General features: G+C 60.8%; 52 protein-coding genes and 2 tRNA genes. 17 read left to right on the top strand and 37 right to left on the bottom strand.

The window, feature by feature from the left end; all coding sequences use genetic code 11:
* The first annotated feature begins 89 nt into the window (after positions 1–89).
* Positions 90–731, top strand: a complete 642-nt coding sequence (locus tag ACESWY_RS07310) for a GNAT family N-acetyltransferase (protein WP_148332653.1) — start codon at positions 90–92, stop codon at positions 729–731.
* A 492-nt stretch (positions 732–1,223) separates the two neighbouring features.
* Here the strand turns inward: ACESWY_RS07310 and ACESWY_RS07305 are convergent, their stop codons facing one another.
* Positions 1,224–3,167, bottom strand: a complete 1,944-nt coding sequence (locus ACESWY_RS07305) for a DUF2207 family protein (protein WP_373093752.1) — start codon at positions 3,165–3,167, stop codon at positions 1,224–1,226.
* A 508-nt stretch (positions 3,168–3,675) separates the two neighbouring features.
* Here ACESWY_RS07305 and gluQRS point away from each other — a divergent pair.
* Complete coding sequence (gene gluQRS / locus ACESWY_RS07300; protein ID WP_373093753.1) at positions 3,676–4,686, top strand: tRNA glutamyl-Q(34) synthetase GluQRS; 1,011 nt, start codon at positions 3,676–3,678, stop codon at positions 4,684–4,686.
* 15 nt (positions 4,687–4,701) lie between these two features.
* On the opposite strand, the gene ACESWY_RS07295 is transcribed toward gluQRS, so the two are convergent.
* Both ACESWY_RS07295 and ACESWY_RS07290 read right to left on the bottom strand, forming a co-directional pair.
* Positions 4,702–5,427 (bottom strand): metallophosphoesterase, encoded by a 726-nt coding sequence (locus ACESWY_RS07295; RefSeq protein WP_373093755.1) that lies wholly within the window; start codon positions 5,425–5,427, stop codon positions 4,702–4,704.
* A gap of 85 nt (positions 5,428–5,512) precedes the next feature.
* The gene (locus ACESWY_RS07290) at positions 5,513–5,752 is read right to left on the bottom strand and encodes a hypothetical protein (RefSeq protein ID WP_373093757.1); all 240 of its coding nucleotides are present in this window, start codon (positions 5,750–5,752) and stop codon (positions 5,513–5,515) included.
* A gap of 359 nt (positions 5,753–6,111) precedes the next feature.
* Between ACESWY_RS07290 and ACESWY_RS07285 the strand changes: the two genes are divergently transcribed.
* Genes ACESWY_RS07285 through ACESWY_RS07275 form a run of 3 tightly spaced genes read left to right on the top strand, consistent with a single transcriptional unit; the run spans position 6,112 to position 8,733 of the window.
* The gene (locus ACESWY_RS07285; protein WP_022093856.1) at positions 6,112–6,654 is read left to right on the top strand and encodes a UBA domain-containing protein; all 543 of its coding nucleotides are present in this window, start codon (positions 6,112–6,114) and stop codon (positions 6,652–6,654) included.
* Positions 6,655–6,674: 20 nt separating this feature from the next.
* Entirely contained in the window at positions 6,675–7,454 is a 780-nt protein-coding gene (locus ACESWY_RS07280) for a response regulator transcription factor (protein WP_373093759.1), read from the top strand.
* A complete protein-coding gene (locus ACESWY_RS07275) occupies positions 7,438–8,733 on the top strand; it encodes a sensor histidine kinase (protein WP_138113387.1) in 1,296 nt (431 codons plus the stop codon). Before ACESWY_RS07280 ends, ACESWY_RS07275 begins: the two co-directional genes overlap by 17 nt.
* 75 nt (positions 8,734–8,808) lie before the next feature.
* Here ACESWY_RS07275 and ACESWY_RS07270 read toward each other — a convergent pair whose 3' ends face one another.
* Positions 8,809–9,183: a VOC family protein gene (locus tag ACESWY_RS07270; protein ID WP_138113389.1), complete on the bottom strand. Its 375-nt coding sequence runs from the start codon at positions 9,181–9,183 to the stop codon at positions 8,809–8,811.
* 11 nt (positions 9,184–9,194) lie between these two features.
* Positions 9,195–9,482, bottom strand: coding sequence for a PTS sugar transporter subunit IIB (locus ACESWY_RS07265; RefSeq protein WP_006235903.1), 288 nt, complete (start codon positions 9,480–9,482; stop codon positions 9,195–9,197).
* A 163-nt stretch (positions 9,483–9,645) separates the two neighbouring features.
* Here ACESWY_RS07265 and ACESWY_RS07260 point away from each other — a divergent pair, with 163 nt between their 5' ends.
* From ACESWY_RS07260 to ACESWY_RS07250, 3 genes are all read left to right on the top strand, one after another.
* Positions 9,646–10,269 carry a hypothetical protein gene (locus ACESWY_RS07260; protein WP_373093761.1) on the top strand — a complete coding sequence of 208 codons (624 nt, stop codon included), beginning with the start codon at positions 9,646–9,648 and terminating at the stop codon, positions 10,267–10,269.
* A 31-nt stretch (positions 10,270–10,300) separates the two neighbouring features.
* Positions 10,301–10,385, top strand: a tRNA-Leu gene (locus ACESWY_RS07255).
* Between the two features lie 474 nt (positions 10,386–10,859).
* Positions 10,860–12,161, top strand: coding sequence for an ATP-binding protein (locus ACESWY_RS07250; RefSeq protein ID WP_373093763.1), 1,302 nt, complete (start codon positions 10,860–10,862; stop codon positions 12,159–12,161).
* Positions 12,162–12,306: 145 nt separating this feature from the next.
* On the opposite strand, the gene ACESWY_RS07245 is transcribed toward ACESWY_RS07250, so the two are convergent.
* From ACESWY_RS07245 to larC2, 6 genes are all read right to left on the bottom strand, one after another.
* Entirely contained in the window at positions 12,307–13,308 is a 1,002-nt protein-coding gene (locus tag ACESWY_RS07245) for a Ppx/GppA phosphatase family protein (protein WP_373093764.1), read from the bottom strand.
* Between the two features lie 20 nt (positions 13,309–13,328).
* Positions 13,329–14,090, bottom strand: coding sequence for a hypothetical protein (locus ACESWY_RS07240; RefSeq protein ID WP_373093766.1), 762 nt, complete (start codon positions 14,088–14,090; stop codon positions 13,329–13,331).
* Positions 14,091–14,286: 196 nt separating this feature from the next.
* The gene (gene eno / locus ACESWY_RS07235; RefSeq protein WP_373093768.1) at positions 14,287–15,576 is read right to left on the bottom strand and encodes a phosphopyruvate hydratase; all 1,290 of its coding nucleotides are present in this window, start codon (positions 15,574–15,576) and stop codon (positions 14,287–14,289) included.
* Between the two features lie 189 nt (positions 15,577–15,765).
* Entirely contained in the window at positions 15,766–16,626 is an 861-nt protein-coding gene (gene mazG / locus ACESWY_RS07230) for a nucleoside triphosphate pyrophosphohydrolase (protein WP_373093769.1), read from the bottom strand.
* A 2-nt stretch (positions 16,627–16,628) separates the two neighbouring features.
* Entirely contained in the window at positions 16,629–17,177 is a 549-nt protein-coding gene (yfcE, locus tag ACESWY_RS07225; RefSeq protein WP_373093771.1) for a phosphodiesterase, read from the bottom strand.
* A gap of 53 nt (positions 17,178–17,230) precedes the next feature.
* Positions 17,231–17,716 (bottom strand): nickel pincer cofactor biosynthesis protein LarC2, encoded by a 486-nt coding sequence (gene larC2, locus ACESWY_RS07220; protein WP_161144572.1) that lies wholly within the window; start codon positions 17,714–17,716, stop codon positions 17,231–17,233.
* 350 nt (positions 17,717–18,066) lie between these two features.
* On the opposite strand from larC2, the gene ACESWY_RS07215 reads away from it, so the two are divergent.
* Positions 18,067–18,978: a PHP domain-containing protein gene (locus tag ACESWY_RS07215; RefSeq protein WP_196022728.1), complete on the top strand. Its 912-nt coding sequence runs from the start codon at positions 18,067–18,069 to the stop codon at positions 18,976–18,978.
* A gap of 27 nt (positions 18,979–19,005) precedes the next feature.
* Here the strand turns inward: ACESWY_RS07215 and hisE are convergent, their stop codons facing one another.
* The 20 genes from hisE to ACESWY_RS07115 all read right to left on the bottom strand — a co-directional run bounded on the left by hisE (position 19,006) and on the right by ACESWY_RS07115 (position 37,145).
* The gene (gene hisE / locus ACESWY_RS07210) at positions 19,006–19,323 is read right to left on the bottom strand and encodes a phosphoribosyl-ATP diphosphatase (RefSeq protein ID WP_271748334.1); all 318 of its coding nucleotides are present in this window, start codon (positions 19,321–19,323) and stop codon (positions 19,006–19,008) included.
* 45 nt (positions 19,324–19,368) lie between these two features.
* Complete coding sequence (gene hisI / locus ACESWY_RS07205; protein WP_117746844.1) at positions 19,369–19,698, bottom strand: phosphoribosyl-AMP cyclohydrolase; 330 nt, start codon at positions 19,696–19,698, stop codon at positions 19,369–19,371.
* Positions 19,699–19,858: 160 nt separating this feature from the next.
* The gene (gene hisF, locus ACESWY_RS07200; RefSeq protein ID WP_270226929.1) at positions 19,859–20,641 is read right to left on the bottom strand and encodes an imidazole glycerol phosphate synthase subunit HisF; all 783 of its coding nucleotides are present in this window, start codon (positions 20,639–20,641) and stop codon (positions 19,859–19,861) included.
* Positions 20,623–21,387 (bottom strand): 1-(5-phosphoribosyl)-5-[(5-phosphoribosylamino)methylideneamino]imidazole-4-carboxamide isomerase, encoded by a 765-nt coding sequence (locus tag ACESWY_RS07195; protein ID WP_373093775.1) that lies wholly within the window; start codon positions 21,385–21,387, stop codon positions 20,623–20,625. The genes hisF and ACESWY_RS07195 overlap by 19 nt, the downstream gene beginning before the upstream one ends.
* Positions 21,384–22,085: an imidazole glycerol phosphate synthase subunit HisH gene (locus ACESWY_RS07190; protein ID WP_373093777.1), complete on the bottom strand. Its 702-nt coding sequence runs from the start codon at positions 22,083–22,085 to the stop codon at positions 21,384–21,386. The genes ACESWY_RS07195 and ACESWY_RS07190 overlap by 4 nt, the downstream gene beginning before the upstream one ends.
* Before the next feature lie 137 nt (positions 22,086–22,222).
* Positions 22,223–22,810, bottom strand: a complete 588-nt coding sequence (hisB, locus tag ACESWY_RS07185; protein ID WP_373093779.1) for an imidazoleglycerol-phosphate dehydratase HisB — start codon at positions 22,808–22,810, stop codon at positions 22,223–22,225.
* Positions 22,811–23,926: a histidinol-phosphate transaminase gene (hisC, locus tag ACESWY_RS07180; protein WP_373093781.1), complete on the bottom strand. Its 1,116-nt coding sequence runs from the start codon at positions 23,924–23,926 to the stop codon at positions 22,811–22,813.
* Between the two features lies 1 nt (position 23,927).
* Positions 23,928–25,364, bottom strand: a complete 1,437-nt coding sequence (gene hisD / locus ACESWY_RS07175) for a histidinol dehydrogenase (RefSeq protein ID WP_373093783.1) — start codon at positions 25,362–25,364, stop codon at positions 23,928–23,930.
* Between the two features lie 105 nt (positions 25,365–25,469).
* Complete coding sequence (hisG, locus tag ACESWY_RS07170; protein ID WP_373093785.1) at positions 25,470–27,185, bottom strand: ATP phosphoribosyltransferase; 1,716 nt, start codon at positions 27,183–27,185, stop codon at positions 25,470–25,472.
* A 262-nt stretch (positions 27,186–27,447) separates the two neighbouring features.
* A complete protein-coding gene (locus ACESWY_RS07165; RefSeq protein WP_161144580.1) occupies positions 27,448–28,509 on the bottom strand; it encodes an SIS domain-containing protein in 1,062 nt (353 codons plus the stop codon).
* A gap of 267 nt (positions 28,510–28,776) precedes the next feature.
* Positions 28,777–29,622: a sugar phosphate isomerase/epimerase family protein gene (locus tag ACESWY_RS07160; protein ID WP_117770651.1), complete on the bottom strand. Its 846-nt coding sequence runs from the start codon at positions 29,620–29,622 to the stop codon at positions 28,777–28,779.
* A 112-nt stretch (positions 29,623–29,734) separates the two neighbouring features.
* On the bottom strand, positions 29,735–30,568 hold the full coding sequence (locus tag ACESWY_RS07155) for a PTS system mannose/fructose/sorbose family transporter subunit IID (RefSeq protein ID WP_006235883.1): 834 nt from the start codon (positions 30,566–30,568) through the stop codon (positions 29,735–29,737).
* Complete coding sequence (locus ACESWY_RS07150; protein ID WP_006235882.1) at positions 30,549–31,322, bottom strand: PTS mannose/fructose/sorbose/N-acetylgalactosamine transporter subunit IIC; 774 nt, start codon at positions 31,320–31,322, stop codon at positions 30,549–30,551. The genes ACESWY_RS07155 and ACESWY_RS07150 overlap by 20 nt, the downstream gene beginning before the upstream one ends.
* A 294-nt stretch (positions 31,323–31,616) precedes the next feature.
* On the bottom strand, positions 31,617–32,099 hold the full coding sequence (locus ACESWY_RS07145; protein WP_055252644.1) for a PTS sugar transporter subunit IIB: 483 nt from the start codon (positions 32,097–32,099) through the stop codon (positions 31,617–31,619).
* Between the two features lie 57 nt (positions 32,100–32,156).
* On the bottom strand, positions 32,157–32,576 hold the full coding sequence (locus tag ACESWY_RS07140) for a PTS sugar transporter subunit IIA (RefSeq protein WP_006235880.1): 420 nt from the start codon (positions 32,574–32,576) through the stop codon (positions 32,157–32,159).
* Between the two features lie 21 nt (positions 32,577–32,597).
* Entirely contained in the window at positions 32,598–33,659 is a 1,062-nt protein-coding gene (locus tag ACESWY_RS07135) for an SIS domain-containing protein (protein WP_117770657.1), read from the bottom strand.
* A 276-nt stretch (positions 33,660–33,935) separates the two neighbouring features.
* On the bottom strand, positions 33,936–34,649 hold the full coding sequence (locus ACESWY_RS07130; protein ID WP_195193111.1) for a GntR family transcriptional regulator: 714 nt from the start codon (positions 34,647–34,649) through the stop codon (positions 33,936–33,938).
* Positions 34,634–35,401 (bottom strand): GntR family transcriptional regulator, encoded by a 768-nt coding sequence (locus ACESWY_RS07125; RefSeq protein WP_373093790.1) that lies wholly within the window; start codon positions 35,399–35,401, stop codon positions 34,634–34,636. Before ACESWY_RS07125 ends, ACESWY_RS07130 begins: the two co-directional genes overlap by 16 nt.
* A 35-nt stretch (positions 35,402–35,436) precedes the next feature.
* Positions 35,437–35,928: a hypothetical protein gene (locus tag ACESWY_RS07120; protein ID WP_271740414.1), complete on the bottom strand. Its 492-nt coding sequence runs from the start codon at positions 35,926–35,928 to the stop codon at positions 35,437–35,439.
* Between the two features lie 188 nt (positions 35,929–36,116).
* The gene (locus ACESWY_RS07115; protein ID WP_117584258.1) at positions 36,117–37,145 is read right to left on the bottom strand and encodes a LacI family DNA-binding transcriptional regulator; all 1,029 of its coding nucleotides are present in this window, start codon (positions 37,143–37,145) and stop codon (positions 36,117–36,119) included.
* 183 nt (positions 37,146–37,328) lie between these two features.
* Here ACESWY_RS07115 and murB point away from each other — a divergent pair, with 183 nt between their 5' ends.
* Positions 37,329–38,291 (top strand): UDP-N-acetylmuramate dehydrogenase, encoded by a 963-nt coding sequence (gene murB / locus ACESWY_RS07110; protein ID WP_373093793.1) that lies wholly within the window; start codon positions 37,329–37,331, stop codon positions 38,289–38,291.
* 221 nt (positions 38,292–38,512) lie between these two features.
* On the opposite strand, the gene ACESWY_RS07105 is transcribed toward murB, so the two are convergent.
* Positions 38,513–39,718, bottom strand: a complete 1,206-nt coding sequence (locus tag ACESWY_RS07105) for a coiled-coil domain-containing protein (protein WP_349074973.1) — start codon at positions 39,716–39,718, stop codon at positions 38,513–38,515.
* A gap of 266 nt (positions 39,719–39,984) precedes the next feature.
* On the opposite strand from ACESWY_RS07105, the gene galE reads away from it, so the two are divergent.
* The 3 genes from galE to glgP all read left to right on the top strand — a co-directional run bounded on the left by galE (position 39,985) and on the right by glgP (position 45,169).
* The gene (galE, locus tag ACESWY_RS07100; protein ID WP_006235870.1) at positions 39,985–41,046 is read left to right on the top strand and encodes a UDP-glucose 4-epimerase GalE; all 1,062 of its coding nucleotides are present in this window, start codon (positions 39,985–39,987) and stop codon (positions 41,044–41,046) included.
* A 209-nt stretch (positions 41,047–41,255) separates the two neighbouring features.
* Positions 41,256–42,773, top strand: coding sequence for a 4-alpha-glucanotransferase (malQ, locus tag ACESWY_RS07095; RefSeq protein WP_373093796.1), 1,518 nt, complete (start codon positions 41,256–41,258; stop codon positions 42,771–42,773).
* Between the two features lie 128 nt (positions 42,774–42,901).
* The gene (gene glgP / locus ACESWY_RS07090) at positions 42,902–45,169 is read left to right on the top strand and encodes a glycogen/starch/alpha-glucan family phosphorylase (RefSeq protein WP_225093983.1); all 2,268 of its coding nucleotides are present in this window, start codon (positions 42,902–42,904) and stop codon (positions 45,167–45,169) included.
* A gap of 377 nt (positions 45,170–45,546) precedes the next feature.
* On the opposite strand, the gene ACESWY_RS07085 is transcribed toward glgP, so the two are convergent.
* The 5 genes from ACESWY_RS07085 to ACESWY_RS07065 form a co-directional block, all read right to left on the bottom strand.
* Positions 45,547–46,746 (bottom strand): ABC transporter ATP-binding protein, encoded by a 1,200-nt coding sequence (locus tag ACESWY_RS07085; protein ID WP_373093799.1) that lies wholly within the window; start codon positions 46,744–46,746, stop codon positions 45,547–45,549.
* Between the two features lie 68 nt (positions 46,747–46,814).
* Positions 46,815–47,654 (bottom strand): carbohydrate ABC transporter permease, encoded by an 840-nt coding sequence (locus ACESWY_RS07080; protein WP_022095055.1) that lies wholly within the window; start codon positions 47,652–47,654, stop codon positions 46,815–46,817.
* A complete protein-coding gene (locus tag ACESWY_RS07075) occupies positions 47,654–48,508 on the bottom strand; it encodes a carbohydrate ABC transporter permease (protein ID WP_055285610.1) in 855 nt (284 codons plus the stop codon). Before ACESWY_RS07075 ends, ACESWY_RS07080 begins: the two co-directional genes overlap by 1 nt.
* 87 nt (positions 48,509–48,595) lie before the next feature.
* Entirely contained in the window at positions 48,596–49,912 is a 1,317-nt protein-coding gene (locus ACESWY_RS07070) for an ABC transporter substrate-binding protein (RefSeq protein ID WP_195568732.1), read from the bottom strand.
* Positions 49,913–50,218: 306 nt separating this feature from the next.
* Complete coding sequence (locus tag ACESWY_RS07065; protein ID WP_035137765.1) at positions 50,219–50,938, bottom strand: GntR family transcriptional regulator; 720 nt, start codon at positions 50,936–50,938, stop codon at positions 50,219–50,221.
* A gap of 229 nt (positions 50,939–51,167) precedes the next feature.
* Between ACESWY_RS07065 and ACESWY_RS07060 the strand changes: the two genes are divergently transcribed.
* The 4 genes from ACESWY_RS07060 to ACESWY_RS07045 all read left to right on the top strand — a co-directional run bounded on the left by ACESWY_RS07060 (position 51,168) and on the right by ACESWY_RS07045 (position 55,914).
* Positions 51,168–53,618, top strand: coding sequence for a PTS transporter subunit EIIC (locus ACESWY_RS07060; protein ID WP_055285614.1), 2,451 nt, complete (start codon positions 51,168–51,170; stop codon positions 53,616–53,618).
* A 125-nt stretch (positions 53,619–53,743) separates the two neighbouring features.
* Positions 53,744–54,757, top strand: coding sequence for a polyprenyl synthetase family protein (locus ACESWY_RS07055; protein ID WP_260699342.1), 1,014 nt, complete (start codon positions 53,744–53,746; stop codon positions 54,755–54,757).
* Positions 54,758–54,895: 138 nt separating this feature from the next.
* Positions 54,896–55,801, top strand: coding sequence for a peptidoglycan-binding domain-containing protein (locus ACESWY_RS07050; protein ID WP_373093803.1), 906 nt, complete (start codon positions 54,896–54,898; stop codon positions 55,799–55,801).
* A gap of 38 nt (positions 55,802–55,839) precedes the next feature.
* Positions 55,840–55,914, top strand: a tRNA-Gln gene (locus tag ACESWY_RS07045).
* Positions 55,915–56,321 lie beyond the last annotated feature (407 nt).

The raw sequence follows: 56,321 nt of genomic DNA, 5'->3' as shown, positions 1-56,321 counted from the left end.
GAGTTCATGGAACACAGGGGCACCATAATTAGATGCCAATGGCGTGGTAGAACTGTGCTCGATATGCATCCGCAAAAGAAAGAGGCACCATGGTCTCGCGGGTTCTCTACCGACCGTTTGATACCGAAGACTTCGACGCCATCGCGCTGATTCTGCAGCAACTTTGGCATAACAATTCGGATAACGATGAGTACAACCGCCTTGAGGCCGCGTGCGACCTCGCCTATTGCCTTTCGTCATCGACGTTTTCGCAGGTTGCGGTGATTGACGGCGAGGCGCGCGGCATTGCACTTGCACGCGCAGGACAGAACTCCGGCGTCACTATCAACGAGCATTGGATGGATACCGAACGCGCACTGCTATCGCAGATGCGTGAGCTGGAGCCTGATGCCTGCGCCGAGTATCTCTCGTTTGTGCGCGCAACCATCCGAACCAACAACCGCCTGCTCGAGAGCAGCCCGTTGCCGCACGACAACGAGGTCACGCTGCTTGCCGTGGATCGCGATGTCCATGGCCTGGGCGTTGGCACGGTTCTGCTCGATGCCGCGGTCTCGCACCTGTCCTCGCTTGGAGCGACGAGGGCGCACCTGTACACCGACTCCAACTGCTCGTGGAAGTTCTACGAGCTGCACGGCTTTAAGCGCACGGCCACGCACCGCGCCAACCGCGAAGAGCGCCGTCACGACATGCCGCGCGAAAGCTTTCTCTACGAACTCGACCTAACAGCCTAAACCCGGCAGTTAGGGACGTTCCTTTTGTGCCGGCACCCCGGGACACTCCTTGGCAGCAACCGCACCTAGTTGTTGGGGACATTCTTGGGTAACACAGTCGACGAAACCCTCGTTGGCGTCGCCCTATAGAGGGGTCTGCAAATAGCTGTGGGCAAAAAACATCAAATATGAGTACTGTTACCTTTTTAGTAGCAGCGATTTGGGGCATTTTAGAGGCTTTTAGACATAGCAGCCAGTCAGGCGAGCTGACGTATTTCCACAAATGTTCAATAAAATGGGCCCCTAACGAGAGATAATCTCATTAGGAGCCCATTATTTAGTGCAAATATATGTCACTATAATGGCAACAGTACTCATATTTGGCATTTTTTGCCCACTGCCCCCTGTGTGGGGATCCGTAACGGAAAGATAGACCCATTTCAAAGCATAAAAATGGGATAGATTTTCCGCCAACAGTCGCCGGAGAAGATCCATCCCAAAAATCAGAACGCGCTAGAACGTTCCGCCGCCGCCTCCGCCGACGCCGCCACCACCGCCGCCAGAGAAGCCGCCGCCGCTGCCGCCGCTCGAGCTATCGGAGCTCGAAGCCAGCTCGCGGATGGTCTCGTGATACACGTCATCGAATGAATCGAGCGGGGACTCGGTACCGTAATGATGGTAGTACCACCAGTAGCAGGGGTAGTTGTCGTAGAAATCGTCGCTGTTGCGCAGGTCCGCAGGCACGGCCTCGGCCAGCTGTCGCAGCACTTCTTTCGAAACGCCCAGGGCAACGCCCATCACCAGCAGCTTGTTCCACAGCACCAGATCGCCCGGGACGGCTTCCTTTAGACGAGTGAAGTCCTCGAGCCAATGCTTAAGTGCCATGCAGCGAGCCGCCACCTCGGCGCCCTCCGGCGTAAAGCGGCGGAACGTAAGGCCCACGCCAATACCCACCAGCACAATCGGCACCGAGATAACCGCGGCGGTAATGTTCGCCTGTGCGCCATCGGTAAAGAAGATGGATCCCACGGGAACAAAGGCAATCAGGATACCAAGAACCAGGCAAAACACCATTGCAACAATGCCGTCCGAGGCAACGTACTCGCTATCGGCCAGCTTGCCCTTAACGGTGTTCTGATAGTCCTCGAACTTATCACCCACGGGTGTAGCGTGCTGCTTGACGTAGTGCTGCAGCTCGTCGAACGTGCGCGAACGGTCACCGTTCTCGTCAGGCTTAGCACCGGCAAAGAAGACCTTGAGCACCATGTGGTCAATGCCCTTGGCCGACTTCCAGCCCGCATCACTCACCGTCACGCGATACGTCTGCTCTTCTTTTTCACGCCCCAACAGACCCTTCTTGGCCTTGGTCACGGTCGCCTGCTCCAGCTTGATCACACGGTCGTCAGTGAGCTTCATGAGCGTGGCGATATATGCCTGATCGGGCACCTCGTTCCAGCTCATGAGGGCCGAAAGCACGGCGGGATGGTCGGCCGAAGGCACATCGCGGAAATATTCGTCCTGGAAAAGCGGCTTGGGCTTGCGCTTGCGCAGCTTGAGCATAACGATTGTGCCGGTAAAGGCCACCGCCGCAACAACACTTAGCACGGCAAGTGCATTGGCAATCATGCGAGCGTGAGCGCGGCGGGCGTTAGCTTCGTCGGCCCATTCCTTCTCTTCGCTCAGGATCGTTGACATGCGCTCTTCGCCCGAAGCGGCAAGCTGCGGCACCCAGTCGCTAGGGAAGGCGATGCGTGCCTCGGCGAATTCGCCCTGGTGCACGCAGGGAATGGTATAGGTGACCATGGGCTCGTCCTCATCGAGCGACACGTCGCCCGTCAGCGGACCATGGCCCCATGCGCGGAAGTTATCGCCCTTGACGGCCGCCGTCCCGGCAGCGGCATTCGCGAAGCACACTTCCATCTCGACGTCATCGGAATCCGCAGACCAGCCGTCACCTACGAACTTCCAGTAGAGCTCGGCGGTATCGGCCCAGTTCATAACCGCACCGGTCATGGTGTAGCTCACGTAGTAGATTGCGCTGTCGCCGCTCTCGTGAGGGCTGAACACCTTAATCCTTACGCCGTCACCGGTCTGCTCGACCGTGTAGACGCCAGAGTCGCCCTTGTTCGCGCTATCGACTTTGTTAAACGCGGTGTCCTCTTCCTCGACACTCAGCACGTCGACGGCCGCCGAGCCACCCTGCTGGTTGGAGCCCGTATTGATCTCCCAAAACACGCCGTTGATGTCGTCGTCGAAATCAAACTGGCGTCCCTCGACAACGGTCAGCGATCCGTCGGCTTCGACCGTGGCGCTGATGTAGGTTTGGGTCATGGAATAACCGTCGGCGTGTGCGGCGGCGGGCAGTAGCAGCAATGCAAGCGCGACGAGTGCGCAGACGGAAGCAAATCGCGCAAACGGGCGGCGCTGCCGACAGGTTTTGGCAACGGGGGCGTTCATAGGCACATCCTTTGTCTGTGATACCAGCAACGCCATTGTCCCACGTTTACGGGCGCACATGACGAACATCTAGGCCAGCGGAGTATCAAACGGGACGAAAGTCACGCCCGCGGCCGGCACCTGGGGACGTTCCTTATCTGCCGGCAATCTGGGACACTCCTTGGCATGGCCTGCGCCAGCAATAGATATCACTTCATAGCTCCGTCACAGGTGTAGCGGCTTTGTGTGGGCGCGGCATGCGCTGATTGAGCCGCCAGCCGAGGGGCATAAAGCAGTTGAGCGAAAACGGTTTGCCCCTTTGCCGTTCGTTCGAGGATCATGTCCCCCTTTTCCGCGGAAACCCCGGCAGTTGCGAAGAGCTGCCGGGGTTTCTGTCGTTTGAGGGCTAGATTGATTGATGACGATTAAGGTGCCGAGCCGGTGGTCCGGCACGCGCAACGCGTGGCCTCGGCAACTTGCAGGCCACGGCAGCGTCTCCCCCACCGCGCCCCGCGCTATACTCGTCCGCATGGATATCAAAACACGCAACATAGCAACGCCCGCCGCGGACGCGCCAGCGACGCCACCCGCCTCCGCCCCCGCGCCCGTCGTGGGCCGTTTTGCCCCGTCGCCCTCGGGTCGCATGCACCTGGGCAACGTGTTCAGCTGCCTGTGCTCGTGGCTTTCGGCCCGCAGCCAGGGCGGCAGCATCGTGCTGCGCATCGAGGACCTGGACGATCGCTGCAAGCGCCCGGAACTTGCCGCTCAACTGATTGACGATCTGACCTGGCTGGGGCTCGAGTGGGACGAAGGCCCCTACTACCAGCACGATCGCCTGGATCTGTACGAGGACGCCCTGCGCCAGCTGCAAGACGCCGGCCTCACCTATCCCTGTTTTTGCACGCGTGCCGAACTCCACGCCGCGAGCGCGCCGCACGCCAGCGACGGCACGCCCATCTACCACGGCGCCTGCAGAGGTCTTTCTGCTGAAGAAATCACCCGCCGCAGTGCCCTGCGTGCTCCGGCCACGCGCCTGCGTGTGCCCACCGTCGACGACCTCGCCAGCGACGTGATCGAATTCGTGGACCGCACGTACGGAGCCCAATGCGAAGCACTCGCCACCGAGTGCGGTGACTTTTTGGTGCGCCGCAGCGACGGCGTTTTTGCCTACCAGCTAGCCGTGGTGGTCGACGACGCTGCCATGGGCGTCACCGAGGTCGTGCGCGGATGCGATCTGCTGGGCTCCACGCCCCGCCAAATCTACCTGCAGCATCTGCTGAGACTTCCCACGCCGCGCTACGCGCACATTCCACTGCTCGTGTCGCCGGATGGCCGCCGCCTTTCCAAGCGCGACCGCGACCTGGACCTGGGCGAACTACGCGCCCGCTTTGGCACGCCCAAGGCGCTGCTAGGCTGGCTCGCCGGGCAAACAGGCATCGCGCCGGACGCCACACCGCGCTCTGCCGAGCAGCTGGTCGAGCACTTTAGCTGGGATGTTATCCGTACGCATCGGGAAAACATCACTGTAACGGTCGAGTAGCCAGCCACCCCGCCCCTACGCGACATCCCAGGGCTGGAGTTCGTCGCCCAGGCGGACAATACAGTCGTAGAGCACGGTGTGGCACTCGGCTGGGTTGGCGTCACGATGAAAATGCCCGTAGTACCAGCGTTTGTAGTCCAAGCGATCTTCCAGCTCATCGAAAAATGCCGTAAGTCGGTCAACGTCGGGGCAATTCCAGCCGGGCGCTGGATAAAGCGTGGGCGAAAGCATACGCGTAGAGCAGGTGTGGGTGACCACGTAGTCGACCTTCCAGCCCACGCTGTCGAGTTTTGTCCGTGCCTCCTCAAAGTTGCGCTCGTCCGGCAGCTCCTGCGGCCACCAGCTGGAATACGGAATGCGGTATTCCTTATCCACGCTCGTGGCGCCGCCCATGGTAAAGATCGTTGAGCCGTCGAGCTCAAAAACCTCGCCGCGCGTCAGGCGTCGGATGGGCGAGGTGTCCGACAGGCGCTGCGTCAGGCCGCCGTGCCACAGCTCCATGGGGCGCTCCGACCAGTGATCGAAACGCTCGTGGTTGCCGTCGACAAACAGCACGGTATAGGGGCGCGACTCCAGCCAGGCGATGTCGGCACATTCCTCGGCAGAGAAATCCCACGGAAAGCCAAAGTCGCCCGCGATGATGAGATAGTCGTCACTTGTCAGACCATCCCCAAGATCCCAGTCGCGAAGCTTTTGCATGTCGACGCCGCCGTGAATATCGCCCGTCACATAGACCGTCATCGGATCACCACTTCCCTGTAAGTCGCTAGCCCACATTCTGCACGATCACTAAGTCAACCGTTCCAGCCCTTCCATCCTTTGGGACCTACCCCTCGCTCTTCCATCCAAACGGGTCAAACACCCAAAAGATCAGATCGAGCACGCCGCCGGTCATCGTGGCGCCGGCAAGAGCCATGCAAACGTGCAGGGAACTGGCACTTCGGAGCACGTCGAATGGCCCCAGAACAGCCAGCAGCGCGACCGCTGCGCCGGCAAGGCACAGCGCGAGGCATGGCCCCGCGTTCTTGACGCACTTCTTTGCGAGATGCTTGGTGCTATCACTCATCGATATCGAACTCCTTAGAGGGTCGTTGTTTGGGTACATGCCGCCGCGGCAGAGCAGGGCGGCAGGGTAAGTGTCCCATGCCGTGCGGGCATCAATGGAGAAACCGCCTGCTCGACCAACCTTTGACGCCGTTTTGCACCGGCACCACATCCCCCGCTATCGAGGTCTAATACTTTTCCCACCGCTACCCAAAAACTCATCCAACATTAATCTTGGCTCAAGAATCGCTTAATCTATAACCTGCACTATAGAGTTCGAACAAGGGGCGGGGCGGCGCCGCGCAACGCAGGCCGCCGAACGCAACGCTCGCGCCCGGGCAAATCGCCCGGCGTCGCGCCCATCGAACGAAAGGACAGGTCATGGACGACCTCGAAAAAGTTGAAACCATCCGCACCAAGTGCAACGTGAGCTACACCGATGCCAAGGCCGCGCTCGACGCCGCCGACGGCAACGTTTTGGACGCCATCATTTGGCTCGAGTCGCAGGGCAAGACGCAGACCACGTCGGCGCACGCCGCCACCGAGTCCGCGCCAGTCGATGAGCCCTCAGCCGAGATGGTCGCCGCGCAGGCCGCCTACGAGAAGTCGAGCGAAAAGACCGACTTCTCCAAGAAGATGGACAGCGTATGGGAGTACCTCAAAAAGCTCTTCCGCCTGAGCCTGGACACCAAGTTTATCGCCACGCGCCGCGATGCGATCATCCTCAACATTCCCATCCTGATTCCCATCGTTGCACTGTTTGCCTGGGGCGCCACGATATGGCTGATGCTGATTGGCCTGTTCTTTGGCATGCGCTACCGCATCGACAGCGACGGCGACGTGCCCGGCAGCATCAACAACCTTATGAATCACGCTGCCGATGCCGCGGACGACATCAAACAAAATCTCAACGACGACAAGTAATCGCAGACGGGGGGGCACGCATGGCACGGATCCTAATCGTAGAGGACGAGGAGAAAATCGCCCGCTTTGTGACGCTCGAGCTGGAGCACGAGGGCTACCAGGTGGAGCACGCCGCCGACGGCCGCACCGCCGTGGACCTGGCGCTGGAGCGCGACTACGATTTGATTCTGCTCGATGTACTGCTGCCGCAGCTCAACGGCATGGAGGTCCTGCGGCGCGTCCGCAAGCACAAGGATGTGCCGGTGATAATGGTCACCGCGCGCGATGCCGTGATGGACAAGGTGGCCGGGCTCGATGCCGGCGCCGACGATTACCTGACCAAGCCGTTTGCGATTGAGGAGCTGTTCGCACGGATCCGCGTGGCGTTGAAGCGCTCGGAGGCCGTGCGGGCGGCTTCGGGCGTTGGCGGCATCGGGACGGGCGCGGCAGGCGGCACGGGTGTCGGCGCCACTGCGATGCCCCCGGTCAGTGACTCGACCCAGGTTTCCGCCTCGCTCTCCCCCGCCACGCTCGCCGTGGGCTCGGTTGCGCTCGACCCCGACCGCCGCGAAGTCACGGTCGGCGGCTCGCCCATTGCGCTCACGGCCCGCGAGTTCGATGTCCTCGCCCTGCTTATGGCGCATGCCGAGACCGTGCTCACGCGCGAACGCATCGCGCACGAAGCGCTGGGCTACGAATACATGGGCGACACCAACAACGTCGACGTGCACATCGCGCATCTACGCGCCAAGATCGAGGACGCCGGCGGCGCCCGCATCATCCAGACCGTGCGCGGGGTGGGCTATGTCTGCCGCGCGTAACGCCGAGGCCAAGCGCGTCACCTCCATCGCCCGCGCCATCAACTGGAGCTATATGTGGCGCCGCCTGATGAGCTACGTCTGGCTCGATCTGTTGCTGGTGGTGATTGCGGCGGCGATCCTCGTCTATGGATACAACCAGACACTGCCCGACAGCGCGTTTACCGCAGGATGGATCCCCGGCGCCACCGTTCGCGGCATGTCGCTGAAGCCCGCGCGCGGCTGGGACCTGACAACGCTCACCTATACCGTCGAGCTTGCGCGTACCACCAAGACCTTCCCCCTCGCGCAGGACCTCATCGCACTTTGGCCCCTCTATATCGTTGTTGTAGGTTGGCAGGTCATCAGCATGCTCGATATGCTCGGCGGCGCTCGCCGTGTGCGCCGCACCATGGCGCCGCTCAACGACCTGGCCCTGCGCGTGGACGAGCTCGGCCGCATGCAGCTCTCCGGCGGCAAGATGGAAACGCTGGAGCAAGCCATCGAGCGCGCGAGCGTCGACTCGCCGAGCGTCACCACCGGCGACGCCGACCTGGCAAGCATCGAGGTCGCACTCAACCGCCTGCTGCGCCAGATGCAAGAGGCCAAGCTGCAGCAGATGCGCTTTGTCAACGATGCAAGCCACGAGCTGCGCACGCCCATCGCGGTGATTCAGGGCTACGTGAACATGCTCGACCGCTGGGGCAAAGACGACCCGGACGTGCTGGCGGAATCCATCGCGTCCCTCAAGGCCGAAAGCGAGCACATGCAGGAGCTCGTGGAGCAGCTGCTGTTTTTGGCGCGCGGCGATGCCGGGCGCACGGTCCTGCGGCGTGCGCATACCAACCTGGCTGCACTGGTCGGCGAGGTTTGCGAAGAATCGCAGATGATCGATGCCGGGCACACGTATCGGCTGGCCTTTGACGCTGCGCTTATCAGCGACCCGCGCTGCGACGCGTCCGTCGATGTCGCGCTCGTGAAGCAGGCTCTGCGCGTGATCGTGCAAAACGCCGCCAAGTATTCGGACGCGGGCACGCCCATCTCGTTTGGCGTAGCGCCGGATGCGGGCGCGGGCACGATCGACATAAGCGTTGAGGACGAGGGCATCGGCATGAACCAGGAATCCGCAGCTCACGCGTTCGAGCGGTTCTACCGCGCCGACAACGCGCGCGATGCCGGAGCGCAGGGCTCGGGCCTGGGGCTCGCCATCGCCAAGTGGATCGTCGATAGCCACGGCGGCGTCATCGGCGTGACCTCGGTCGAGGGCGTCGGCAGCCGCTTTACGATTCGCCTGCCGCGGTAGGAAGCCCCTCGGCATAAATAAAGGGATAGGGCCACGCAGCCCTATCCCTTTTTGCTAGCTATGACAGCTTGTGCGCTACTCGCGGCACAGGTGCACGGCGAAGCCGGCGAACTCGCGCTTAAAGTACACGAGCTTGGTACCACCGTCGGGTAGCAGCGCGCGCGACTCCTCGTTGACCTCGAGCCCGCGCTCGGCAAACCACTTCTCAGCTGCATCGATGTCGTTAACGGCAAAGCCGATGTGGCCTTTGGTGCCACGACCGTTCTGCTTCATGACCTCGACCAGCGAATCGTTGAAGTACGAAACCGGGGTCTCGATAACAGGCAGGCCCATCATCGTCGAGAACAGCTCCGCGATCTCCAGGGCGTCTGCCGGGTCGGCGGCGTTAATGCCCACATGGGCAACGCGCATGCCAAAGAGCTCGACCGGGTTGACGTTCTGCTCACTCATACAGGCAGTGCCTACTGAGCCATGACGTCGAGAACGGCCTTCTCGGCAGCGACGCGGTTCATGCCGGTCATGAAGGGCACGCCGCTCACGTACGGGCAGGTGAGGCCTTCGGGGGCAACGGTGGTGGCGATCAGCAGGTCGGCGCCCTCGTCGCAGTAGTCCTTGGCCTCGGAGATGGCGCACTGCACGATCTCGTACTTGTCGGCGTAACCGTTGGCGTCGAGCAAGGTGGCGACCTTCTGGGCAACGAGTGTGGAAGTAGCAGCGCCAGCACCGCAAGCCAAAACGATCTTCTTCATAGGTAATGTCTCCCTTCATGGTTTACTTTAGGTAAGTGTACCGCAGCGAGCGATGGCACTCAGCCTCGATGAGCTTTTATGCTAGTTTGCTTGCGCGCTGCGTATAATACATCTAGTACGTGTTGTCATACCGCTCGCTTTATGAGCGACTAAGGATCCCAATATGCCCGATTCCCGCACACTCTGGACCGCCGTCGTCATCATCTGCATCGCCGTGTCGGTGTTCTTTAGCGTCAAAAAACGCACCACGTTCAAGCGTCTACAGCAGCTTATGGCTGCCAAGCAGTGGGACGAGTTCGATCGTTTGCTCGACGGCAAACTCACCAGCATGCTGTACCCGCGCTACAACCGCGACTACCTGCGCCTGAACTCCTATCTGCTGCGCGAGGACCACAAGCGCGCCGATGAGATGTTCGATTTGCTGCTGGGGCTCAATCTGCCCAAGATGCAGCGCGTCGACCTGGTGATCAAAGCCTTTAACTACTATGTTGGCCAGGAGGACCGCAAAAAGTCCAAAGAGCTGTTGCACGAGATCAAGGGCTTTGAGGGCGGTCAGGCCGAGGCAGTTGCGCACGAGTGTCAGCTGATGTACGACACGATGATCCTCAAGCGCCACAACGACATTCCCGAGCTGGAGCGCATGCTCGAGGATGTCGGCGACGACCCGGTCAAGCGCTGCCGCTTGGAGTACCTGCTAGCCCTGCAGTACCAGAACAAGGGCGACGAAGCCAAGTTCCAGGAGTTCCTGGAGAAGTCGGGCCAACACTCGATGGCCGTCAACGCGTAACGGACGGCTTGTGCTAGACTTCTAGTCTCACGGGGGCGTGGCGGAATTGGCATACGCAGGAGACTTAAAATCTCTCGCCGCAAGGATTGTGGGTTCGAGTCCCACCGCCCCTACCATGTGATTGCTTGCGAGCCCGTGTTCCCCAGGGATGCGGGCTCGCTTCTTTTAGATGCCGGTGGGACTCGAACCCGCGAGGGGGCGAGCGTTAAGCGGACGCGCAGCGTCCGTAGCGAGCCGGCGAGGGCGCCGACAGGCGGCCGAAGCCGGTGCGTATTTGCGCGGCAAATGCGCGGATATCCCACCGCCCCTATCATGTAGTGCTTACGAGCCCGTGTCCCCAAGGGATGCGGGCTCGTTTCTTTTACACGCCGGCGGGGCTCTAAGTTGCGGTGGAATAGTTCCTGTTTTGGCAGTTTATCAGCCCATTTAGGAACTATTCCACCGCAACTTAGGTTGGTATTTACACATTTTCCGATGGAAAAACGTGGTTGTCTCGCACATTTTCCGATGGAAAAACGTGGTTGTCTCGCACATTTTCCGATGGAAACGACCAAATGGCCTTATACTAGCCGAGAGGGTTGGGAGGCAATATGCAGCGACAGCTTATGAGTGAACTTATCGCTTGGAAATCAAGGGCGAATCGCAAACCTCTCTTGCTTAAGGGAGCCCGCCAGACAGGAAAGACTTGGCTTCTTAACGAATTCGCAAGCCAGCAGTATCGAAACGTCATTCGTTTTGACTTTATGCTCGAGCCGAGCACACGCTCGCTGTTCGATGGGGACCTCGACCCCAAGCGCATCATCTCCCAGATAGAACTCCTACGTGGCCAAACCGTAACGCCGGCAGACACGCTCATCATCTTCGACGAGATCCAAGAGGCGCCACGCGGGATCACCTCGCTCAAGTACTTCAACGAACTTGCACCCGAATACCACATCGTGGCAGCCGGTTCCTATATGGGCCTCGCGCTCCGACGCGAAAATGAGTCATTTCCCGTCGGTAAAATCGACCAGCTCACCATGCGTCCCATGGGGTTTGCCGAATTCGTTCGTGCCGTCGACGGCAACCCGCTCGCCGATGCCATCCTTGCCGCAGACATGAACCTTCTAGCAAACGTTACCGAAAAGCTCGAGCACTTACTCAAGGAATACCTTGTTGTCGGCGGTATGCCCGAAGTTGTCTCCGCTTTCGCCGAGACACGCGACTTCATCGAAGCCCGAAGGCTTCAGCAGCAAATCATCGAGGCTTACGAATCCGATTTTGGCAAACATGCACCCGCCCGCATCGTCGAGCGCATGAGGTTGGTTTGGAAATCCCTTCCCGGCCAGCTTGCAAAGGAGAACAAGAAGTTTGTCTATGGCGCCCTTCGTCCCGGAGCGCGCGCACGCGATTTCGAGGAAAGCCTCCAGTGGCTCACGGACTACGGAATCGTTCATAAGGTGCCACGTGTCTCCGCTCTAAAGGCGCCGCTCTCGAGCTATGAAGACCTCTCGGGCTTCAAACTGTTCTGCATCGACACCGGCATCCTCGGAGCGCTCTCCGGTCTCTCTCCGGCCATCGTTCTTAACGGATCCGCTGTTTTTACCGAGTTCAAAGGTTCGCTGACCGAACAATACGTCGCGCAGGAGCTTTTGCTCCAGGACAAAACTCCCGCGTATTGGTCCTCTACCTCCGGCAATGCCGAAACCGACTTTGCCATCGACCATGCGGGAACCGTGCTTCCGCTTGAGGTCAAGGCAGCAGAGAACCTTAAAGCGAAGAGTCTGAAAATAGCCTGCGAAAAATTCAAACTCGAGCGTTGCGTGAGGAGCTCCCTGGCGGCATATAGAGACGAGGGCATGCTCGTCAATATTCCGCTTTGGGAGATTGGGCAGATCGACAAGCTGGCATAGGCGCTGTGGGGACGCCCCGCAAGGACTGTCCCCAGGTGCCGGCAGAAAAGGAACGTCCCCAGGTGCCGGCTGTTGAGTTGCGGTGGAATAGGGACTGTTTGGTGCCCGAAAGGGCGATTTTAGTCCGTATTTCACCGCAACTTATTTAGAGGGTGCTGAGCTCTGGGGTCCAGGAGATGGTGGGGGTCGCACCGTCGAGAGCCTCGTTGATGGTGGCGGCCATGCCGGCGAGTAAGCTGTTCTCGCTTACAGTGAGCGTCTTGTAGCCGCCGGCTCGCATAAGCTCGCGGATTACCACGGCACCAGCCAAGATCACGCCCGCGCGTTTGGGCTGTACACCCGGTAGAGCGGCGATGCCGTCCGCATCCAACGCAGACATGCGCTCGATAGCGGCCGAAACCTGATCCAGCGAAAGCTCGCGCAGGTGCACAAAGCTCGAATCGTACGGTTCCAGCTCATGAACGAGCGCCACGAGTGTGGTGACGGTGCCACCCACTGCGACCAAGCGTTCGGCGCGCTCAAAATTGCTCGGCAGGCCCTCAAAATAGGCAGCGAACTGCTCGCCCGCCCACGCGGCAGCGGCAGTAAGCTCGCCGCGTGCGGGCGGCAGTGCCGAGAAAAATCGCTCCGTCACGCGACGGCAACCGATGTCCAGCGAGCGCGTTCCCTCCAGCGCAAAGACCCCGCGCTCAGGCGCATAGACGCCCGTCGCGAGCTCCGTGGAGCCACCGCCCGAATCGGCGACGATGATGCGCTCGCCAGCAAAGTCGTGTGCCACGCCAAAAAACGTCAGGCGCGCCTCGACCTCGCCCGGAATCACCTGCGGTTCGAGCCCCAGATCGCGCAGACCGTCCAGCAGCAGCGCGGCATTGGACGCATCGCGCGCGGCACTCGTGCAGGTGGTGCAGACGCACGCGGCCCCAAAGGTACGGGCTTCGTCCACAAACATGCGGCACGCAGCGAGCACGCGCTCAACGGCCGCCTCGCAAAAGCGCCCCGTCGCATCCACGCCCTCGCCCAAGTCGGTGATCTCGGTATGCTTGGACGATTCCACGATCGCCCCGCCCTCGACCTGCGCCAGCACCAGTCGCGACGACACCGTTCCCAGATCGATCGCCGCCACCTTATATCGTTTGCAATCTGCCATTGCGGGCTCCCCTCCGGGCGCTATTTGCCGTTGGACACGACCGTCTGGCCCTCGACACCGTTAAACCCAAACAGCATGTCGAGCGCCTGGATGTACCACGGGGCGTCCTTACCGACTTCTTCGATTTCCTTGGCAACTTCGCTGGCCTTCTTGGCGTTCGACGACTTCTTGCTCGAAGACGAATCCGAATCGTCGTCCAGGCCCTGCACTTCAATCCTCTTCTCGCCGGGCATCACCAGGCCCAGATCCTCGGACGCCGCATCCTTAATGCCCTCCTCCGAGAGCAGTTTGTCGACGCTTTTTTGCAGCTCATCATTGTATTGCTGACGAATCTCGACCTGCTTGGCCAAGATATCGCTCGAACGCTTTGCCACGTACAGATCGCGCACGGGGAAATACAGGCTCACGAGCACCAGGGCAACGACAATGCCGATGAATAGCCCTCGCTGAGGACCGTGGGTAAAGTCGTAGATCGCCTTGACCACCGCGTTGTCGTTGGCGTAGTGCATAAAGTCCGAGCCCGAAAGACGGCTCGAGGGCCTGCTCGACCTGTCGTGCGTCTGGGCCGAGGGACGCGACGCATGCGACGAACGTACCGGGCGCACCGGTCCATCTGACGAAGTATTCACTTGAGCATTGGGGCGCGAGGTACTTGTCGGGCGCTGCATGGAGCGGTCGGCGCCGGCGTAGGCGGACCCACCGAGCTGCACCGTGCGCGCACGGCGAGGCGACGGCTCACGCGAACCGGCGGAATAGTACCTGTTGTCGTAAATCTGATCCATGTGCGCCTTGTGCGGTTGAGGTTTGTTTGCGCTAAGTCCTTTAGTTATAGCACGAGCGCCCGCACCGCCTTCGCCAGCCTTTGCTCGACATAAAAAAGGCGCTGAGCCGTATGGCCCAGCGCCCAATGGTGCTCAACCGCGCCCGGCTGGAGCAAGGCGAATCCGAGTCTTCCCCGCCCCCGCGACCTCCGCGTGCCTAGCGAATGTTGTAAAACGCGGCCTTGCCGGCGTAGCGCGCGCTGCCCTCGAGCTCGTCCTCGATGCGGATGAGCTGGTTGTACTTGGCGATACGGTCGCTGCGGCACGGGGCGCCCGACTTGATCTGGCCGGCGTTGACGCCCACGACCAGGTCGGCGATCGTGGAATCCTCGGTCTCGCCAGAACGGTGGCTCACGATGCAAGCGTAGCCGGCCTCCTTGGCGGTCTCGATGGCCTCGAGTGACTCGGTGAGCGTGCCGATCTGGTTGACCTTGACCAGGATCGCGTTGGCGGCACCCAGCTCGATGCCCTTCTTGAGGCGCTCGGTGTTGGTGACGAACAGGTCGTCGCCCACCAGCTGCACCTTGTTGCCAATGCGACGGGTGAGCTCGACCCAGCCGTCCCAGTCCTCCTCGGCCATGCCGTCCTCGATGGAGATGATGGGATAGGTGTCGACGAGCTTCTCCCAGTAATCAACCATCTGGGCGCTCGTGTACTCCACGCCCTCGCCCTTGAGCTCGTACATGCCGGTCTCGGCGTTGTAGAACTCGGTCGTGGCGGGGTCCATGGCGTACATGAAGTCGACGCCGGGCTTAAAGCCGGCCTTCTCCACGGCCTTGGTGATGTACTCGAACGGCTCGGCATTGGTCTTAAGGTTGGGGGCAAAGCCGCCCTCGTCGCCCACGCCGCCGCCCAGGCCGGCCTCGTGCAGCACGCCCTTGAGGGTGTGGTAGACCTCGGCGCACCAACGCAGGCCCTCGGCAAAACTCGGGGCGCCCACCGGCATGATCATGAACTCCTGGAAGTCAACGTTATTGTCGGCATGCACGCCGCCGTTGAGGATGTTCATCATGGGCGTGGGCAGCAGATGGGCGTTGACGCCGCCCAGGTACTGGTACAGCGACAGGCCCGCCGACTCGGCAGCGGCGCGGGCAACGGCCAGCGACACGCCCAGGATGGCGTTGGCACCGAGCTTGGTCTTGTTGGGGGTACCGTCCGCGGCAATCAGCGCGGCATCGACGGCGCGCTGGTCGAAGGCGTCGAGGCCCACGACGGCATTAGCGCACTCGTTGTTGACGTGCTCGACGGCCTGAGAGACGCCCTTGCCCAGATAGCGGCCCTTGTCGCCATCGCGCAGCTCGCAAGCCTCAAAGGCACCGGTCGAAGCGCCCGAAGGCACCATCGCGCGACCGAAGCTACCGTCCTCGAGCACAACCTCGACCTCGACGGTGGGATTGCCGCGGCTGTCGAGCACCTCGCGACCGTAAACGTCCAAAATATCGCTCATGTTGTCTCCCTCTCACTTGGAAACGTAGTGGATGCAAGCGACCGGCTGACCGTGCACCATCGGTGCGTCTCCGTAAGTTAGCCATGTCGCACTTTTTGCATTATGCCCTAAGTTAGCCGAGGGATACACTTGATTTTCGAAAAATTTAGCGGGAACGATGAGGCGTGTCAGCCCGTCGTTCCCGCAGTCTTACTCCTCCGCCTTTGCGGCATCCCACAGGTCGTTGAGGCCGTGGGTCGAAAGCTCGGCAAGATCCACGTGGGCATCGGCCGCCATCTGCTCCATCGCAGCCCAGCGACGGCGAAACTTGGCCGTGCTCGCGCGCAGGGCGCTCTCGGCGTCGATACCCTCCTTGCGCGCGACGTTGACCAGGGCAAAGAGCAGATCGCCAAACTCCATTTCGCGCTCGGGCGAGCCAGGGGCCTCGGCCTCAAACTCGGCACGCTCCTCGGCGACCTCGTCCCACACATCCTGGACCGTCTCCCACTCAAAGCCCACGGCAGCCGCCTTGCGCGACACCTTCTGAGCCTGCATCAGCGCCGGCAGATGCGTGGGCACGCCGTCGAGCAGGCCCTCGGGCGCAGCCTCGCCTGCCGCCACGGCCTTGTCCTTGGCAGCCCTCTCGGCAAGCTTGACCTCGTCCCAAATCTTGAGTACCTCGTCGGAACTGTCGGCATCTACATCGCCAAACACGTGCGGATGACGGCGGATGAGCTTGGCATCGATATCACGCGCCACGTCGGCCAGCGTAAACTCGCCGGCGTCCGCCGCAATCTGCGCATGCAGCACGACCTGCATGAGCACGTCGCCCAGCTCCTCGCGTAGGTGAACCGCGTCGTCCGCCTCGATGCAGTCGAGCGCCTCGTAGGCCTCCTCGATCATGTTCTTGCCAATGCTGCGGTGCGTCTGTTCGCGGTCCCACGGGCAGCCATCGGGCTGACGCAGACGCCAGATGGTCTGCACCAGATGCTGCAGCTCGGTCGACGCGTCTACCAGCGTGGACAGATCGCGCGAGCCCTCGGCATTTTGCTGAGCCATGTGCTGCGCCATGGCTACTCCTCCTCCATGACCACGTGGCGGAACGCGCCGCCCTCGTAGATGCCGTAGCTGTGCGAGCCGTCCTTGGGGATGCTCACGCTACCGGGGTTGAAGAGCCACAGGCCCGGGTGCGCGGCGCTTTCCTCGTTGACCTTGACGTGCGTGTGACCGTAGACGAGCGCGGAGCCCTCGGGCAGCGCGGGCGCGTGGTCGACGCTGTTGTGCATGCCGGCGCCAAAGACGTGGCCGTGCGTCAGGAACAGCTCACGGCCGGTTTCGTCAAACAGCGTGTCGTAGTCGGCCATGACGGGAAAGTCGAGGACCATCTGGTCGACCTCGGCATCGCAGTTGCCGCGCACCGCGATGATGCGGTCGGCCAGAGCGTTGAGCAGCGGGATAACGCGCTTGGGGGCGTAATCGCGCGGCAGGTCGTTGCGCGGACCGTGGTAGAGCAGGTCGCCCAGCAGGACGATGCGGTCGGGCTGCTGGGATTCGATGGCGGCGACCAGGCGCTCGGTCCAGTATGCCGAGCCGTGGATGTCGGAGGCGATGAGGTATTTCATGGTGGTCCTTTCGGTGAGGTTGATGGGGTGGGTGTGGCGCGTCGCCGACCGTGTCACTCAAATTGCAGAGCCGCGGCTTGCGCCGCCTGCATCACGCGCTGGAGCGGCACATTGTGCTCACGGGCAAGGCGAGCGCAGTCCTCGTACTCGGGCGCTGCACGCTCGCTGCCATCGGGCAGGGTTGCCACCTTTACGGCCACCTCGCCCCAAGGCGTTGTCACCTGCTCGAATCGGCGCGGCAGGCAAACGCGTTCCATCACCTGGCGACGAACGGCGTTGGTCGTGGTCTCCAAAAAGATAATCGTCTGTAGGCGCTCGATATCCTCGTGCGAGCAGATCACCTGCAACTGCCATCCGGGGCGACCCTTTTTGCAGTAGAGGGGTAGCCAGTGCACCTCGCGGGCGCCGGCCTCGCGCAGGCGGTCGGCGGCATAGGCGAGTACCTCGGGCGACGCATCGTCGATGTCGCACTCCAGCTTGACGATGGTCTCGGGCGCATCGGTCTCGCGGGACAGCGGAGATGTACTTCCACGTTGCATACGGTCCGGTTCCTTTCCGCGCGGGCTCGTTTTGTTCACTCAAACGCTAGCACATCGCGGGCGGCGTGGGGGCGGCGTCATGGGATGGGCGGGACTTTTGCCCGTCGCGGACGTCGGCGTGCGCCGGGATCGTCCTCGCCCCTATCCAAACGTGTACGGCAGCCTCCAAACACGTCATTTTTTGCAGCTTTTGGAGGCTGACGTACACGTTTTGAGGCAGGGTCGATGTCGTGCGGCAGCCCTTGCGCGCCGCCTGCCCTTTCCAGTCGGTTTCGACTTGTGGCGTTCCCGGCGCGCCAGGGGTCGCGCCATTACAATGGAGCGGATTCGCTTGACGCAAAGGAGCTGCCATGTCTGCTTGCCCGCTGGTCGATTGCCACACCCACACCTCGTTTTCGGACGGCCATGCCTCCTTTGAGGAAAACGTTCGCGCCGCCGCGGCGGCTGGCTGTCGGGTCATGGTCTCGACCGACCACCTCACCTTGCCCGCCAGCATGGATGCCAACTGCGAAGTGCAGGTTACTGAGGGCGACCTGCCGGCACATCGTCTGGCTTTTGAGGATGCTCGCAAGCTTGCCGCGCAGATTGCGCCGGAGCTCAGCTTTATCTATGGCTTTGAATGCGATTGGTACGAGGGCTGCGAGCCTTTGGTTGAGCGCTGGTCCCAGGGCGCCGTCGTACTCCTGGGCAGCGTGCATTGGATTGGCAACCCAGGCGATATTGCGGCAGGTGCTGCGGGCACGGCGGGGACGGAGGACGTCGCTCGTCCTGATACACCCGATTCCCTTTGCGGTTGGATCGACGATGACACCAACCTGCATGTTTGGGAAAACTTAGACGTACGCGGCGTGTGGGAGCGCTATGTCGATGACTGGTGCCGCGCCTGCGAGAGCCCGCTCAACTTTGATGTAATGGCTCACCCCGACCTGGTCATGCGCTTTTCGAAAGAGGGCTTTGCGCCCGACTTTGACCCCGCGCCGTTCTGGGGGCAGATGGCAGAGTGTGCACACGACACAGGCCGCCGCGTTGAGGTCTCGACCGCCGCGCCGCGCAAGGGACTCGACGACTACTATCCCGCGACCGGGTTGTTGCGTTGCTTCGCCCACGCCGAGGTGCCGATCACTTTTGGCTCGGACGCACACCGCGCCTGCGACATCTGCTGGAACATCCGCGAGGCCCAGGCCCACGCCTACGACTGCGGTTATCGAACCTTCGACATCCCCCACCTCACCGGAGAATGGGAGTCCACGCCCCTCGCCTAACTGGTCGTTTAAGAACGTCCCCAATGACTAGTGGCGGCGGGCGTTGAGTTCGCCGGCTAGCTCGTCGAGGGTGATACCGTAGCGCTCGAGCGTCACGAGCAGGTGGTAGACCAGGTCGCCGGCCTCGTAGCGGATGTGATCGTGATCGTTATCCTTGCAGGCCATGATCACCTCGCTTGCCTCCTCGGCAAGCTTCTTGAGCAGCTCGTCCTCGACATCGGTCAGCAGACGCGCGGTATAGCTCTCCTGCGGCGATGCATCATGACGACCGTGAATCACCTCGGCCAGACCCGTCAGCGTCTCTCCGATATTTCCATCCTGAACGTTTGCGGTGCGCACACCCATAGTTCAATCCTTTCTGGTGGCCGAGCGTCTAATCGAGCGCCCGCCCTACGCGAGTTTCTTAAAGAAGCAGGTACGGTTGCCGGTGTGGCAGGCCGGACCCGGCGAGTCGACCTTGACCAGCAGCGTATCGCTATCGCAGTCGGCCCAGAGCTCCTTGACCTCCTGCATGTTGCCGCTTGTCGCGCCCTTGTTCCAGAGCTCCTGGCGGCTGCGGCTCCAAAACCACGTGGTCCCGGTCTTGAGCGTCAGCCCCACCGATTCCTCGTTCATCCAAGCAACCATAAGCACCTCGCCGGTGTCATACTGCTGAACCACACAAGGAATCAACCCACGGGCGTCGTATTTCAGCTCGGTAGCATTTACCACCTCAGTCATCATTCCTCCCAAGTAATTACCGTGAACATCGCAGGTCGGCGAGGCTTGCCCAGGTGCCGCAGGTTGCCGCGAAAGAGGAGCGACGCGTACTTTGGTACGCGAGCGACGGTTTGAACGGCAAGATGCGGTGCCTGGACAAGCCGCAGCGAAGCCCGCAGCACTAGAAGTCCAACCTCACAGGGATTCCCTGCGATGCCATATACTCTTTGACTTCGCGAATGCTGAAGGTTCCAAAGTGAAAGACGCTCGCCGCCAGCACGGCGTCGGCCTCGCCCTCGATCACGCCCTCGGCAAAATGCTCGAGTGTGCCCACGCCGCCGCTCGCGATGACGGGAATCGGCACCGCGCGCGCCACGGCGCGGGTGAGCGCCAAATCAAAGCCGGCCTTGGTGCCGTCGCGATCCATGCTGGTCAGTAGGATTTCGCCGGCGCCGCGACGAGCCGCCTCCTCGGCCCACGCCACCGCGTCGATACCCGTAGCGTTGCGGCCGCCCGCCGTAAAGACCCCCCACTTATCGGCGCCCGGCTCCCCGGGCAGCCCCACGCGCTTGGCATCGATCGCCACGACCACGGCCTGGCTGCCAAACGCCGCGGCAGCCTGGCTAATCAGCGACGGGTCGCGCACGGCCGCCGAGTTGAGCGATACCTTGTCGGCACCGGCGGCAACCATGGTGCGCATGCCCGCAAGATCGCGAAAGCCGCCGCCCACGGTATAGGGGATAGCCAGCTCCTCGGCCGCGTGCGCCGCCATCTCGATGGTCGTCGCGCGGTTGTCGCTCGTCGCGGTAATGTCCAAAAATACGACCTCGTCCGCACCCTCGCGGTCGTAGGCGCGGGCCAGCTCCACCGGGTCGCCCGCATCGCGCAGGCTCACAAAGTTGACGCCCTTGACCACGCGGCCGTCCTTAACATCCAGACAGGGAATCACGCGTTTGGTAAGCATGGGCTACTCCCCCCTCGTGCGGCGGCCAGCGCCTGGGCCAGCGTAAAGTTGCCCTCGTAGAGCGCGCGACCAGTAATGGCACCTTCAATCGCGCCCTCGCCCACCGCGGCCAGTGCGCGGATATCGTCGAGCGTCGAGATACCGCCCGACGCCACGACGGGAAAGCCCGCGACCTCGGCCACATGGCGATACGCCGCCACATCGATGCCCGTCTGCATGCCATCACGTGCGATGTCGGTATACACCAGATGCTTAAAGCCCAGCTCGGAAAGCTGCGCCACGGCATCGTCGAGCGCCACGCCCGCACCGTCACGCCAGCCGTTCACCTTAACCTGGCCGCCGCGTGCGGCAATGTCGGCGACCAGCAGCTCGCCAAAGCCTTGGGCTGCCACCTCAGCAAAACCCGGCTCGGTCACCAGCACGGTGCCCAGCGCAATGCGGCGCGCACCGTAGCCGGCCAACTCGTCGATGCGCGCGAGCGAGCGGACGCCGCCGCCCACGTCCACGGACAGACCGTCGACGCCGCAGATGGCCTTGATCGCCGCTGAGTTGGCAGCGCATGCGTCCTCGTCCTCGCCGAAGGCAGCGGACAGGTCGACGACGTGCACCCAGCTCGCGCCCTGCTCGGCAAAGGAGCGGGCAACGGCCACGGGGTCGTCGGAATACACCTTGCAGCGGCTCCGGTCGCCGCGCTCCAGGCGCACAACCTTGCCGCCGATCAAATCGATTGCGGGAAACAGAATCATCGGCCGGCCCCCTCGACGATGTTGACGAAGTTCTTAAGGATGCGCTGACCCAGCGCGGAGGATTTCTCGGGATGGAACTGGCAGCCCCACACGTTGCCGTGGCGCACGATGCACGGGAAGCTCCGCGTATAGTGCGTGCGCGCCAGCACATCGGCGGCATCGGCATCGTCGGCCACCGCGTAGCTGTGGGTGAAGTACATGTTGGCACCCTCGGCAAAACCAGTAAGCAGCGGATCGGCCGCACCGGCGGGCGTCATGTGCACCTGGTCCCAGCCCACGTGCGGCACCTTCAGGCGACTCGATTTCAAGCGCGTGCACGAGCCACGCATAATACCCAGGCCATCGACCCAGGGACCGCCAGCCTGCTCGGGGGTGTTGCCATCGGCAACCGCGCCCTCGTCCGCAGGCACGCCCTCGTTGCCGCGCTCAAAAAATAGCTGAAGGCCCAGGCAGATACCGAGTAGCGGAGTTCCGGCGGCGACGGCATCGAGCACCGCGTCCGCCTCGCCGCTCTGGCGCATAAAGGCAATCGCGTCATAGAACGCACCCACGCCCGGAATGACCAGGCCGTCGGCGCGGCGGATCTGCTCCGGATTGTCCGACGTGCAGGCGGCGGCACCGGCGCGTGCAAGCCCGCGCACGACGCTCGACAAGTTGCCCTTGTGGTAGTCGACCACCACAATCTTCGGTTCGCCCACGCGACCCTCCCTTTTCCCATTCAAAACCTGCCAAAAAGGGACAGGTTTATTTTGGTCGGTTAAACGTTCACCCACCACATGAGACAGCATTCCCGCAGATAAAACCTGCCAAAATAAACCTGTCCCTTTTTGGCAGGTTACAGTGAACCCTTGGTGCTGGGGATGCCCTGCACGCGAGGGTCCAGCTCACAGGCTTGGCGCATCGTGCGGCCCACGGCCTTAAAGGCGGCCTCGATAATGTGATGCGAGTTGCCACCCGCCAGTTCGCGCACGTGCAGCGTGAGCTTGGCGTCGCGCGCAAAGGCGTAGAAGAACTCGACGGCCAGCTCGGTATCGAAGCTGCCCACGCGCTCGGTCGGCACGGGCAGCTCGCAGTAGGCCTGCCCGCGGCCCGAAATATCAACAGCAGCCATCACGAGCGTCTCGTCCATGGCAATCGCCGCGTCGGCAAAGCGTGTAATGCCCGCCTTGTCGCCCAACGCTTGGCAGAACGCCTCGCCCAGCACAATGCCCGCATCCTCGACGGTGTGGTGCGCGTCGACTTCCACGTCGCCCACCGCGTGCACCGTCAGATCGAACAGACCATGGCGGCCAAAGGCGTTGAGCATATGGTCAAAAAACGGTACGCCGGTCGAGATATCGCACACGCCGCTTCCGTCCAGGTCGAGCTTGACGACAATGTCGGTCTCACCCGTCTTGCGGGTCACCTCGGCATAACGGCCCATCTACATCTCCTCCTTCACCAGCGCAGCAAACGCAGCCAGCACCTCGTCGTTTTCCCGCGGCGTACCCACGGTAATGCGTAGGCAGTCCGCGAGCCCCGGCGCATAGCTAAAGTCGCGCACCAAAATCGAATACTCGTCGCGCAGGCGCTCGCGCACGCGCGTGGCATGCGGCGTGCGCACGAGCACAAAGTTCGCCGCACTCGGCCATGCCTCCACGGGCAGGCCCTCGGCAGCCATCACGCGCAGGGCGGCCAGCTCGCGCTCACGCTCGGATGCGACTTGCGCCACCACGGGCGCATAGGTATCACGGGCACGCACACAGGCAAGCGCCGCCGCTTGGCTCAATACGTTGACCGAATAGATCTGGCGAATCGCCGCGAACACGTCGATGACCTCGGGCGTCGCGATCACGTAGCCCAGACGCGTGCCGGCGGCGCCAAACGCCTTGGACAGCGTATGCAGAATCACCAGGTTGGGATGCTCGGCGATAAGCCCCTGCGCCGTGGTGGCCGCGCCAAACGAATCGTCGGCAAACTCCACGTAGGCCTCGTCGACCATTACCATGCCGGGGCACGCATCGCACAGAGCCGCGACAAAGTCGAGCGGCGCCACGTCGCCCGTGGGATTGTTGGGCGAGGTCACGATCACTAGGTTGCACTCGGGCGCCGCTGCGAGCACAGCCGTTTGGTCGAGCCCAAAGGTCGCCGGGTCGCGCCACACGTCGCGCACCTCGGTCTGACAGAGCGATGCAAAGAACGCATACTCGCTAAAGCACGGCGGGCAGTTGAGCAGGGTCCTCCCCGCGCCGCCAAACGCCAGCAGATAGTTATAGAGCAGCTCGTCGCCGCCGTTGCCCACGCAGATGTTCTCGCGCGTCACGCCACGCCAAGCAGCCAGTTCGTCGCGCAGGTCGTTCGACATGGGATCGGGATAGCGGTTGAGCGGCGTGGCAGCCAGGGCCGCGTCGACCGCCTTGCGCACGCCAGCCGGCACGGGATAGGTGTTCTCGTTGGCCGAAAGATTGATGCGCGTGGGCGCAAAGTCGGGATCGTAGGGTTCGATACCGGCCAAGTAGGGCTGGACGAGCTCCTTCATGCGCGGCGTGAGTTCGGCCATGTTAAGCCTCCTCGCCGGTCGCGCCAGCGCCATCCGAGCCTGCAGCCGCCAGGTCCACGCCCTCGGCGACCGTCGCGGTCGTATCACCCGGCCAGGCGACCTTGGTCAGGTCGGCCGCAGCCAGCGACGCAGCGCTCACGGCATCCTCGCCCTGCTCCAACACGCGGCGACGCAAAGCGGCGGAAAGCGCGTGCGCCCACAGGCCCTCGGCCTCGGCCAGGCGCTGCGTCGCGGGAGCGTCCGAGAGCAGGCCCTCGGGTGTATAACAAATGACACTCGAGCGCTTAACGAACTCTTCGACCGAAAGCGGGTTGGAGAACATGGCCGTACCGCCGGTCGGCAGCGTGTGGTTCGGGCCGGCAACGTAATCGCCGAGCGGCTCGGAGCTCCACGCGCCCACAAAGATGGCGCCGGCGTTGCGAATGCCGCCGAGCAGGCCCATCGCATCCTTACAGTGCAGCTCAAGGTGCTCGGGCGCCACGGTGTTCACCGCCTCGACAGCGGCAGCCATATCGGCGGCCACCACGATGGTGCCCTCGTTATCGAGCGAGGCACGCGTGATCTCGGCACGCGGGGACTGCGCCACCAGAATATCGATACCCGCCTCGACCTCGCGCGCAAACTGCTCGTCGCAGGTCACCAAATAGCAGGCTGCCAGCGGATCGTGCTCGGCCTGAGCCATCAGGTCTGCCGCGACCACCATGGGCTTGGCCGTAGCATCGGCCAGCACGCAGACCTCGGACGGGCCGGCGACCATGTCGATTCCCACATCGCCCGAGACAATCTGCTTGGCCGCCGCAACAAAGGCGTTACCCGGGCCGGTGATTTTGTCGACGCGCGGAATGGTCTCGGTACCGTATGCCAGCGCGGCCACGGCCTGGGCGCCGCCCACCATATAAATTTCGTCCACGCCGCCGAGCTTTGCCGCGGCGAGCGTGTAGGGGCTGATCAGGCCGTCTTTTTGCGGCGGGGTCACCATGACCACGCGCTTAACGCCGGCGACCTTGGCGGGAATGGCATTCATAAGCACCGTGGAGGGATACTGTGCGCGACCGCCCGGCACGTAGATGCCGGCCGCCGCGAGCGGGGTCACTTTAACGCCGAGCATCGTGCCGTCCGGGCGCGTGGTAAACCAGCTCTGCTCGACCTCGCGCTGGTGGAACTCACGAATCTGGCGCGCGGCCTTCTCGAGCGCGGCGACAAAGGCCGGATCGAGGCCTTCGAGCGCGGCATCGACCTGCTCTTGCGGCAGACGGAAGCTCTGCAGCTCGACACCGTCAAAACGCTGACAGTAATCGCGCACCGCGGCATCGCCGTTGGCGCGCACGTTAGCCACGATATCGCGGGCGGCGTCGACGATGCTTTGCGGCAGCACACCCTTGCGGTTGAGCTGGTTGGTAACGAGGCGCTCACCGGGAGCAAGCTTGATGGTCTTCATATCGGAATCCCCTATCGGTCGAGGTTGAGTTCGAAAAACGAGAGGCCGGGCGGCGGCGCCAATCGGCCCGCAGCCCAGACGTTGGGACGCCCGTGCGTGCTCGCGCTATTGTGCCGAGCCCGCAACGGGCTCAAAATGCTTGTCCTTCACGGCCGCTGCCAAGCGATCTGCCAGATTACGCACGCGCGGATCCAGGCGCGCAGCACCCGGGTTGACGAAGAAGCGGGCCGTACAGTCCATAATGCGACCGGTGATGACCAGGTCGTTGTCGCGCAGCGTGGCGCCCGTGGCAGTAATATCCACGATGCGATCAGTCATGCCGACGATGGGGCCCAACTCGATGTTGCCGTGCAGCGAAACGATGTCGGCGTTCACGCCGCGCTCGGCATACCATGCACCCGCGATGCGCGGATACTTGGTGGCCACGCGAAGCGACCCGCGGCGAGTATAGTTGCGCTCGGCCTGACCGGCGCGCCATGCGGGCTCCGCCTCGATAAAGGTGCACAGGCCATAGCCCAGGTCGACCAGCTGCAGCAGGTTGAGGTCTGCCTCGATGAGCGAGTCCCAACCGCAGATGCCGCAATCGGCACCACCGCAGCCCACAAAGGCAGGCGCATCGCTGGGACGCACGATGACAAACTCGATATCGCCGACCGCGCCCTCGCCGGCACGCGTGTCGCGGCCGCGCACGATCAGGTGACGGCCGGGGTCACGCAGCTCGGAGACGTCCAGGCCCGCGATCTCAAGCACGTCGAGCGTGTCGGCCTTAAGCGAGCCCTTGGGCACGGCAATGCGCAGCGGCCCCTCGGCGCCACGGCCCACGGCGTGGTCGCCATCGGAAGCGGCGTCCTCGGCCGAGGTGCGCACGGCCTCCAGACGCTCGAGCGAAAAGGCGAAGCCCGCCGCCGGCACCTCGATACCGTCGCCAAATGCGCCGGTAAAGATGGAGTCGTAGCGTCCGCCCGAACCGACCGGATCGGGCAGGCCGCCGGCATAGGCCTTAAAGACCAGACCCGTGTAGTAATCAAAAGAATTCATGATGGAGAAGTCGAAGGACAGCACCTGGGCGTCCTCGGGAGCCAGGCCCTCGACCAGGGCACGCAGCTCGCGCGTCAGCGGCGCGACGATGCCGGCAGCCTCCAGCAGCGCATCCACGCGGTCGAGCACCTCGGCACCGCCGTGCAAACGCGGCAGCTCGCTAATGGCGGCCTTGACGGCATCGGACTCGGCGCTGGCAGCCACGCGGGCATCGAGGCCCACAAAGTCGTTGGCATGCACGCAGCGCAGGGCCTCGGCAGCCAGCTCACGATCCTCGCATACCGCGAGCAATTCCTTAAAAGGACGCACGCTGCCTGCGATAATGCGCGCATCGGGAAGTGCCAGCTCGCGCACGGCCTCGGCGACCAGCGAGACAATCTCGACATCGCCCGAGGTATCGCCCGCGCCGATAAGCTCAAAGCCCAACTGCGTAAACTGGCGCGAACCACCGGCATTGCGCTGACACTCGCGAACCACCGGCGCCTCGTAACGTAAGCGCAGAGGCAAGTCGGCAGCGCGCATACGGGTCGAAACCAAGCGCACGATCGGCAGCGTGTTGTCGGGACGGACCACCAGCAGGCGGCCATCATCGTCAAAGAGCTTAAACGGCGTGTCCGCAATGCGGCCGCCTTCCTCGAGCGAGCCCTTGTCCTCGAGCAGCGGCGTCTCGACCGGCAGGTAATGATGCTCCCTAAAGCAGCCCTTCACCGTACATGTGATCTCCTCGCGCGCCTGAGCCTCCTCGGGCAATATGTCCCGGAATCCCCACGGTGTGGCCGTCATCTGGTGAGCCTCCTCATGCTGTGTTTCGTATGGAACAGAAGACCGGCATAGCTCCGCCGGTCTTCTGGGTACTTTAGCATACTAGAGTGTTTGCGGGGAAAATCCGCCACAACCGTTCATAGCGTATTCATTTGGAAACATAGGGCGAGCGGTTGGCAGCAGTCTCTTGTCACAACGCAAAAAGGGCGCCCGCGCGAATGCGGACGCCCTTGTGTAGGGTCGAGATATCAACCAGCCAAGATATCGGCCCTGCGGCCAGCTCTTAGTAGTCGAACTGGTGGTAGTAGCGGCGGTACTTGAGGTTGTGCTTGGTGACCAGCTCGTAGTTGCGCGAGAGGCGGTCGGTGGTCAGCACGGACAGGATCCACGGCGACACGATGACGCGGAAGTCGTCGTCCAGGCCCGGGATCGCGTACTCGGCGGTGTCGATGATGACGTAGTCCTCGTCGCCGGTCACGCCGCTGGTGAGGAAGGCGCGGACGCGCTCGTCGAGGGCGCGGCACTCGTCCTCTCCCATGAACAGGAACACCGGGACGCCGGGCTCGAGCAGCTCGAGCGTGCCGTGGAAGAAGTCGTGCGAGGTGATGTGGCGGATGCGCTTCCACTGCATCTCCTCGAGCAGGCACATGGAGTACAGGATGGTCTCGCCCCAGAGGGCCCCCGAGCCGATGAACATGGTGTAGTCGGCCAGCGCGTACTTCCTGGCGAGCTCCTCGGCGCGCGGCTCGAAGCGCTTGCGGATGTCGAGCATGTCCTTCCAGACGTCCTTCGTCTGCTCGATGAACAGGTCGAACTTGGGGAAGCAGCCGCGGCGGTTGAGCAGGCGCAGGCCGAAGCAGTCGGCGAGGTAGTAGCCCTTCTCGCAGCCGCCGGCGCCGTGGTCGGAGGCCATCATGACGCAGTTCTCGGCGCCCACGGCCTGCCCGATCTTGCCCTCGGGGTTGGTCATGGCGAAGACGCGCACGCCCATCTCCCTCATCTTGCCGACGGCCTCGAGCACCTCGGGGGTGGTGCCGGACTCGGAGGCGGTCAGCACGACGGACCTGTCGGTCATGCGCTTGTGGCCCATGACGTTCCACTCGGCGGCGTGGATCAGGTAGACCTCGAGGTCGCGGTCGCCGAACTTGTTCATGAGGTACTCGAGCTGCATGAACTCGTCCCAGGTGCCGCCGACGCCCATCAGGAAGACGGCGTCGTAGCCCTCCTCGTGCACGCGGTCGGCCAGGGCGGTCATCTTCTTGCCGGCCTCGTAGACGTTCCTGCCGTCCTCGAGGTAGCCCTCCTGGTCGAAGTGCATGATCTCGATCTTCTCGGTCTCCTTCATGTGTGTCCTCCCATCACATGTGCGCAATTCTATACATCGCGCTTCTTGCTAATACCAATTATAGCCATACGATTGCTTGTTATTTAATACCAATCCAAACTCACGGAGATTTGCGGCGAACGGTCGGTTTCCTCGCCCGAGTGGTATTACAACGCCAATAGTTGTCTATTTCGAGCGCTACTGCCAACGGGTTCCCCACAACTCGCCAGCTATAAAAGCGTTGCGCCAGACCCGCCCAAGCGTTTCCGGCGCAACCGCGCAGTTTAGTTATTCGGCTTCCATCTCCGCTGTCACACGGCGATACATCTCGATAACCTGAGTCGTCGCCTTGGACGGATCCTGATAGTAGCGGCCATCACACGTCTCGGCCGAGACATAGCCCGTATAGCCGTGGCGCATGAGTGCCTCGAGGTCGGCACGCATATCACGCTCGCCGTCGCCCCAGGCAAGATGCGTCGTGCCGCCGCCCACATCTACAAAGTGGGTGTGAACGATCTTGTCGCCCAAAACCTCAAAGTAGCCGTCGATCGTGTCACCGGCAACTTCCATGGCGCCAAAGTCGATACAGGCCTTCAGGTTGGGACGATCGACCGCCTCGAGGATGCGCGCGACATCCTGTGCGGTGTTGACCAACACGGACTCCGACGGCTGCAGGGCCTCGAGCGCGACGCGAATACCGCGCGTATCGGCGTAGTCGCACACCGAGCGCAGCATGGCAACGCTGCGGGCCCAGGCGTCCTCAGCCGGCTCGTCCAGATAGGCCCAACCACTCGTCACCAGAATCTGCGGCACGCCCAACTCAACGGCAACGTCGATCACATTCTTAAAGTACGAGAGGATGCGTTTTTGGCCCGCCTCACCGCGCACCGCGACGTTCCACGGCTTGGGGTTGTTCTGCTCGGGGCACACGCACACGATCTTGATACCGTATTGGGCGGCAAGATCGCGAATCTTATCCACCGAATCGTGCTCATGGCAATCCACATACAGGTGCATCGAGCCGGTCCACAGCTCGATATTGCGATAGCCGGCCTCACCTGCAGCCTTAAAAAACGTCTCGATGCTGTAGTAACGATGGTTGATGTTCATGAGCGAAAGCTCGGGTACGACCATAGCCCTCCCCTTTCGTACGGAGTTTTAAAAAACAGGGGGCCGCCGCAGATGCGACAAGCCCCCCAAAGATCGACGCAACCGTTAGACGCGATGGAAGCGCGATTCGAACATATTAGGCAAGCACGCCAAAGTAAGCGCCGATGATGCCCACGACCATGGTGCAGAGGATCAGGACCATCGGGTTGATCTTCTTGGAGAGCAGCCAGTAGTAGAGCCAGAAGGCGGCCATACCGAGCATACCGGGCATGATGCCGTCCAGGATGTCCTGGAGAGTCTGGGCGGAGTCGCCCTGACCAATGGCGATGGGCAACGAAGCCCAGAACATGTCCTTGCTCATGGCGCCGACGACCATAACGCCGACAATGCCGACGCAGGCCATGATCTTTTGCATCAGGCCGGTCTTCTGAGCCTCGTCGAGGAAGCCAATGCCTAGCTCATAACCCTTGATAGCGCCAAAGATACGAATCAGGAACGCCGGGATGTTGTAGACGAGCAGGAAGGCGATGGGGCCAAAGACGTTGCCGGCCTGGCACAGGCTGATGCCCACGGCAGCGGCGACGACGCGCAGGGTGGACAGGAAGAAGGAGTCACCCAGGCCGGAAAGCGGACCCATGAGGGCGGCCTTGATGTCGTTGACGCTCTCGGGCTCAACCTCGCCACGAGCGACCTTTTCTTCCATGGCCATCGCGATGCCACCCACGAAGGGAGCGAGCTGCGGGGTGATGTTGAAGAATGCGCTGTGACGGTGCAAGGCCTCGGCGTAATCATCGGGACGGCCGGCATAGATCTTCTTGAGCATGTTGGCGACCATCAGGCAGAAGGCAATGTTCATCTGCTTGTAGTAGGTCCAGGAGAATTCCATGCCCAGGGCGCCGGTGTTCACGGCGCTCTTAATGAGGTCGGAGCGAGTAATCTGGTTCTCGGAATTAGAAGTCATCGTCCTCATCCCCTTCCACAGAAAGCTGGGACTGGGCGCCACCAAGGCCCAGCAGGTCGTACTTGTCGATGCCGATGATGATTGCGATCAGGGCGACGCCGAGGACGGGCACGTTGGCATAGGAGCACAGCAGGAAGCCCAGGAAGTAGAACGGCACGAGCTGCTTGGTAAGCACCAGACGGCCGAGCATGGCGAAGCCCATGGCAGGCAGGATGTTGGCTGCGACGCCAAAGCCATCGAGGACGAACGTCGGGATGAAGTCGAGCAGGCCCTGAACAGCGTCGGCACCCAGATAGAAGGAGACCGAGCACAGGATAAAGGCCAGGACGACAATCACGAGACCGATAATCCAGTGCATAGCGTAGATACCCTTGAGGTTACCCTTGCTGGCAAAGACGTCGGCACGGTCGACCAGAAGGGGCATACCGGCGTTGACGACGTTCTTGATGGCCAGGCACAGAGTGGCGATGGGCATCGCGAGCGCGATAGCGGCCTCGGTGCTCTGCCCCAGCTGAATAGCGAAGGCGCAGGCGAGCACACCGCCAATACACTCATCGGGCGGCACGTAAGCGCCGATGGAGATAGAACCCATGAAGAGCAGCTCGAGGCTCGCACCGATGGCGAGGCCGGACTGCAGGTCCCCGAGGACTATGCCGACGAGCGGGCACAGAACGATCGGGCGGAACGCATAGAGCGTACCGAGCTGATAATCGAGCTTACCGAAGGCAGCGATAAGTCCGATGAGGATCGCTTGAACAAGCATTGTTCCTCCCTTTGATCCCTCTTGGATCCGCGCGGCGATTCCCGACTTGTCAGCGCGCCCTTTTCCATGCCGACAATCGCCCAGACAGATCCAGCTTGTACCGGTGTGCTGTTAACACCTAAACCGGTGCAAATGATTTGATACCAATTATATAGTCATGCGAAAACTATTTAATACCAATCGCTCAACGGGCGTGTACTCCCGGTGAACGGTAGATGGGGGTAACGGGTAAAGCGTTTATCCGGTACGCCCACGAATAGGGGCGGCGCCGTGCGCGCCGTGCGCGGTTCCCAATTAGAGGGCGCTTAGGGCATCGACCTTGGGGTCGTCGGCCAGAGCGCGAATCTCGACCTCGACACCGCGGCCGACGAGCTCGCGAATGTCCTCTTCCTCGGCAGCAGTCACAAAGATCTGGCGGGAGATCTTACGGGCATCGGGACGCTGCTCGTCCTTGGACTTGGTGTTGCCCAGGTTGATGGAGGTGATCTGCGGGCAGCCGTCGACAAGCTGCTTGGCCTCGGCGATGCTGGCGACGCAGATGATCATCTTGTACTTATCGGTAACACCGGAGTTGATGGCCTCGATGGCGTGCTCCATGTCCTTGATGACGAGCTTGACGTTGGCCGGCTTTCCCATCTTGAGCGTAGTCTTCCAGACGGGATCGTTGGCAACCTTGTCGCCAACGCAGAAGATGCAGTCAGAGCCCAAGCCCTGGACCCAAGAGACGGCCACCTGGCCATGAAGCAGACGATGGTCGACGCGAAGCAGTTGAATCATGATTGACCCCCAAAGGTCTCATGCCGGAAACCCGGCCCCATTAATAGCAGGCGGTGACTAGAACTCTTCCTCGTCATCCGCATCGGTCAGCAGGTCGTTGACAAACTTGACGCGCGTGTCGTCAGCCGCGAGGATCTCGCGGATAACCTGATCGGCGGGAGCCTCCTGGTCCGAAAAGAGCAGCTGGATCAGCAGCGGCAGATTCATGTTGGCAACCAGGTAGGTGTTGGGGCGCGTCTGGACGATCTTGGTGAACTCGTTGTTGACGCTGCCGCCAAACAGGTCGGTGCACACGATTACGTCGTCGGCGGGGTCGAAGGTCGCCAGGAGCTTGGCGGCCTCCTCGGCGACGTCGGTGCGGCCGTCGACAAACATCGACAGGTCGTGGACGTTATCGCGCGCGCCCGAGAGCAGCTCGGTGCTCTCTTTGATGCCGGTCGCAAAATGCGCGTGGCTGGCAAAGATGTATTGCCTCATTGCGGTTTCCCCCAAATGAAATTAGTAGTCGAACTGGTGGTAGTAGCGGCGGTACTTGAGGTTGTGCTTGGTGACCAGCTCGTAGTTGCGCGCGAGGCGGTCGGTGGTCAGCACGGACAGGATCCACGGCGACACGATGACGCGGAAGTCGTCGTCCAGGCCCGGGATCGCGTACTCGGCGGTGTCGATGATGACGTAGTCCTCGTCGCCGGTCACGCCGCTGGTGAGGAAGGCGCGGACGCGCTCGTCGAGGGCGCGGCACTCGTCCTCTCCCATGAACAGGAACACCGGGACGCCGGGCTCGAGCAGCTCGAGCGTGCCGTGGAAGAAGTCGTGCGAGGTGATGTGGCGGATGCGCTTCCACTGCATCTCCTCGAGCAGGCACATGGAGTACAGGATGGTCTCGCCCCAGAGGGCCCCCGAGCCGATGAACATGGTGTAGTCGGCCAGCGCGTACTTCCTGGCGAGCTCCTCGGCGCGCGGCTCGAAGCGCTTGCGGATGTCGAGCATGTCCTTCCAGACGTCCTTCGTCTGCTCGATGAACAGGTCGAACTTGGGGAAGCAGCCGCGGCGGTTGAGCAGGCGCAGGCCGAAGCAGTCGGCGAGGTAGTAGCCCTTCTCGCAGCCGCCGGCGCCGTGGTCGGAGGCCATCATGACGCAGTTCTCGGCGCCCACGGCCTGCCCGATCTTGCCCTCGGGGTTGGTCATGGCGAAGACGCGCACGCCCATCTCCCTCATCTTGCCGACGGCCTCGAGCACCTCGGGGGTGGTGCCGGACTCGGAGGCGGTCAGCACGACGGACCTGTCGGTCATGCGCTTGTGGCCCATGACGTTCCACTCGGCGGCGTGGATCAGGTAGACCTCGAGGTCGCGGTCGCCGAACTTGTTCATGAGGTACTCGAGCTGCATGAACTCGTCCCAGGTGCCGCCGACGCCCATCAGGAAGACGGCGTCGTAGCCCTCCTCGTGCACGCGGTCGGCCAGGGCGGTCATCTTCTTGCCGGCCTCGTAGACGTTCCTGCCGTCCTCGAGGTAGCCCTCCTGGTCGAAGTGCATGATCTCGATCTTCTCGGTCTCCTTCATTCCCGCTCCTTTCACGAGCAGTTTGAATTGTCGCACGGAATGGACAGGCTTGCCGCCCCGTCTCGCCGCTTAACCTTGTGGACATCTTGGCCCCAAGCTCAACAATTCAAAGGTTCTTAATACCAGTGAACGATTACAGGTTAGCCGTTTTTAATACCGATTTTTTGATTTCATCCTCCCCTCTCGGTAGACGGTCAGTTTTTGCCGTTCATCGGTCATGCGACACATGTCCGTAAAAAAATGAGCACCCCGCCGTGCACGAGGATGCTCTAGACGCTAATAGTTGTAGGTATATCCGCCGGCATCACCGCGGTTAAAAGACTTGGCATGCTCGATCGCCTGCCCACTCGAGTCATAGGTCATGCATTCCAGTACGAGCGCCAGGTCGCCCGGCTCAAGATTGAGCAAACTCGCATCGCGTGCGCCCAGCGCTTCAATATCGAGTTTCTCAATCGACTTGTCCGGTTTGCGCCCCAACATGTCGTAGGTCTCGAACAGGCTGAAGACCGAAATGTCCACGTCTTCGATGCCCGGAAACAGCAGACACGGAATCAGCGTCATCTCAATCGACACGGGCTCCCCATCAATGCAGTTGAGACGGCGCACCGAGTAAAGCAGATCGTCCTCGGCGATGCCAAACAGGTCGGCGTAATACGGGCCGGCGTAGCGTTTGGAGCGCGCCAGAATGCGCACCGACGGCGTCGCGCCCGACGCCAGAACCGACTGACGGAAGCCGCCCTTGCGTTCGTGCTCGTCAAACCACTTGTGTCCCACAAAGGCGCCCTTGCCCTGCACGCGACGAATCTGGCCACTTTTGACCAGCTCGTCCATGGCACTTCGGATTGTCAGGCGCGTCGTGCCAAACTCCTCGGCCAGCTCGTTTTCGGACGGAATCATCGAGCCCGTCGGGTAGTCGCCGCGCTCGATTCGCTCCGCAATGCAGCGGCGAATTTGTTTGTAAACCGGCAAGTCTTCTACTGCATCAGCCATTCGACACCTACCTTCGTCGCAACGCCGTCTGCCTCGCCGTTATCGGCAAAACGATACTTGGTCGGCAGAATCACGGACTTGCAATACTCGACAAAGCCATCGTTCTCGTCACGCTCGTGCGAAGCCTTGTAAAACACCGGCGTGCCCTCCTGAGCACCCAGCAACTTGGCCTCGTCGGCGTTCAGACGGCTGATGGAAATATGCTCCTTGCCGTGCGTCACATGGACATTCCCTTCTTTGAGCAAAACGTCGTAGAGGCTTTCCTGCTCAAAATCGTGATCGGGAAGCGAGGGGCACATAGACAGATTGACGTGGGCCGTCTCAATCGACGCCGGGGAACCATTAACCACGCGCACACGTCGAATGCAGAAGAGCGGCATGCCCAGGTCAATCTGGGCTTTTTGGGCAAGATCGATATCGGCATACACGACCTTGGACCAAACCAGGCGTGCGGTCGACTTTGAGCCAACCCTCTCCACCGCCTGCGTATAGTTCCATGTTTCCTGAAAGATGTTCAGCGGTTTGGGAGGACACACATAGGTGCCCGAACCGCGGCGGCTTTCCAAAGTTCCGCACGAAATAAGGCGCGTGATCGCAGCACGCAACGCCGTGCGCGACACGCCCAGCTCTTCACAGAGCACACGCTCGGCGGGCAGCCGGTCGCCACTCTGCAGGTCATAATGTTTGATATACCAAAGAATGCCCTCAAAGGCGCGATCTTTGGGCGGAATCGCATATGGTTCACTCGACATGGGCAAGACTCCTCAACCGCTTGATGCTGCAGGAATCATTGCTCCGGACGCCCCATGGCGTCGAAGGCTTCTTTGATCTGCTCCGCAACGTTCCGATACGACCGATATAGGCCGGAGTCTCGCTTGACTTCGCCCGCGGTCACCGGAATCTCAAGCTTCGAAATCTCATCCTTGCCGGTTTGCACGACAACGATGACACCCATACCAAGGCACATATTACGCTTGGCAGCGTTGTTTTTGGTAGCCTGAGCTGGATTAATCAAAATCTGCTGAGCCAGTTCGCGTTTGCTGAGCTCCGGCACATCCTCGGGATTTCCGGTCTCGGCAATCTCGCACTGCAGCACATCCGCATAGTCAAAAATCTTCGGCTCGCCGCCGCGCTGATGCACGGCCCACTTGCGGCGCGTGGCATCCTGGTAGATAGCCGGCAAAAACGTAAACCGCGGTGGGTCCAAAATCGTATCCGTGATGGTAAACACATCGGGATCAAAGGCATCCTGCGGGTTTTTCTTCTTGAACAGCCCCATATCAGCCTCCCGTACTAGCATTAAACAACTCAAGCTGAATATAGCACCAATTTCAAGCCGCTGCCTTACCCTATCGGTGCGCGGCGTCTATGGCTCGCCCAGCGGAAGAGTTAACGGACGAGGGCCGGGGTGCCTGCCGGCAAATAGCGGACACTCCGCATGCAATCTATGCAAACAAACAAGTGCGCTTAACTATATTCGGTAAGGTCAAGCACACTGCCCTTCACGATAAGCGCCGGCTCCAGAACGACCTCTTCGGCACGTCTACCGCCCCTACCGGCAAGACGCTTGGACATGCAGCCAAAAGCATGCTCCGCGAGGACACCAGGGTCCTGCTCAATCGCGGTCAGCGCCGGCTCAAAGAGAACGTCGGCCGCCGAGTTGTCATAGCTTACGACCGAGATATCGCCCGGGATGCTCTTCCCCATCTCGTGCAAGCGCTTGAGCAAACCGAGGGCAATGTTGTCCGAGCTTGCGAACACGGCGGTGGCGTCGGTTGCGAGCACCGCCTCCGAGGCCTCGTAGGCGCTCGGAATGTAGTACTCGCTCTCAAACTCCAGGCGCGCGTCGATGGGCAGTCCCACCTCGCGCAGTGCGCGCTCATAGCCAGCAAGTCGCTTGCGGCCCGTATTGGAGCGACGCGCGTTAACCAAGCAGGCAATGCGACGGTGGCCTTGCTCGATCAGATAGCGGGTGGCCATGTAGCCGCCCATCTCGTGGTCGAACATCACCTTGTCGCACTCGAGGCCCTCAATGGCGCGGTCGACCATCACGGCAGGAATGGGCAGATGGCTCACTTCCTCGCGCAGGGCGCGATCGTCGGAGAACTCGTCACCCACTACCAGAAAGACGCCGTCGACGCCGCGCGTCACCAGCTGGCGCAGCAGTTCCAAATCGTCATCGGCGCTTCCGCCCGAGCTGGTAATAAAGAGCGCGTAACCGTCCTCGCGGCAGCGCTTTTCCAAGCTGCCGGCAAGCGAGGCAAAAAAGCGACTCTCGATATTGGGAACGATAAGGCCCAGTGTGCGCGACTCGCGCATGACCAGGCTGCGCGCGATCTGGTTAGGAACATAGTGGTTGCGCGCCGCAACCTCCTTGATGAGCTTGCGGTTTTCTTCCGAGATGCGACAGGGCCGATTATTGAGAACAAGCGAGACCGACGAAGGGGAAAGCCCCACCTCCTGGGCGATCTGCTTGAGGGTGACTTTGTTGGCCATCTCGCTCCTTCCGGGTTTACGCGCAATCTCTTGAAAGTATAGCGACTGCCCATCTACCTCGGTGATAAACACTTTACCAATCCGGTGGACGGCTGTTTTATCGCCGTCAGCGCACCAAATCCGTCCAGGTGGGGTATATTGCAATCGATTGATGACAACAACCACCAAAAGGCGGATATTCGTATGCACGAGAACGACTTTTTTAACGAGGACCTGCTTTGCGCGCTCGCCGGCGTTGCCGGCGAGGACAACGTACTCATGAGCGAGCCCATGCGCGAGCACACCACGTTTAAGATCGGCGGCCCGGCCGATGTCTTTGTCACGCCCGACACCGAGCAGGGCCTCGTCGCCACGCTCGATACCTGTTATCGCTGCGATCTACCGCTCACCATCGTAGGCAACGGCTCCGACTTGCTCGTTGGCGACAAGGGCATCCGTGGCGTCGTCGTGGCGCTGGGCAAAGGTCTCTCCGACATCACCGTCGATGGCATGCGCGTCACGGCGGCAGCTGGCGCCTTGCTTTCCGATGTCGCCGCGGCTGCCGCCGAAGCCTGCCTCACCGGCATGGAGCCCATCTCGGGCATCCCCGGATCGGTCGGCGGCGCCTGCTACATGAACGCCGGAGCTTACGGCGCCTGCATGGCCGATGTGCTGGAGTCCGTGCGCGTCTACAAACCCGCTCGCCAGCTCGACGACGGCACCCGCGGCAGCGGCAATATCATTGAGTTCGATGTCGATGAGCTCAACCTGGGCTATCGCAAGAGCCGCATTGCCGACGACGGCTTCATCGTGCTTTCGGCCACCTTCAATCTCGCTCCGGGCAACGCCGCGATGATCAAGGCCGACATGGACGACTACCGCCAGCGCCGTGAGGACAAGCAGCCGCTCGACATGCCGAGCGCCGGCTCCACCTTCAAGCGCCCCGAGGGCTACTTTGCCGGCAAGCTCATCATGGATGCCGGCCTGCGAGGACACGCCGTTGGCGGCGCGCAGGTGAGCGAGAAGCACTGTGGCTTCATCGTCAACGCCGACCACGCCACCGCCGCCGACGTCGACGAACTCATCCGCGACATCCAAGCCAAAGTCAAAGAGCAGTTCGACGTAGACCTAGAACCCGAAGTCCACCGAGTAGGCGAATTTTTATAAAAAGAAGGCCCCGAAAGGGGCCTTCACCATATTCATTCAGATAACCCAGTCCGGTGTGTCGCGCCCCGAACCCGAGAGGGCCGCGTGCCCGCCCGCATTATATTTGATTGATCGCGAGTTCCGCACGCAAAGAAGGCCACTTAATGTGGCCTTCGTCTTGCGCAGGACTGCCCGAGCAGGCAATCAAATATAATGCGGGCGGGCACGCGGCCCCGTCGGCTTTACGACAGCGCAATACCGCCGAGCCAGCCCCAACGCACGCCAGAGCCAGTGCCATAGAAGCTAATAAACGAATCAAGCGACTTAGACGTAATGGCGCCCTCATTGCTCATGACGATGCCGCCGCCAACATAGATGCCCACGTGGCCATAGATCAGACCCGGCATGCCGGTGCCGCTATGCGATGAGTCGGCCACGATCATGCCCACCTGCAGCGCCGAGCGGTCGGAGCTATAGCACCAGGCGTTAAACATGTCGCACGCATTGCCGCCAAAGTAGCCAACGCCGGCGTTACGGAAGACATTGGTGACCCACGCCGCGCACCAGTTCTGACCCGGCGAAGGCGTGGAGTAGCACGCGTTGACGACAGCCTGCTGCTTGCCCGAGCCGGCATTCTGCTGCGGAGTTCCGGGCGCATACGATCCGCCACCCGAGCTCGAACCACCCGAGTAGGAATTGTTCTTGTTCGCGGCAGCCGCGGCAGCGGCAGCCTTCCTAGCAGCCTCCTCGGCCTGGGCGGCAGCGAGGATCTCGGAATCGCGCTGAGCCATGAGCTCCTTGACGTCGTCGGAAAGACCGTTCAGCACAGTCTGGACTTCTTGCTGCTTGGCCTGCATATCCTGCATCTGAGCAGTCTGCTGGTCCTTGAGCTTCTCTAAGTCAGCTTTCTGCGACTCAAGCTCGGTCTTTTGCGCATCGAGCTCTTCCTGGATGGTCTGAATGTCCTCGATGGCGTCGCGGTCGCTCTTGTTGATCTTCTCAACGTAATGCGCGTTGGCGACGAGTTCCTCAAACGAGCCAGAGGCCAGCAGCAGCGACAGAATGTTCGTGCCGCCGGACTTGTAGCTGGCGGCCACGCGATCGGAAAGGTCGTTGCGCTTCTTCTTGAGCTCGGCCTTCTTTTCATCGATCTGGGCCTGCGTGTCGTCAATCTTGCCCTGGACATTCTCGATGTCGTTGAGGGTCTGGGCATTCTTGTTGGCCAGCGCCGCATACTCATTTGCGATGCTGTCGAGCTGGGCCTGAACCTCGTCGAGCTGGGCCTGGGCGGCATTCAGTTTATCGGTTGTTTCTTTGGAAGCCTCCGCCGCATGGGCGCGAGCGGGCAGGCCAAAAAGAACTGCCGCAGAAGCGGCGCCGAACAGGGCCTTGAGGGCAGTGCGGCGCGAGAGCTCCTGGGAAAGGATGGAATCGCTGTTTGGTGACATATGTACTCCGTTACATGTTTATTTATATGTCGCTCAACTCATACATATTAGCGTACATATGGCGCGTCCCAACGATTTCCACGAACGGCAGGAAACTACAAGGTCAGCGGCTCGTAAGCAAATGCCAAAGATCAGGTTATGCGTACGCAAGCTCTTCTATGAGTACGTTAGCACAATCCTCTGCTTTTCCTACAGCGCACGATTTGGGCGTCCCTGCCTGCGCTATACTCCCCTGAAGAAGTGTTCTTGATTCGATAGGAGACTACATGTCCAAAGCACTCGACCCCAAAGACACCTGTGTCCTCGTTACCGGTGGCGCCGGCTTTATCGGCTCGCACACCGTCGTTCAGCTGCTCGAGGGTGGCTACCAGGTCGTCATCGTCGATGATCTCTCCAACTCCAGCGCCGTCGCCGTCGACCGCGTCAAGACCATCGTGGGCGACGAAGCCGCCAAGAACCTCACCTTCTACGAGGCCAACGTGCTCGACCGCGATGCGATGAACAAGATCTTCGATACCCATCAGATCGACCGCGTCATCCACTTTGCCGGCTTTAAGGCCGTCGGCGAGTCGGTGAGCAAGCCCGTCGAGTACTACCACAACAACATCGAGAACACCCTGGTGCTCATCGACGTCATGCGCAACCATGGCTGCAAGTCCATCATCTTCTCGAGCTCCTCGACCGTCTACGGCGACCCGGACAACCCGCCCGTCACCGAGGAGGATCCTAAGAAGCCCGCGACCAACCCCTATGGTTGGACCAAGTGGATGATCGAGCAGATCCTTATGGACGTCCACACCGCCGACCCCGAGTGGGACGTCGTGCTACTCCGTTATTTCAATCCCATCGGCGCCCATCCGTCGGGCCTGATCGGCGAGGATCCCAAGGGCATCCCCAACAACCTGGTGCCCTATGTCGCCCAGGTCGCCGTGGGCAAGCTCGAGGCCGTTCAGGTCTTTGGCAACGACTACCCCACCCCCGACGGCACCGGCGTGCGCGATTACATCCACGTGTGCGATCTGGCATCTGGTCACGTGGCCGCCCTCAACTGGATGAACGGCAAGACCGGCGTCGAGATCTTTAACCTGGGCACCGGCACCGGCACCTCGGTACTCGAGGTCGTTGCCGCCTTCTCCAAGGCTTGTGGCAAGGAGCTGCCCTATGTGATCCGCGAGCGCCGCGCCGGCGACATCGCTGCCAACTGGTGCGATGCCTCCAAGGCCGAGCGCATGATGGGCTGGAAGGCCCAGTACGACATCGCGGACATGTGCCGCGATAGCTGGAACTGGCAGAGCCACAACCCCAACGGCTTCGCCGACGCCGAGTAGCAAAAACCTACATACCGCTCTTGCCCCGATCTCACGTTGTGAGGTCGGGGCTTTTTTCATGGCATGTAACCATTCGCCGAAAATCGACCAACTTTTTTATCTTGCCTGTACATGTTTAAACAACATGTTTTACAATAGGCGTATCGAATCAGAACATCGGAGGCGGACTGCACACCCATCGGCAGGCCGACCCCACAACAAGAAGGTTGGTGAGCGCATTCATGGAGCGTGCAAGCGGCGTCCTCATGCCCGTCTCATCTCTGCCCGGACCATACGGAATCGGCGGCTTTGGCTGGAATGCCTACGACTTCGTCGATTTTCTCGCCTCGTGCAAACAACATTACTGGCAGATTCTGCCCCTTACGACGACCAGCTATGGCGATTCGCCCTATCAGTCGTTCTCGGCCCGCGCAGGCAACCCCAACTTTATCGACTTTGCCGAGCTTATCGAGACAGGGTATCTGGAGCAGCGCGATATCGATGGCGTGTACCTGGGATCCGACCCCAGCAATGTTGACTACGGTGCTATCTTTGGCGGCCGCCGTCAGATTCTCGACCGCGCCGCCGAGCGCTTTGCTGCCGACAAGCCGGCCGATTTCGATGACTTTATCCAGGCCAACGAGGACTGGCTCATCCCCTACTGCGAGTTCATGACCGTCAAAGAGGAGTGCGGACTCAAGGCGTTTTGGGAGTGGCCCGCAGAACTGCGCACCCGCGGCGAAGCATCTGCCAAGGTCTGCGCCGCCCATCCCGCGCGCATGCTCTACCACCAGATGACGCAGTATTTCTTCGACCGCCAATGGAGCCGCCTCAAGGCCTATGCCAACGAGCGCGACATTCTCATCATCGGCGACCTGCCCATCTATGTCTCGCGTGACTCCGTCGAGATGTGGGCGACGCCTGAGCTCTTTAAGATCGACGCCGCCGGCAATCCCGTGAGCGTCGCCGGCACGCCGCCCGACCAGTTCTCGGCCACCGGCCAGTACTGGGGCAACCCCATCTACGACTGGGACGCCATGGAGTCCGACGGCTTCTCCTGGTGGGAGGGCCGCATTCGCGCCGCCCTCGACATGTACGACGTCATCCGCCTGGATCACTTCCGCGGCTTCGAGGCCTATTGGGAGGTGCCGTTCTCCTCGCCCGATTCGTCCTACGGTTCGTGGACGCAGGGTCCCGGCCTCAAGTTCTTCAAGACGCTCGAGGAAAAGCTCGGCACGCTGCCCATCATCGCCGAGGACCTGGGCTTCCTCACCCCCGGCGTCATCGACATGCGCGACAACTCGGGCTTCCCCGGCATGAAGATCCTGCAGTTTGCCTTTGAGGGCACCAACTCGTACTACCTGCCGCATAACTACATCGCCAACACCGTCGCCTATGTGGGCACCCACGACAACGAGACGGCGCGCGGTTGGTTTGAGGGAACGGCCACCCCGCGTCAGCGCGAGCAGGCAGCCCTGTACACCCATCAGCAGGCCGGCGAACCCATGGCAGATGCACTCAATCGCACCATCGCCGCCAGCGTGAGCGACACGTGCATCTACACCATGCAGGACCTGCTCAACTTGGGCAACGAGGCGCGCATCAACACCCCTGCCACGCTGGGCGGCAACTGGACCTGGCGCATGCTCGACGGCGCCATCACCCGCGAGCTCGAGCACAAACTCACCGACTGGACCGAGACCTACTTCCGCATCCCGTCGGAAGCCGAAATCGAGCTTCCTCAATAGGAGCTACCGCGCCCGACCCCTCCCCACCGTGCGGACGCGCTTGCTTTTCCCGCGTGAGGCCACCCCAATCCCCTCGCGCGGGCTTCTTATGAATTGCAGACATGAAACAACCCATCACAGGAGAAAACATGCCCCAAATTAACCTCATGGAACTCGCCGAGCAGTCTTTTGGCACCTCGCTCGAGCAGCTCGACGACCGTCGCATTTACAAGCTGCTGGTCAAACTCGTGCAGGAGCGCTCCGCCGCCTGCCCGCTCAACAACGGCAAGAAAAAGCTCTATTACATTTCCGCCGAATTTTTGATCGGCAAGCTGCTCATCAACAACATGATCGACCTCGGCATCTACGACGAGGTTAAGGACCAGCTCACCGCCGCAGGTCACGACCTCAACAAGATCGAGGAATTCGAGGTCGAGCCGTCACTCGGCAACGGCGGCCTGGGCCGCTTGGCCGCATGCTTCCTGGATTCCATCGCCACGCTGGGCTTGACCGGCGATGGCGTGGGCCTCAACTATCACTACGGTCTGTTCCGTCAGCGCTTTGTCGACAACCAGCAGAAGGCCGTCCCCGACGAGTGGCTCGGTGAGCAGGACATCCTAGTCGACGATGACCACTCCTACACCGTCGAGTTCGGCGATTTTGCCGTTACCTCCAAGCTCGTCAACATCGATGTGCCCGGTTACGGCCAGTCCACCAAGAACCGCCTGCGCCTGTTCGACCTGGCGAGCGTCGACGACGGCCTGGTCCCCGGCAGTTCCATCGACTTCGACAAGACCGAGATCGCCAAGAACCTCACCTTGTTCCTCTACCCCGACGATTCCGACGAGCAGGGCCGCCTACTTCGCATCTATCAGGAGTACTTCATGGTGAGCAACGCCGCCCAGCTCCTGATCGACGAGGCCGTCGAGCGCGGCAGCAACCTGCACGATCTGGCCGATTACGCCGTTGTCCAGATCAACGACACGCACCCCACCATGGTCATTCCCGAGCTCATTCGCTTGCTCACCACCGAGCATGGCATCGAGTTTGACGAGGCCGTGACCATCGTACGCTCCATGGTCGCCTACACTAACCACACGATTCTTGCCGAGGCGCTCGAGAAGTGGCCGCTCGCCAGCCTACAGAAGGTCTCCCCTGCCATCGCCGACATTATCGTCAAGCTCGATGAGATCGCGAAGGCCGAGCACGATGACCCGCGCGTCGACATCATCGACAAACACGATACCGTCCACATGGCCCACATGGACATCCACTTTGGCTTCTCCATCAACGGCGTAGCCGCCCTCCACACCAAGATCCTGGAGGACACCGAGCTTCATCCGTTCTACGAAATCTATCCCGAGAAGTTCTCCAACAAGACCAACGGCATCACCTTCCGCCGCTGGATCCATGGGGCCAACCCCGCGCTCGCCAGCCTGCTCGACGATGTGATCGGCACCGACTGGCGCAGCACCGGCGATCTGAGCAAACTCGCCAAGTTCGCCGACGACAAGGACGTTCTTGAGCGCCTGGCCGCCACCAAGGTCGAGGCCAAGGCCATCATGCGCCAGTTCATGGCGCTCGAGCAGGGCGTGACCATTCCCTCCAACGCCATCATCGACGTCCAGGTCAAGCGCATCCACGAGTACAAGCGCCAGCAGATGCTCGCGCTCTACATCATCTGGAAGTACCTCGATATCAAGAACGGCAACAGACCTAAGCACCCCGTCACCATCATCTTTGGCGGCAAGGCGGCGCCTGCCTACACTATCGCGCAGGACATCATCCATCTGATCTTGACGCTGTCGCAGTGGATTGCAAACGACCCCGACGTGGCTCCCTACCTGCAGGTTGTCATGATCGAGAACTACAACGTCACCGCCGCCGAGCGCGTGATCCCCGCCGCTGACATCTCCGAGCAGATCAGCCTGGCCTCCAAGGAGGCGAGCGGCACCTCCAACATGAAGTTCATGCTCAACGGCGCCCTAACCCTGTGCACGCTCGACGGTGCCAACGTGGAGATTGCCGAGCTCGTGGGCGACGAGAACATCTACACCTTTGGCGCCTCGTCCAAACAGGTCGAGCAGCTCTATGCCGACGGCACCTATGACGCCGGTGTGCTCTACCGCAAGCCCGGCATTAAACTGCTGGTGGACTTCATCACCAACCCGGCCTTTATGGCGACCGGCAATGCCGAGCGCCTGCAGCGCCTGCACGATGACATTAAGGGCAAGGACTGGTTTATGGCCCTGCTCGACATTGAGGAGTACATCCAGACCAAGGAGCGCGTGCTGGCCGACTACGAGGACCAGGACGCCTGGATGCGCAAGGCGCTCATCAATATCGCCAACGCCGGCACCTTCTCGTCCGACCGCACCATCTCCCAGTACAACGACGAGATCTGGCACCTGAACTAATTTCACTTCCCTTACCCATCCTCTTGAGAAACGGAGTCGTGGCAACACGGCTCCGTTTTTTGTGCCCGCACGTTATCCTGTGACCCGACTCGACCGAAGAATCTCGATCTGTAACAGCTACTCGGTAAAAACGGCCCCAGCTGTTACAGATTGAGACATACCGGCCCCTCCCCTTGGGTTTATCTCAATCTGTAACATCTAACGTCCGAAATCGGCCCTACCCGTTACAGATCGAGACAAACGACCGGTCAGACAATCCCAGCACAAAGAAAGGCTCCCCTCTCGCCCAGTGGACGGGAGGGGAGCCTTATATGTGACCGCGGCAAAAGGATGGCAATACCGCAGTCGCCCAAAGGGAGGGCCCGGATGCACCAGGCCTAGATAAGGTTCTTGCCAGAGACCTTATCGAAGAGGTGGGTCGCGTTCTTCTCGAACTTGAACCAGATGGGGTCGCCCGCCTTGAGCGCGCCCTTGGCCTCAAGGTCGACAACGGGAATGATCAGGACGAACTGGCCATCGGGAGCGGTCACGTGGACATGCTCGGTCGAACCCATGAGCTCGGTCACCTCGACGGTGCCCTGGAGCGCACCCTCCTCGCCCTTGTCGGCAAGCAGAATCTGCTCGGGGCGCACGCCGGCCGTGATCTCCTTCACGTCGCCGTCGTCCCAGTTGAGGGCAAGCTGAGCGCAGGTCTCGGGAGCGAGCGCCACGTTCATATCCTCGGTCTTGACGGTAAAGCCGTCGCCCGAGCGCACCAGTTGGGCATCGAAGAAGTTCATCTGCGGCACGCCGATAAAACCGGCGACGAAGATGTTCGCGGGATGGCTGAAAACCTCCTGCGGCGTGGCGATCTGCTGGACGACGCCGTCCTTCATGACCACGATGCGATCGCCGAGGGTCATGGCTTCGGTCTGGTCGTGGGTGACGTAGATGAACGTGCCCTTGATCTCGTGGCGCAGCTTGATGAGCTCGGCACGCATCTGGTTACGCAGCTTGGCGTCCAGGTTGGACAGCGGCTCGTCCATCAGGAAGACCTTGGGGTCACGCACGATGGCGCGGCCGATGGCGACGCGCTGACGCTGACCGCCGGAGAGCGCCTTGGGCTTACGGTCGAGGTACTCGGTGATACCCAAGATCTCGGCAGCGGAGCGAACCTTGCGGTCAATCTCGTCCTTGGGGACCTTCTTGAGCTCAAGCGTAAACGCCATGTTCTCGTACACCGTCATGTTGGGGTACAGAGCATAGCTCTGGAACACCATGGCGATGTCGCGGTCCTTGGGAGCGACGTCGTTGACGCGCTTGCCGTCGATGAGCACGTCGCCCGAGGTAATGTCCTCCAGGCCGGCGACCATGCGCATCGTCGTGGACTTACCGCAGCCAGAGGGGCCAACGAGGACGATGAACTCTTGGTCGTGAACGGTGAGGTTAAAGTCCTCCACCGCGAGCACGCCGTCCTCGGTAACCTTGAGGTTGTGCTTCTTCTCCTCGGTCTTCTTCTTTTTGCCAAAGAAGCCCTTCTTTTTGGACTCGTTGTTGGGATACACCTTCTGAACATGTTTGAGAACGATCTCGGCCATGTCTTTACCTTTCGATATGCGGCGCCGCGCTGAGGGGCGCCGCAGAAACTTGCAAAACAGTTACGGCATCAGCCCTTGACGGCACCTGCCACCACGCCGTCGATGATGTACTTCTGACAGAGGATGTACATGATAACGATGGGGATAACGACCATCATGATGCAGGCCATCATGGGGCCGAGCTCGACGTGGCCGTAGCCGCCGCGGAAGTACTGGATCAAGATAGGAATGGTCTTGTACTTGGTGGAGTCGAGCGTAAGGTAGGGCAGCAGATAGTCGTTCCAGACCCACATGGTCTCGAGGATGCCGACCGAAAGATAGGTGGGCTTCATGATGGGAAGGACGATCTTAAAGAACACCTGGACCGGGTTGCAGCCATCAATCATGGCCGCCTCCTCGATCTCGAGCGGGATGTTCTTTACAAAACCGGCGAACATAAAGACCGCCAGGCCCGCGCCAAAGCCGAGGTAGATAAAGCAGATGTTGAACGGCGTGTTGAAGCCGATGCGGTCCGCCAAATTGGACAGCGTGAACATGAGCATCTGGAAGGGCACGACCATCGAGAACACGAACAGGTAATAGAAGAAGTTCGAGATCTTGTTGTTGACACGAACCACGTACCAAGCGCACATGGAGCAGCACACCAAGATCAGCACGACCGACGTGACCGTGATGATGAGCGAGTACATAAATGCCGAGGCAAAGCCCTGCTCGTTAAGGGCGTGCATGTAGTTTGCGAGGCCGTTGAACGTCTCGGGCGTGAGCAGATCGAATGCCGTGGTGGTGCTGATTGCAGTCGCTTTCTTAAAAGAATTAAGCGCAATCATGAACACGGGGTAGATCCACGCGAGCGACAGGATCGTAAAGAAAATCGAGAGCGCGCGGTTGATAACCTTATCGCGTTTCATTACTGCTGCACCTCCTTGGACCTCGTGGCCTTAAGCTGGATCATGGAGATGGCCACGACCAGGATGCAGAAGATAACCGCCTTGGCCTGACCAATGCCCTGCCATGCGATACCGGCACGCGAATAGAACGTGTTGTAGATGTTCAGGGCGAGCATCTCGGTGGAGTGCGCGGGGGCGCCGCCGGTAAGGGCGAGGTTCTGGTCGAACAGCTTAAAGCCGTTGGTGATGGACAGGAACAGGCAGATGGTGATGGTCGGCATCAGGTTAGGGATCTTAACCTTCCAAAACGTCTGCCATGCCGTAGCGCCGTCGACCTTGGCGGCCTCGATGTAGTCGGACGGAATGGACTGCAGACCAGCGATGTAGATGATCATCATGTAGCCGACCTGCTGCCACAGGGTCAGGATGATAAGGCCCCAGAAGCCAGCAGCAGAGTTAAGGGCAATGAGCTGGGCGCCCACGTTGGAGAGTAGGCAGTTGATCAGAATCTGCCAGATGTAGCCCAGCACGATGCCGCCGATCAGATTAGGCATAAAGAAGATCGTACGGAAGATATTGGTGCCCTTGAGCGCTTTGCGGGTGAGCGCCTGCGCAATGGCGAGGGCGATCACGTTGATGAGCACCGTCGACAGGAAGGCAAACGCCACGGTAAAGAAGAACGACGTGGCAAACTGCGGATCGGACAGTGCGCGCACGTAGTTCTCGATACCGACAAAGTGCGTATTGTTGATGGTAATAAACTGGCAGAACGAGAGATAGAAGCCCTGGATAAAGGGGATCACGAACCCGATCATAAACGCCAGGCACGTGGGCAGCATAAAGAGCGGCCACCAGCGCTTGAGTGCTTTGCCCATAGAAGGGTCCTTTCAATATGCAGGGGGCGGGCAAACCAACGTCTGCCCGCCCCCTGTCGCTAATCAGATAGCTTGGGCAGCAACTACTTACTCGGAAGCAGCCTTCTCGGTCTTCCAGCCATCGACGAAGGCGTTCTTGACGCCGTCCCACTTGCTGTTGTCGGCAGCATAGGCGATCAGAGCCTGCTTGAGGTTCTTCTTCCACTCCTCAGAGGGGATGTAGACGAAGTCCCAAGCGACGGTCTTCTTGCCGTCCTTGGCCATGGCGACGGCCTGCTGCGAGAAGACATTGGTGGTTTCCTTGGCGCTCTTGAACGGGGCAGTCAGACCCATCTTGTCAGCGATGATGCTGGTGGCGGTGTCAGAAGTGACGCACCAATACATGAAGTCCTCGGTGGCCTTCTGGGCATCCTCGGAAGCCTGGGAGCTGACGCACCAGTAGTTCTCGCCGCCGGAGCACAGGCCCTGGTTCTCCTCGCCGTCGACACCGATGTAGATGGGCATCATGCCAATCTGATCGTCGGTCATGCCGGCCTTGACGAGGTCAGAGTAGGCCCAGGAGCCGTTCTGATAGAAGACGGCCTTGCCGGTTGCGAACTCGTTGGTGGCGTCGTCGCCGGTCTTGGAGGCAAGCTGCGAAGGATCGCAGGTGGAGTCGGTGATGTACAGGTCGAAAATCTGCTTGAAGTTGTCGAGATACTCGCCCTTGATCTCGTCGTCCTCCTGGTTGTGCTCCTTCTCGAACTCGTAGTAGAGCGGGAGGTTGGCGAGGTGGGTGGTGTAGCGCCAGCTGGAGGAGTCATCCATGCCAGCAGAAGTGAAGGCACCCTCAATGCCAAGCTCGTCCTTGCGGGCCTGGATGTCGTCGGCACAAGCCTTCAGCTTGTCGAAGGAGTTGATGTCCTCGGCCTTGTAGCCAGCCTTCTCGAGCAGCTGCTTGTTGTAGATGATGCCGTAGCTCTCCTGGACCCAGTCGATACCCAGATCCTTGCCATCGGACTGCAGAGCCAGGGAGTCGTCAATGAGCTCACCGCGGAGCTTGGTATCGGACAGGTCGGCGCAGTAATCCTTCCAGTTCTTAAGGCCGGTGGGGCCGTTGACCTGGAACAGGGTCGGAGCGGAGCTCTTGGACATCTCGGACTTGAGCTTCTCCTCGTAGGTGTTGGAGGCAGCGGTCACGATCTTGACCTCGACGCCCTTCTCCTTCTTATAGGCCTTGGCGATCTCCTTCCACTCCTTGTCGACCTCGGGCTTGAATTGGAGGAAGTAGACCTCGGCAGCGTCACCAGAAGCAGAGGAGCCGGAGCCGGCAGAACCACCGCAGCCCACGAGACCCAGACCAAGAACCGCAGCCGCGGAACCAGCAAAGCCCAGGAACTGCCTTCTGCTCATTTCGTTCTTCATTACAATCCACCCTTTCACACCGTGGCGGCACCCTTTGCCGCCGCCTTCGGAGATTGGCTCGGGGACTTTGCCCCTTTTGCTGATTTGAACGATACGCTATTTGGCTAGTTGTTTGAACAAGTATTACTAGAGCGGTAGAAAAACTTCGGTGAACGGTAATTTCAACTTGATACTTGACAAGTTTTGTATAAACAATTATTAGTTATCGAATGCAGAGAAAACGCCCGGTCAAGCCGATGTACCGTCGGTTTGACCGGGCGTTTTCTCTTTGAGGCCATGAGTCTCGTCAGGCTGCGAGCTAGCCGGCTATCGCTTGGAATTGACGCGGTAATGGAAGATCTCGGGGTGTGTGCGAGTGTGCGTCACCTCAAACAAGATGCCATCCGAGGTGTACGACTGACTCTCCATGACGGCAACGCAGTTGTATTTGCCGAGGTCAAGATAGCTACAGTCCTCATCGTTGGCGAGCTCGACACTCACCGTACGACGGCTCGCCATCACTTTGACACCGCGCTTGTGCTCCAGATAGCCGTAAATAGAATCTGCCGCGATCTCGGGAGTCAGGCCCTTGGCGATCGACGCCAAAAAATAGCCATGGTCCACTTGGCGCGCGTTGCCGTTGAGGCTTCGGACACGCACTACGCGAATCAACTCCTCGCCCACCTTAAAGCCCAGGTGACGAGAGAGTTGCTCGGTGCAAACCAGATGTTCGAAAGACTTAACGTCCGTCGATGCAACGGCATTGTTGCGCTTTGCAAACTCGCCAAACGACTCAACCTCTTCGAGTGCGCCCAACATGTCGGTTTCGCCCTTAAGCCAAATAACGCGCACGCCCTTGCCGTGTATGGGCTGCACAAACATCCCGTCGGCCAGCATACCCAAGGCGCGACGGACGGTATTGCGAGTGCATCCGAACTCCGCGGTCAGCTCGGCTTCGGTTGGCAGCATCTCCTGAAACGCATAGGTCCCATTAATGATGCGCGAGCGTATTTCTCGGTAGATTCCTTCGTATATCGCTTTTGGCATTGTTTCACCTCTACATTATTCATTTCCGGCTAGGCACGATAGCATTTCTTAAAGTTGTTTAAACCGAATATCGGTAAAGCGACAGGATTTAACCGTTGACGGTTTCTGTCATGCCCAAATCGGTTTCGCTCAAAACTGCCGGTACGACAATCGTCTGGTCCTCTACAATGAATCCATTGTTTAAACGTTTCCCCACGCGCAACGCGCCTCGATATTCGGAAGGCAGAACATGCTGCAAAAAATCCAACGCTTTGGCGGGGCAATGTTCGCGCCCGCCATGCTGTTTTCTATATCAGGCCTCATGGTCGGCGTCTCCGCTCTCGCAACGACTGCGGACATCGTCGGCGATCTCGCCGTATACGGAACCCCTTGGTACGTTTTCTGGGCTATCATCCAGCGCGGCTCGTGGACGGTCTTTAAACGCCTCCCGCTCCTTTTTGCCGTAGCGCTGCCCATCGGTCTTGCCCAAAAACAACCGGCTCGTTGCTGCCTCGAGGCTCTCGTCGCCTATTTTGCCTACTGCTTCTTTTTGAGCGAGATCATTAAGCTGAGCGGAGACAACCTTGGACTTGAGTACCCGTCATCTTTGACCTCCGCCAGCGGTATCACCGTCATCGACGGCATCAAGACGCTCGACACCGGCATTATCGGCCCGCTGGCGGTATCGGCAACCGTCGTCGCCATCCATGACCGCTTCTACGATGCCAAAATTCCCGATTGGCTCGGCACCTTCTCGGGCTCCTCGCTGGTCTACCTCATCAGCTTTTTTGCCGTGTTTGCCCTTGCCGCTATCTCGGCCGCCATCGTGCCCTACGTATACGATGTAACTGATACGCTGCGTCACGCACTTGCAGGCGTCGGTCCCTTTGGCGTGGGCATCTTTGTCTTTTTAGAACGAGCACTCGAGCCCTTTGGCCTGCACCACCTGCTCTACATGCCGATCTACTACGACAACCTGGTCATTAACGACGGCATCTACGCCACGTGGAGCAGTTTGCTCCCCATCCTCTCCCATAGCACGCGCCCCCTTAATGAACTTGCGCCGTGGGCCGGTTTTACCGCCACCGGCTGGGTCAAGCTCTTTGGCCTTCCCGCCATCGCAGCCGCGTTCTACTCCACCGCAAAACCCGAGCGCCGCGCCGGCCTCAGGGTCATCCTTGCTCCCGCCATCATCGCCTCGGTGGTTTGCGGCGTTACCGAGCCACTCGAGTTTCTCTTTATGTTCACCCACCCCGGGCTCTTTTTGCTCTACGCCGTCTTATCGTCTTGCCTTGCCACAACCATGAATCTCTTTGGCATCGTCGGCATCTTCTCGGGCGGCCTCATGGAGATGGCAGCCTTCAACTTTATTCCGCTCATGCGCACGCATGCCGGTGCCTATCTTTTGGCGCTCGGTATCGGCCTTGCCTTTAGCCTCATCTTTTTTGTTAGTTTTCGAGCACTCATCTTGGTCTATGACCTTAAAACACCGGGCCGCGAGGATCATGTTGCCAATCGCGCGGCAATCGATTGTTTAACGGGAAGCGACTTTGCCAAAGAGCAATCCCCCAATGACGAGGTCGATAGTCGATCCGATCAAGATCACGTCCTCGCTGAGCGGGTAATTCAGCTTTTAGGTGGCGTTGGCAATATCGTGGGCGCAACCAACTGCGCCACGCGCCTGCGCGTCGAGGTCGCAGACCCTTCCATCGTTGCAGATAACGCGTCGTTTGTCGCGGTGGGCGCCAAGGGCCTCATCATTACGGGCAAGACCGCCCAGGTGGTCATCGGCATCTCCGTTCCCCGCGTTAAAGAGCATTTTGACCAGATCATGGGCCTCGAGCCGGAATTTGTGCCCACCACCTCGGCCTCCCCTGCCGCCAGCGCAGCCCATAAGCGCGGCGATATCTGCTTCTTCGATATCGACGGAACGCTCGCCTGGCAAGACCCCAGGCTCGCCCAAGACCTTCCCGAAGACGAGCGGGACCTCTCCCCCTATCCCAACGAGGCGGTTTCGCAGGCAATCCGCGAGTTTGTCGCCAACGGCAACATGGCCTTTATCTGCACGGGGCGCACCCTCAGCTGCATCCACCCCAAACTTCTTGAGCTGCCCTGGACCGGCATCGTCTGTCTTGCGGGCGGTTACGCCGAGATCAACGGACACGCAATTCGCGATCTGTCGATGACGCCCAGCATGCTGCAGCATCTTGCCCCCTATCTTGAGCAATCGGGCGAGGTCATCCGCTTTGAGGGCCTCAACGGCGTCGTGCGCATGAGTGCCGATGCCCCCGATGCCCCCGGATACGCGCGCACCCTGGGCGACGCAGTCACGCAGCTGCAACATTACAGTGTCTACAAGATCTTGATGTCTACATCGCTCGCCAACCACATCGCTCAAGATAAGGCACTTGAGCCGCTGCTGTGCTTTAACGAGCTCGAACTCGAGGTAACCGAAATCTCGCCCCGCGAATGCACGAAGCGCGGGGGCATCCAGTCTGTACTCGACGCCCTCGACCCCCACCACGGAACCGTATACGGCATTGGCGACGCCAGCAATGACGTCTCGCTGATGAACGCCGTCGATGTCGGTATCGCCATGGGCAATGCGCCGGACTATCTCAAGGATAAGGCCGATTACGTGACCGACACCGTCGATCACGACGGTGTCGTTGCGGCGCTCGAGCATTTTGGGCTGATTTAGGCGCGCTCCATCAAACGCACGCCCGTTGTCCCAAATCGCCAAAACTGCCGCGCCAAACGCCCTAATGTGGCAATATGTTGTCTGCATATTGCATCAACGCAACCTCAGAAAGAATGCGAGAACCCGTGTCCAGTCCGTTTACCAGCTTTTTAGCCCAGCACTTTGACCAGATTAACGACTATCTGGCCACGTTCTTTGACGGACAGGCGACCTCTGCCGATATCGAGCGCTACCTGTATGCGCCGCTCTCGGCTTTTACGGCCAACGCCGGCAAGCGCCACCGCCCGCTTATCTGTATGCTCGCCGCAACCGCAGTGGGCGGTAGCTTTGAGAGCGCCCGCAGCGCCGCGGCAGCCATCGAGCATTTCCAGTCGGGCGCGCTGATCCACGACGACATCGCCGACAACGGACAGCTTCGTCGAGGCAAGCCCTGCATGCACCTTACCGAGGGCACGGGCCTTGCCATCAATTGCGGCGACTTGGCGCTCACCATGGTCACCAAGACGGTTCTCGACGACCCCACGCTGGAGTCCGACGTGAAGCTGCGCGTGCTCCACGAGCTTACCGAGATGATCGTCCGCACCATCGAGGGTCAAGCGCTCGACCTGGGTTGGGTCCGTGACGGGCGCTTTGATATCTCGGTTGATGACTACCTGGACATGGCGACGCACAAGACCGCGTTTTACAGCGGAGCCACGCCGCTTGCCGCCGGAGCCATTATCGGCGGCGGCAGCGATGAGCAAATCGAAGCGCTGCGCGCCTTTGGCCTACACACAGGCCTCGCCTTTCAGATTCAGGACGACCTGCTCAACCTTGTCGGCACTAAGGAAGCCGCCAACAAGGACTTCCGCACCGACATCACCGAGGGCAAGCGCACGCTTGTCGCCGTACACGCCCTCTCTGATGAGCGCCACCACGACGAGGTCGAGGCGATTCTTTCCTCGGGCACCGATGATCCCGCGCAGCTCGCACGCGCCGTGGAGATCTTCCAGGAGACCGGCTCCATCGATTACGCCCACACTTACGCGCTCGACCTGACCGCTAAGGCCAAAGCGGCCATCGAGAACGTTGAGCTTGATCCGCACGCACGCGAGCTGTTCCTCTCCATGGCAGATTTCTTTGTGGAGCGCCTTAACTAACGGGGGTTATAAAACCTGTCAGCAGCGTATTTAGGCACAACTTGCTATACTGTTGAGTGCATGTTTATGCATCCCTTTGCGTTGTCTATCCGACAGACGCTCAAATAGTACGAATGGTACGCCGAAAGGGGTTCGTTCATGGAACCTATTATCACGGGCATGCAGGGAGCAGCCGTCGAGGATGTTCAGTCCCGTCTTCTGCAGCTCGGTTACACCATCGATGCCGACGAGGTCGCCGACAAGCGCTTTGGGACCACCACCGAGCAGGCCGTTGGCACGTTTAGGCTCGATAGCGGCCTTGCGGCCGGTTACGCCGTCGATATCCCCTGTTGGAGCGCCCTTGTAGACGCTTCGTACAAGTTGGGCGACCGCACGCTCTATCTTCGCATGCCCAATTTTCACGGCGCCGATGTGCAGGCCCTGCAGCGCGCTCTCAACGTTTTGGGCTTTGCTTGTGGCGAAGACGACGGCTACTTTGGTCCGCATACCGAGGCCGCCCTGCAGCAGTTCCAGGAAAATGTCGGCCTGTTTGCCGACGGCATGGCCTTCCAGGACACCTACGCCTACATCAACCGCCTGCACCATGTGTGGGAGGGCAAGCCCTCGGTCACCGAAGCCGAGTCTCGCATCGGTTTTGCTCGCGCCGCCAACGTGCTCGAGCGCTTCCAGATTGCCGTTATCGGCGAGGACCCCATTGCACGTAGCGTAGCGTCGCGCATGTGGAACATCGCCACGGCGACGACCGACAACAGCGGCATGATGCTTTGCGATTCCGAGGTTCCGACCGACGTGGATTTGGTGCTCGAGATTGCAAGCGATGAGCTGCCCGCAGATGCAGCGCCGCGCGCCACAATCGCCCTTGCCGAATGTCACAACCTGGCGCAGCGCATCCGCACTGCCAACGTCGCCGCGCAACAAAAGCCTGCGCGCATCCGCATTGAGCTCACGGGCATGACGCGCTACAACGGAACCTTCACGGCCAGCGACGCGCAGACACTCGCCGTACGCCTGCTCGATGGCGTTTGCGATGCCCTCGCAGATTAGGTAAACTAAACGAGTTGCTTTTGGGCAACACCACACATTGGGACGTAGTTCAACGGTAGAACTCCGGTTTTTGGTGCCGGCTGTTGGGGGTTCGAATCCCTCCGTCCCAGCCATTAAAATTGAGCGCCCTGAGCCCATAACGGCCCAGGGCGCTTTCTTGTGGGCAAGCGGAGGGATTCGAACCCGCCAGGGTGCGGAGCTGAGGAAACGCGAAGGCGCCCCAAGCCCATTAGGACCAAGAGCGTCTTACATCTTGAAATATCAGCCCAATTCCGAAAAGCGAGCCGCCTTCTACAACGTGCCGTGTGGCCCCGACGGGCCGGGCATTAAGTTTGTCGCGAGTTCCGCACGAACAGGAGGCCACTTAACCTCGATGTTTTGGACGTGACAGACACTATGACCCAATCCGAGGGCACTAAAAAGATAGGAGCCCCCGCTCGTGACCGCGGGTCGGGGCTGCGACAATGATGTTGAAGTGCCATAGGCGCAGCCGCGCCGCAACGAGGTTGGGAGGCTCCCA

Source organism: Collinsella aerofaciens ATCC 25986 (genome assembly GCF_964237925.1).
GTDB classification, from domain to species: Bacteria; Actinomycetota; Coriobacteriia; order Coriobacteriales; family Coriobacteriaceae; genus Collinsella; species Collinsella aerofaciens_BJ.
The sequence above is the reverse complement of the archived record's forward strand: the minus strand, read 5'-3'. Positions and strand labels throughout refer to the sequence as shown.

What these genes read in the sequence shown, in the direction of transcription:
- ACESWY_RS07310 (WP_148332653.1), top strand. Translation starts at nt 90, where the DNA reads ATGGTCTCGCGGGTTCTCTACCGACCGTTTGATACCGAAGACTTCGAC.
- ACESWY_RS07305 (WP_373093752.1), bottom strand. Translation starts at nt 3,167, where the DNA reads ATGAACGCCCCCGTTGCCAAAACCTGTCGGCAGCGCCGCCCGTTTGCG.
- gluQRS (WP_373093753.1), top strand. Translation starts at nt 3,676, where the DNA reads ATGGATATCAAAACACGCAACATAGCAACGCCCGCCGCGGACGCGCCA.
- ACESWY_RS07295 (WP_373093755.1), bottom strand. Translation starts at nt 5,427, where the DNA reads ATGACGGTCTATGTGACGGGCGATATTCACGGCGGCGTCGACATGCAA.
- ACESWY_RS07290 (WP_373093757.1), bottom strand. Translation starts at nt 5,752, where the DNA reads ATGAGTGATAGCACCAAGCATCTCGCAAAGAAGTGCGTCAAGAACGCG.
- ACESWY_RS07285 (WP_022093856.1), top strand. Translation starts at nt 6,112, where the DNA reads ATGGACGACCTCGAAAAAGTTGAAACCATCCGCACCAAGTGCAACGTG.
- ACESWY_RS07280 (WP_373093759.1), top strand. Translation starts at nt 6,675, where the DNA reads ATGGCACGGATCCTAATCGTAGAGGACGAGGAGAAAATCGCCCGCTTT.
- ACESWY_RS07275 (WP_138113387.1), top strand. Translation starts at nt 7,438, where the DNA reads ATGTCTGCCGCGCGTAACGCCGAGGCCAAGCGCGTCACCTCCATCGCC.
- ACESWY_RS07270 (WP_138113389.1), bottom strand. Translation starts at nt 9,183, where the DNA reads ATGAGTGAGCAGAACGTCAACCCGGTCGAGCTCTTTGGCATGCGCGTT.
- ACESWY_RS07265 (WP_006235903.1), bottom strand. Translation starts at nt 9,482, where the DNA reads ATGAAGAAGATCGTTTTGGCTTGCGGTGCTGGCGCTGCTACTTCCACA.
- ACESWY_RS07260 (WP_373093761.1), top strand. Translation starts at nt 9,646, where the DNA reads ATGCCCGATTCCCGCACACTCTGGACCGCCGTCGTCATCATCTGCATC.
- ACESWY_RS07250 (WP_373093763.1), top strand. Translation starts at nt 10,860, where the DNA reads ATGCAGCGACAGCTTATGAGTGAACTTATCGCTTGGAAATCAAGGGCG.
- ACESWY_RS07245 (WP_373093764.1), bottom strand. Translation starts at nt 13,308, where the DNA reads ATGGCAGATTGCAAACGATATAAGGTGGCGGCGATCGATCTGGGAACG.
- ACESWY_RS07240 (WP_373093766.1), bottom strand. Translation starts at nt 14,090, where the DNA reads ATGGATCAGATTTACGACAACAGGTACTATTCCGCCGGTTCGCGTGAG.
- eno (WP_373093768.1), bottom strand. Translation starts at nt 15,576, where the DNA reads ATGAGCGATATTTTGGACGTTTACGGTCGCGAGGTGCTCGACAGCCGC.
- mazG (WP_373093769.1), bottom strand. Translation starts at nt 16,626, where the DNA reads ATGGCGCAGCACATGGCTCAGCAAAATGCCGAGGGCTCGCGCGATCTG.
- yfcE (WP_373093771.1), bottom strand. Translation starts at nt 17,177, where the DNA reads ATGAAATACCTCATCGCCTCCGACATCCACGGCTCGGCATACTGGACC.
- larC2 (WP_161144572.1), bottom strand. Translation starts at nt 17,716, where the DNA reads ATGCAACGTGGAAGTACATCTCCGCTGTCCCGCGAGACCGATGCGCCC.
- ACESWY_RS07215 (WP_196022728.1), top strand. Translation starts at nt 18,067, where the DNA reads ATGTCTGCTTGCCCGCTGGTCGATTGCCACACCCACACCTCGTTTTCG.
- hisE (WP_271748334.1), bottom strand. Translation starts at nt 19,323, where the DNA reads ATGGGTGTGCGCACCGCAAACGTTCAGGATGGAAATATCGGAGAGACG.
- hisI (WP_117746844.1), bottom strand. Translation starts at nt 19,698, where the DNA reads ATGACTGAGGTGGTAAATGCTACCGAGCTGAAATACGACGCCCGTGGG.
- hisF (WP_270226929.1), bottom strand. Translation starts at nt 20,641, where the DNA reads ATGCTTACCAAACGCGTGATTCCCTGTCTGGATGTTAAGGACGGCCGC.
- ACESWY_RS07195 (WP_373093775.1), bottom strand. Translation starts at nt 21,387, where the DNA reads ATGATTCTGTTTCCCGCAATCGATTTGATCGGCGGCAAGGTTGTGCGC.
- hisB (WP_373093779.1), bottom strand. Translation starts at nt 22,810, where the DNA reads ATGGGCCGTTATGCCGAGGTGACCCGCAAGACGGGTGAGACCGACATT.
- hisC (WP_373093781.1), bottom strand. Translation starts at nt 23,926, where the DNA reads ATGGCCGAACTCACGCCGCGCATGAAGGAGCTCGTCCAGCCCTACTTG.
- hisD (WP_373093783.1), bottom strand. Translation starts at nt 25,364, where the DNA reads ATGAAGACCATCAAGCTTGCTCCCGGTGAGCGCCTCGTTACCAACCAG.
- hisG (WP_373093785.1), bottom strand. Translation starts at nt 27,185, where the DNA reads ATGACGGCCACACCGTGGGGATTCCGGGACATATTGCCCGAGGAGGCT.
- ACESWY_RS07165 (WP_161144580.1), bottom strand. Translation starts at nt 28,509, where the DNA reads ATGAAGGAGACCGAGAAGATCGAGATCATGCACTTCGACCAGGAGGGC.
- ACESWY_RS07160 (WP_117770651.1), bottom strand. Translation starts at nt 29,622, where the DNA reads ATGGTCGTACCCGAGCTTTCGCTCATGAACATCAACCATCGTTACTAC.
- ACESWY_RS07155 (WP_006235883.1), bottom strand. Translation starts at nt 30,568, where the DNA reads ATGAGGACGATGACTTCTAATTCCGAGAACCAGATTACTCGCTCCGAC.
- ACESWY_RS07150 (WP_006235882.1), bottom strand. Translation starts at nt 31,322, where the DNA reads ATGCTTGTTCAAGCGATCCTCATCGGACTTATCGCTGCCTTCGGTAAG.
- ACESWY_RS07145 (WP_055252644.1), bottom strand. Translation starts at nt 32,099, where the DNA reads ATGATTCAACTGCTTCGCGTCGACCATCGTCTGCTTCATGGCCAGGTG.
- ACESWY_RS07140 (WP_006235880.1), bottom strand. Translation starts at nt 32,576, where the DNA reads ATGAGGCAATACATCTTTGCCAGCCACGCGCATTTTGCGACCGGCATC.
- ACESWY_RS07135 (WP_117770657.1), bottom strand. Translation starts at nt 33,659, where the DNA reads ATGAAGGAGACCGAGAAGATCGAGATCATGCACTTCGACCAGGAGGGC.
- ACESWY_RS07130 (WP_195193111.1), bottom strand. Translation starts at nt 34,649, where the DNA reads ATGGCTGATGCAGTAGAAGACTTGCCGGTTTACAAACAAATTCGCCGC.
- ACESWY_RS07125 (WP_373093790.1), bottom strand. Translation starts at nt 35,401, where the DNA reads ATGTCGAGTGAACCATATGCGATTCCGCCCAAAGATCGCGCCTTTGAG.
- ACESWY_RS07120 (WP_271740414.1), bottom strand. Translation starts at nt 35,928, where the DNA reads ATGGGGCTGTTCAAGAAGAAAAACCCGCAGGATGCCTTTGATCCCGAT.
- ACESWY_RS07115 (WP_117584258.1), bottom strand. Translation starts at nt 37,145, where the DNA reads ATGGCCAACAAAGTCACCCTCAAGCAGATCGCCCAGGAGGTGGGGCTT.
- murB (WP_373093793.1), top strand. Translation starts at nt 37,329, where the DNA reads ATGCACGAGAACGACTTTTTTAACGAGGACCTGCTTTGCGCGCTCGCC.
- ACESWY_RS07105 (WP_349074973.1), bottom strand. Translation starts at nt 39,718, where the DNA reads ATGTCACCAAACAGCGATTCCATCCTTTCCCAGGAGCTCTCGCGCCGC.
- galE (WP_006235870.1), top strand. Translation starts at nt 39,985, where the DNA reads ATGTCCAAAGCACTCGACCCCAAAGACACCTGTGTCCTCGTTACCGGT.
- glgP (WP_225093983.1), top strand. Translation starts at nt 42,902, where the DNA reads ATGCCCCAAATTAACCTCATGGAACTCGCCGAGCAGTCTTTTGGCACC.
- ACESWY_RS07085 (WP_373093799.1), bottom strand. Translation starts at nt 46,746, where the DNA reads ATGGCCGAGATCGTTCTCAAACATGTTCAGAAGGTGTATCCCAACAAC.
- ACESWY_RS07080 (WP_022095055.1), bottom strand. Translation starts at nt 47,654, where the DNA reads ATGAAACGCGATAAGGTTATCAACCGCGCGCTCTCGATTTTCTTTACG.
- ACESWY_RS07075 (WP_055285610.1), bottom strand. Translation starts at nt 48,508, where the DNA reads ATGGGCAAAGCACTCAAGCGCTGGTGGCCGCTCTTTATGCTGCCCACG.
- ACESWY_RS07070 (WP_195568732.1), bottom strand. Translation starts at nt 49,912, where the DNA reads ATGAAGAACGAAATGAGCAGAAGGCAGTTCCTGGGCTTTGCTGGTTCC.
- ACESWY_RS07065 (WP_035137765.1), bottom strand. Translation starts at nt 50,938, where the DNA reads ATGCCAAAAGCGATATACGAAGGAATCTACCGAGAAATACGCTCGCGC.
- ACESWY_RS07060 (WP_055285614.1), top strand. Translation starts at nt 51,168, where the DNA reads ATGCTGCAAAAAATCCAACGCTTTGGCGGGGCAATGTTCGCGCCCGCC.
- ACESWY_RS07050 (WP_373093803.1), top strand. Translation starts at nt 54,896, where the DNA reads ATGGAACCTATTATCACGGGCATGCAGGGAGCAGCCGTCGAGGATGTT.